Origin of the sequence: Streptomyces sp. Isolate_45, assembly GCF_024721315.2 — a bacterium.
Lineage (GTDB): Bacteria > Actinomycetota > Actinomycetes > Streptomycetales > Streptomycetaceae > Streptomyces.
This window is the reverse complement of record NZ_JANFAK020000021.1, coordinates 96-57,031: the sequence shown is the minus strand read 5'-3', so window position 1 is coordinate 57,031 and position 56,936 is coordinate 96. Positions and strand designations below refer to the sequence as shown.

The 56,936-nt window shown below is 70.0% G+C and carries 48 protein-coding genes and 1 pseudogene (1 of these 49 only partly in view); 28 read left to right on the top strand and 21 right to left on the bottom strand.

The window, feature by feature from the left end:
* Nucleotides 1-1,163 carry the final stretch of a DUF3883 domain-containing protein gene (locus tag NOD94_RS10025; protein ID WP_281205449.1) on the top strand. It extends 4,297 nt beyond the left edge of the window, so only the last 1,163 of its 5,460 coding nucleotides appear in the window; its start codon lies beyond the left edge, outside the window; its stop codon occupies nt 1,161-1,163.
* A gap of 108 nt (nt 1,164-1,271) precedes the next feature.
* On the opposite strand, the gene NOD94_RS10020 is transcribed toward NOD94_RS10025, so the two are convergent.
* Together NOD94_RS10020 and NOD94_RS10015 are read right to left on the bottom strand one after the other, a co-directional pair.
* A complete protein-coding gene (locus NOD94_RS10020; protein WP_281205448.1) occupies nt 1,272-1,520 on the bottom strand; it encodes a hypothetical protein in 249 nt (82 codons plus the stop codon).
* 560 nt (nt 1,521-2,080) lie between these two features.
* Entirely contained in the window at nt 2,081-2,767 is a 687-nt protein-coding gene (locus NOD94_RS10015; RefSeq protein ID WP_281205447.1) for a DUF5677 domain-containing protein, read from the bottom strand.
* 147 nt (nt 2,768-2,914) lie between these two features.
* Between NOD94_RS10015 and NOD94_RS10010 the strand changes: the two genes are divergently transcribed.
* Together NOD94_RS10010 and NOD94_RS10005 are read left to right on the top strand one after the other, a co-directional pair.
* Complete coding sequence (locus NOD94_RS10010) at nt 2,915-4,315, top strand: ATP-binding protein (protein WP_281205446.1); 1,401 nt, start codon at nt 2,915-2,917, stop codon at nt 4,313-4,315.
* Between the two features lie 778 nt (nt 4,316-5,093).
* Nucleotides 5,094-6,188, top strand: coding sequence for a hypothetical protein (locus NOD94_RS10005; protein ID WP_281205445.1), 1,095 nt, complete (start codon nt 5,094-5,096; stop codon nt 6,186-6,188).
* A 763-nt stretch (nt 6,189-6,951) separates the two neighbouring features.
* Here NOD94_RS10005 and NOD94_RS10000 read toward each other — a convergent pair.
* From NOD94_RS10000 to NOD94_RS09970, 7 genes and pseudogenes are all read right to left on the bottom strand, one after another.
* A pseudogene (locus tag NOD94_RS10000) lies at nt 6,952-7,107 on the bottom strand (pirin family protein); the annotation flags it as partial.
* Nucleotides 7,108-7,424: 317 nt separating this feature from the next.
* The gene (locus NOD94_RS09995) at nt 7,425-8,537 is read right to left on the bottom strand and encodes a type IV pilus twitching motility protein PilT (RefSeq protein ID WP_281205444.1); all 1,113 of its coding nucleotides are present in this window, start codon (nt 8,535-8,537) and stop codon (nt 7,425-7,427) included.
* Complete coding sequence (locus NOD94_RS09990) at nt 8,534-12,442, bottom strand: hypothetical protein (protein WP_281205443.1); 3,909 nt, start codon at nt 12,440-12,442, stop codon at nt 8,534-8,536. Before NOD94_RS09990 ends, NOD94_RS09995 begins: the two co-directional genes overlap by 4 nt.
* Complete coding sequence (locus NOD94_RS09985; RefSeq protein WP_281205442.1) at nt 12,439-12,963, bottom strand: type II secretion system protein; 525 nt, start codon at nt 12,961-12,963, stop codon at nt 12,439-12,441. The genes NOD94_RS09990 and NOD94_RS09985 overlap by 4 nt, the downstream gene beginning before the upstream one ends.
* Nucleotides 12,960-13,406 (bottom strand): type II secretion system protein, encoded by a 447-nt coding sequence (locus tag NOD94_RS09980; RefSeq protein WP_281205441.1) that lies wholly within the window; start codon nt 13,404-13,406, stop codon nt 12,960-12,962. The genes NOD94_RS09985 and NOD94_RS09980 overlap by 4 nt, the downstream gene beginning before the upstream one ends.
* Entirely contained in the window at nt 13,403-14,614 is a 1,212-nt protein-coding gene (locus NOD94_RS09975) for a type II secretion system F family protein (protein WP_281205440.1), read from the bottom strand. Before NOD94_RS09975 ends, NOD94_RS09980 begins: the two co-directional genes overlap by 4 nt.
* A gap of 76 nt (nt 14,615-14,690) precedes the next feature.
* On the bottom strand, nt 14,691-16,340 hold the full coding sequence (locus NOD94_RS09970; protein WP_281205439.1) for a GspE/PulE family protein: 1,650 nt from the start codon (nt 16,338-16,340) through the stop codon (nt 14,691-14,693).
* Nucleotides 16,341-16,810: 470 nt separating this feature from the next.
* On the opposite strand from NOD94_RS09970, the gene NOD94_RS09965 reads away from it, so the two are divergent.
* The 3 genes from NOD94_RS09965 to NOD94_RS09955 all read left to right on the top strand — a co-directional run bounded on the left by NOD94_RS09965 (nt 16,811) and on the right by NOD94_RS09955 (nt 18,836).
* Nucleotides 16,811-17,158 (top strand): prepilin-type N-terminal cleavage/methylation domain-containing protein, encoded by a 348-nt coding sequence (locus NOD94_RS09965; protein ID WP_281205438.1) that lies wholly within the window; start codon nt 16,811-16,813, stop codon nt 17,156-17,158.
* Nucleotides 17,159-17,303: 145 nt separating this feature from the next.
* On the top strand, nt 17,304-18,128 hold the full coding sequence (locus tag NOD94_RS09960; RefSeq protein WP_281205437.1) for an A24 family peptidase: 825 nt from the start codon (nt 17,304-17,306) through the stop codon (nt 18,126-18,128).
* Between the two features lie 150 nt (nt 18,129-18,278).
* Nucleotides 18,279-18,836 carry a PadR family transcriptional regulator gene (locus NOD94_RS09955; protein ID WP_281205436.1) on the top strand — a complete coding sequence of 186 codons (558 nt, stop codon included), beginning with the start codon at nt 18,279-18,281 and terminating at the stop codon, nt 18,834-18,836.
* A gap of 129 nt (nt 18,837-18,965) precedes the next feature.
* Here NOD94_RS09955 and NOD94_RS09950 read toward each other — a convergent pair whose 3' ends face one another.
* Nucleotides 18,966-20,885, bottom strand: coding sequence for an FG-GAP-like repeat-containing protein (locus tag NOD94_RS09950; RefSeq protein ID WP_281205435.1), 1,920 nt, complete (start codon nt 20,883-20,885; stop codon nt 18,966-18,968).
* Between the two features lie 320 nt (nt 20,886-21,205).
* On the bottom strand, nt 21,206-22,372 hold the full coding sequence (locus tag NOD94_RS09945; protein WP_281205433.1) for a hypothetical protein: 1,167 nt from the start codon (nt 22,370-22,372) through the stop codon (nt 21,206-21,208).
* Nucleotides 22,373-22,771: 399 nt separating this feature from the next.
* Between NOD94_RS09945 and NOD94_RS09940 the strand changes: the two genes are divergently transcribed.
* From NOD94_RS09940 to NOD94_RS09915, 6 genes are all read left to right on the top strand, one after another.
* A complete protein-coding gene (locus NOD94_RS09940) occupies nt 22,772-23,368 on the top strand; it encodes a hypothetical protein (RefSeq protein ID WP_281205432.1) in 597 nt (198 codons plus the stop codon).
* Nucleotides 23,369-23,436: 68 nt separating this feature from the next.
* Entirely contained in the window at nt 23,437-25,023 is a 1,587-nt protein-coding gene (locus NOD94_RS09935; RefSeq protein ID WP_281205431.1) for a prepilin-type N-terminal cleavage/methylation domain-containing protein, read from the top strand.
* A 4-nt stretch (nt 25,024-25,027) separates the two neighbouring features.
* The gene (locus tag NOD94_RS09930; protein WP_281205430.1) at nt 25,028-25,414 is read left to right on the top strand and encodes an excalibur calcium-binding domain-containing protein; all 387 of its coding nucleotides are present in this window, start codon (nt 25,028-25,030) and stop codon (nt 25,412-25,414) included.
* Between the two features lie 277 nt (nt 25,415-25,691).
* A complete protein-coding gene (locus NOD94_RS09925; RefSeq protein WP_281205429.1) occupies nt 25,692-26,366 on the top strand; it encodes a pyridoxal 5'-phosphate synthase in 675 nt (224 codons plus the stop codon).
* Between the two features lie 92 nt (nt 26,367-26,458).
* Complete coding sequence (locus tag NOD94_RS09920) at nt 26,459-27,235, top strand: class I SAM-dependent methyltransferase (RefSeq protein ID WP_281205428.1); 777 nt, start codon at nt 26,459-26,461, stop codon at nt 27,233-27,235.
* Between the two features lie 50 nt (nt 27,236-27,285).
* Nucleotides 27,286-27,990, top strand: coding sequence for a M24 family metallopeptidase (locus tag NOD94_RS09915; protein ID WP_281205427.1), 705 nt, complete (start codon nt 27,286-27,288; stop codon nt 27,988-27,990).
* A 64-nt stretch (nt 27,991-28,054) separates the two neighbouring features.
* Here the strand turns inward: NOD94_RS09915 and NOD94_RS09910 are convergent, their stop codons facing one another.
* From NOD94_RS09910 to NOD94_RS09900, 3 genes are all read right to left on the bottom strand, one after another.
* A complete protein-coding gene (locus NOD94_RS09910; RefSeq protein WP_281205426.1) occupies nt 28,055-28,411 on the bottom strand; it encodes a gamma-glutamylcyclotransferase family protein in 357 nt (118 codons plus the stop codon).
* Nucleotides 28,412-28,534: 123 nt separating this feature from the next.
* Complete coding sequence (locus NOD94_RS09905) at nt 28,535-29,734, bottom strand: molybdopterin molybdotransferase MoeA (RefSeq protein ID WP_281205425.1); 1,200 nt, start codon at nt 29,732-29,734, stop codon at nt 28,535-28,537.
* Between the two features lie 102 nt (nt 29,735-29,836).
* Nucleotides 29,837-30,409, bottom strand: coding sequence for a molybdopterin-dependent oxidoreductase (locus NOD94_RS09900; protein WP_281205424.1), 573 nt, complete (start codon nt 30,407-30,409; stop codon nt 29,837-29,839).
* 207 nt (nt 30,410-30,616) lie between these two features.
* Between NOD94_RS09900 and NOD94_RS09895 the strand changes: the two genes are divergently transcribed.
* The gene (locus NOD94_RS09895; RefSeq protein WP_281205422.1) at nt 30,617-31,855 is read left to right on the top strand and encodes an MFS transporter; all 1,239 of its coding nucleotides are present in this window, start codon (nt 30,617-30,619) and stop codon (nt 31,853-31,855) included.
* Between the two features lie 69 nt (nt 31,856-31,924).
* Here NOD94_RS09895 and NOD94_RS09890 read toward each other — a convergent pair whose 3' ends face one another.
* Nucleotides 31,925-32,341: a TOBE domain-containing protein gene (locus tag NOD94_RS09890; RefSeq protein WP_281205421.1), complete on the bottom strand. Its 417-nt coding sequence runs from the start codon at nt 32,339-32,341 to the stop codon at nt 31,925-31,927.
* A 283-nt stretch (nt 32,342-32,624) separates the two neighbouring features.
* On the opposite strand from NOD94_RS09890, the gene NOD94_RS09885 reads away from it, so the two are divergent.
* The 3 genes from NOD94_RS09885 to NOD94_RS09875 all read left to right on the top strand — a co-directional run bounded on the left by NOD94_RS09885 (nt 32,625) and on the right by NOD94_RS09875 (nt 35,700).
* Nucleotides 32,625-33,029, top strand: a complete 405-nt coding sequence (locus NOD94_RS09885; protein ID WP_281205420.1) for a helix-turn-helix transcriptional regulator — start codon at nt 32,625-32,627, stop codon at nt 33,027-33,029.
* An 84-nt stretch (nt 33,030-33,113) separates the two neighbouring features.
* A complete protein-coding gene (modA, locus tag NOD94_RS09880; protein ID WP_281205419.1) occupies nt 33,114-33,926 on the top strand; it encodes a molybdate ABC transporter substrate-binding protein in 813 nt (270 codons plus the stop codon).
* A 547-nt stretch (nt 33,927-34,473) separates the two neighbouring features.
* Nucleotides 34,474-35,700: a methyltransferase domain-containing protein gene (locus NOD94_RS09875; protein WP_281205418.1), complete on the top strand. Its 1,227-nt coding sequence runs from the start codon at nt 34,474-34,476 to the stop codon at nt 35,698-35,700.
* Nucleotides 35,701-35,792: 92 nt separating this feature from the next.
* Here NOD94_RS09875 and NOD94_RS09870 read toward each other — a convergent pair whose 3' ends face one another.
* A complete protein-coding gene (locus NOD94_RS09870; protein ID WP_281205417.1) occupies nt 35,793-36,695 on the bottom strand; it encodes an EamA family transporter in 903 nt (300 codons plus the stop codon).
* The gene (locus tag NOD94_RS09865; protein WP_281205416.1) at nt 36,692-37,465 is read right to left on the bottom strand and encodes a YqcI/YcgG family protein; all 774 of its coding nucleotides are present in this window, start codon (nt 37,463-37,465) and stop codon (nt 36,692-36,694) included. Before NOD94_RS09865 ends, NOD94_RS09870 begins: the two co-directional genes overlap by 4 nt.
* A 367-nt stretch (nt 37,466-37,832) precedes the next feature.
* Here NOD94_RS09865 and NOD94_RS09860 point away from each other — a divergent pair, with 367 nt between their 5' ends.
* The gene (locus NOD94_RS09860) at nt 37,833-38,465 is read left to right on the top strand and encodes a molybdopterin-dependent oxidoreductase (protein WP_281205415.1); all 633 of its coding nucleotides are present in this window, start codon (nt 37,833-37,835) and stop codon (nt 38,463-38,465) included.
* A complete protein-coding gene (locus NOD94_RS09855; RefSeq protein ID WP_281205414.1) occupies nt 38,452-39,705 on the top strand; it encodes a Dyp-type peroxidase in 1,254 nt (417 codons plus the stop codon). The genes NOD94_RS09860 and NOD94_RS09855 overlap by 14 nt, the downstream gene beginning before the upstream one ends.
* Nucleotides 39,706-39,790: 85 nt before the next feature.
* Here the strand turns inward: NOD94_RS09855 and NOD94_RS09850 are convergent, their stop codons facing one another.
* Nucleotides 39,791-40,315 carry a GNAT family protein gene (locus tag NOD94_RS09850; protein WP_281205413.1) on the bottom strand — a complete coding sequence of 175 codons (525 nt, stop codon included), beginning with the start codon at nt 40,313-40,315 and terminating at the stop codon, nt 39,791-39,793.
* 205 nt (nt 40,316-40,520) lie between these two features.
* Between NOD94_RS09850 and NOD94_RS09845 the strand changes: the two genes are divergently transcribed.
* Nucleotides 40,521-40,919, top strand: coding sequence for a TOBE domain-containing protein (locus NOD94_RS09845; protein ID WP_281205412.1), 399 nt, complete (start codon nt 40,521-40,523; stop codon nt 40,917-40,919).
* Nucleotides 40,920-40,961: 42 nt separating this feature from the next.
* Here NOD94_RS09845 and NOD94_RS09840 read toward each other — a convergent pair whose 3' ends face one another.
* Nucleotides 40,962-42,431, bottom strand: coding sequence for a helix-turn-helix domain-containing protein (locus NOD94_RS09840; RefSeq protein WP_281205411.1), 1,470 nt, complete (start codon nt 42,429-42,431; stop codon nt 40,962-40,964).
* 235 nt (nt 42,432-42,666) lie between these two features.
* On the opposite strand from NOD94_RS09840, the gene NOD94_RS09835 reads away from it, so the two are divergent.
* The 5 genes from NOD94_RS09835 to NOD94_RS09815 all read left to right on the top strand — a co-directional run bounded on the left by NOD94_RS09835 (nt 42,667) and on the right by NOD94_RS09815 (nt 51,172).
* A complete protein-coding gene (locus tag NOD94_RS09835; protein ID WP_281205410.1) occupies nt 42,667-43,494 on the top strand; it encodes an FAD binding domain-containing protein in 828 nt (275 codons plus the stop codon).
* A complete protein-coding gene (locus tag NOD94_RS09830) occupies nt 43,491-46,274 on the top strand; it encodes a molybdopterin-dependent oxidoreductase (RefSeq protein WP_281205409.1) in 2,784 nt (927 codons plus the stop codon). The genes NOD94_RS09835 and NOD94_RS09830 overlap by 4 nt, the downstream gene beginning before the upstream one ends.
* An 83-nt stretch (nt 46,275-46,357) precedes the next feature.
* Nucleotides 46,358-46,804: a molybdopterin-dependent oxidoreductase gene (locus NOD94_RS09825; RefSeq protein ID WP_281205408.1), complete on the top strand. Its 447-nt coding sequence runs from the start codon at nt 46,358-46,360 to the stop codon at nt 46,802-46,804.
* A 1,083-nt stretch (nt 46,805-47,887) separates the two neighbouring features.
* Entirely contained in the window at nt 47,888-49,261 is a 1,374-nt protein-coding gene (locus tag NOD94_RS09820; RefSeq protein ID WP_281205460.1) for an MFS transporter, read from the top strand.
* 27 nt (nt 49,262-49,288) lie between these two features.
* Complete coding sequence (locus NOD94_RS09815; protein ID WP_281205407.1) at nt 49,289-51,172, top strand: GAF domain-containing protein; 1,884 nt, start codon at nt 49,289-49,291, stop codon at nt 51,170-51,172.
* On the opposite strand, the gene NOD94_RS09810 is transcribed toward NOD94_RS09815, so the two are convergent.
* Entirely contained in the window at nt 51,116-51,652 is a 537-nt protein-coding gene (locus NOD94_RS09810; protein ID WP_281205406.1) for a DUF3592 domain-containing protein, read from the bottom strand. The two genes, NOD94_RS09815 and NOD94_RS09810, sit on opposite strands and share 57 nt — an antisense overlap.
* Nucleotides 51,653-51,879: 227 nt before the next feature.
* Here NOD94_RS09810 and NOD94_RS09805 point away from each other — a divergent pair, with 227 nt between their 5' ends.
* The 3 genes from NOD94_RS09805 to NOD94_RS09795 are packed head-to-tail and all read left to right on the top strand — an operon-like array spanning nt 51,880 to nt 54,745.
* Entirely contained in the window at nt 51,880-53,202 is a 1,323-nt protein-coding gene (locus NOD94_RS09805; protein WP_281205405.1) for an MFS transporter, read from the top strand.
* Nucleotides 53,199-53,351, top strand: coding sequence for a hypothetical protein (locus NOD94_RS09800; protein WP_281205404.1), 153 nt, complete (start codon nt 53,199-53,201; stop codon nt 53,349-53,351). Before NOD94_RS09805 ends, NOD94_RS09800 begins: the two co-directional genes overlap by 4 nt.
* Nucleotides 53,351-54,745, top strand: a complete 1,395-nt coding sequence (locus NOD94_RS09795; RefSeq protein WP_281205403.1) for a YcaO-like family protein — start codon at nt 53,351-53,353, stop codon at nt 54,743-54,745. Before NOD94_RS09800 ends, NOD94_RS09795 begins: the two co-directional genes overlap by 1 nt.
* 97 nt (nt 54,746-54,842) lie before the next feature.
* Here NOD94_RS09795 and NOD94_RS09790 read toward each other — a convergent pair whose 3' ends face one another.
* Nucleotides 54,843-56,135, bottom strand: coding sequence for an MFS transporter (locus NOD94_RS09790; RefSeq protein ID WP_281205402.1), 1,293 nt, complete (start codon nt 56,133-56,135; stop codon nt 54,843-54,845).
* Nucleotides 56,136-56,447: 312 nt separating this feature from the next.
* On the opposite strand from NOD94_RS09790, the gene NOD94_RS09785 reads away from it, so the two are divergent.
* A complete protein-coding gene (locus NOD94_RS09785) occupies nt 56,448-56,855 on the top strand; it encodes a hypothetical protein (protein WP_281205401.1) in 408 nt (135 codons plus the stop codon).
* Nucleotides 56,856-56,936: the final 81 nt, after the last annotated feature.

Below are 56,936 nucleotides of genomic sequence, written 5' to 3'. Positions count from 1 at the left end.
CGCGCCGTCCGATGCCCGACTGGCCCTCGGTCAGGGCCCTGGACTGGATCACCGCGCCGGAGGCCTGGGCGTACACCGTGGACACGGCCGACACGGAGAGCCTGGAGGCGCACGTGGAGGAGCAGCTGGCGCTGCGCCTGGGCCGCCCCGTGCCGGCGCCCCGGTCGGGCGAACGCCTGCCCGCCCGCGACCAGGTACGCGGCGCGAACCTCCGTACGATCACCGGCCTGGCCGCCGAACTCGCGGTCCTGGTCAGGGCGGCCGGACACCCGTTGCCCGCAGCCCTGACCGGAGCCGAGCCCGCCGAGGAGGTCACCGCGCGGCTGGAAGCCGCGGGCGCCCTGGACTTCCGACCCCTGTCACCCACCGACGTCGTCGGCTGGCTGGCGGCGCTCGGCCAGTGGCCCGACGGGATGGCGGCGGCGACGGATCCCGACGAGCACGGGCTGTCCGAGGCCGACCTGGACCGGGTGCGCAACGCGGCGGAACACGAGCGCCGCGAACGGGAGCGCCAACGGCGGTCGATCTCCGTCGGCGGCCGCGCCTTCGACGTGTACTCCGGCGACTTCACCGCCCTCACCCGCGAACTGGACCGGGTCTTGAAGAGCGGATCGGCGCCGGGCATCACCGCCGCCGGCCCGCTCCGCTTCACGGACCCCCGTCCTCGGACCGCGCGCACCGAGGCCACCGGTCGCACGCGCGGGTGGCGGTACGGGGGCAGCACGGACAGCGGGCTGACCACGGCCCAGCGGGAGGCCATCGGTTACGTGGGCGAGTGGTACGCGTACCAGTTCCTGTGCGCGCGCTACCCGGACCGCATGGACGAGACCGGCTGGGTATCGGGCAACCGTCGCAAAGCCTTCCCCGGCCCGTCCGGCGACGACGGCCTCGGCTTCGACTTCCGGGTCGGCTCCGGCAGCCGGCCCTACCTGTACGAGGTGAAGGCGACCGGGGGCGAAGGCGGCCGCTTCGAGCTGGGAGAGAGCGAGGTCCGCGCGGCCCGCCAACACGCAGGCAACGACCGCTGGCGCCTCCTGGTGGTCACCCACGTGCTCACCCCGCGCAAGGTGGCCATCCAGATGCTCCCCAACCCCTACGGAAAGCGCGGACGGGGCCGCTATCGCGAGGAGGGCGGGGCACTGCGCTTCTCTTACCTGCTGTGATCTTGACGTTTAACCCCGGCGCGAGATGGGTCGGGGCTAAACGTCAAGTCAGCTTGACTCTGTCAGGCGCCGGAGGGGCCCCGGCCGGCACCTGACCTTGTATCGGTGTCAGACCCTCTCGTGGAGGTGGACAACCTCCTCGTCAGGACTCCCAACCGGCGGCGTGGGATCCTTCGGCGCAACGCTCTCTGCGACCACCCTGCGCAGTCTCGTGATTTTGGGCCCCCAGAACTCCCGCGTGAGGCTGACGATTCGCTTCACTACCGGTGGCCCGATGACCGCTGCGCCGATGCCGAGCATTGTGGCTTGCACACCGTTCTCCGCGATCGCAGAGATGATGGTGCTGATGATCTGCACTGAGACTCCATGTCGATGAGCAGGCGCGTCGATGCCTGCTCCGAGATCAGGCAGCCAGCGCCCAGAAATGTGCTGGGGTATCGAGTTGGAGATCCAGCTGAGGCCCACGAGGGACCTTGGGAGCGGCCATCCGTAGGACCCCGCAGGGCGATGCCTCATGCGGCGTTGTGTGGTCGCCAAGTTCGTAGCCGCACCGGCCGAGAAGACCCTCCAGGTACCGCCGAGTCTGCTCACGGAGGCTCGCGACCACCCTGACAAAGTGGCGAAGGTCGTCATCCGACAGCTGCCCAATGAGGTGTGCGAGCCGACTGGGCCCGAAGGCTGGCGGCTTATCACCCTGGTGGAACGCACGAAGGAACTCACTCTGGGGCAACAGGGGGTCGACCGTCGGGGACGATGTTCCACTTCGTTTGAAAGCGGCCCCACTCGAAGCGTGGCTGACTCCGATCGTTCCACAGGTAGGGGGCTCGCCCGTGCCCGGGAGTCCTACCCGCCCCAACATGCAATGCTCTGGTCAACGAATGCCGTTGGCAGCTGGCGCGGCACACTGCTCGGCGCTCCTATCTGAGCGCAGGCAGGATCGGTGCCAGGTCAAGCTCCCTGGCGACGGCCCGCAGAAACTGCTTTCGCGGCTTGCCATTCACCATCTCGTCGAAGGCACGGCCGGCCCAGAGCACGCACATGGCTGCGGTCACCGCCACCGTGGAAGCAGACGTTCTCGGAGTGCTGCGAAGGCTGACCGGTTCAGTCGACACTTCGATGAAGGCGAATGCGCCAACTGTGCTGGGATGCGCATAGCCGCACAGGTACCTATAGACAGAGTAGAGCTCCCTCCTGGGGTCGATCTCGTCGCACTGCGCTTGGAACCTACGGAAGATCTCGCTCTCGTCGGTCTTACCGAAGGGCTGATTCTTGATCATGTCAATGAGATCCTGGGGTGGAGAGAATGCCTTCTCCAGGTCTACCGCTGAGGCCCGGTTCACCCTGTCGCCCTCGGCGAAGACCCCCAGTGCTCCGGCATCACCCTTCTGAGACAGCCAGTGGAGACTGATCATGGTTTCGAACATGGTGCGAAGCAAGATATGCGCCTCGTGGGCGTAGCCGGCATCGGCGAGTTGGAAGGCGGACGCGGCGAGGCGGTGTACTTCCGCGCACCACCCGTGTCCTATGAGCACGGGACGGTATCTCCGTTGCTTCGTCTCGATCGGTCCAGCTGCTTGGTAGTGGGTGATCATCTTCTCGGTCATCTCGCGGTACCGCTGCGGACAGACGCTGCTCACGTGCCGACCCCCTCCGGAGGAGGGCACCCTATCCGGCCGCATAGCCCCGATGGGATGGTCTTCCAGAACGAAAAGGGCCTGCACAAACAGGCCACGGTGCACTAGCGTCCAGCCATGTCGTTTCGTTCACGGCGCCTGGAGGCGCTTTTCGGCGGCCCGCTCAGTGAGTCGACCTACGAGCAGATCGCCAGCCTGGTCGGTGTGGAAGAAGCAGCTGAGGCCGAGGACCTCGACTACAAGCAACAACTTGCCGCTGCCGACCCCAAAGGCAAGGAAGAACTGGCCAAGGACGTATGCGCCTTCGCAAACCACATCGGTGGTGTCCTGGTCGTCGGCCTCGCGGAGGCTCGGGGAGTCCCCTCGAAGGCAATGGACATCGATCTCTCAGACGCCCACCTGCGCCACTTGGAGCAAGTCGTTGGGAGCAGCACGGCCCCCGCCGTTCGCTACGAGACCTATCAGCTCCACAATCCAGCGGACCATGGCCGCGGCTTCCTCATCATCGCAGTGCCGCGCAGCCCCCAAGGTCCTCATGCCGTCATCACGCCGCCGACGAAGCCGACCGAGAAGGCACTGCGCTACCCCCGCCGTTCCGGAAGTCGGACCAACTGGCTGACCGAGACCGACATCGCCACCGCCTACCACCAACGCTTCACCGCGTCCGCCAGCCGCGCCAGTCGGCTCCAAGACGTCGAGCGAGAGGGGCTCGCAGCGCTGCCGGCCAGCAACCAACCCCAACTCCTCGTCACAGTCACACCCGAGGTGCCCGGAGACATGACGATTACCCGGGAGACCTACAACCGCTACCAGCGGGACCTGATTGCGGCCTCCCCCTACCTCGGTGACGGCGACTCCTTCTTCTCTCGCGTTCTGGTCGGGTCACGCCGCCTGATCGCTACGAGCGGCCAGCCCGACGGTTACGGCTACCAGCACTGCGAACTGCACCGGGACGGCTCCGGCATATGGGCTTACGGCATCGGTGCCGGCGCCGCCACAGCCGACAACGAGGAGTTCCATTTCGCCAACCTCGACGCAGTCGTCTACGAACTGCTCTCAGCGCTGGCGTTCCTGGGAGCACACGCCCGAGATCGGTCCGGCGCCACCGGCACCACCCTGGTGAAGGCAGCACTCGTGGAAGCACCTCATACGCACCCCCACGGGCCGCCCCGACCCCAGCTCGCACCGCTACTGCCTTTTCGTATCGACCAAACGGACATCCATGGTTCGCGGCGCTCCCAGTTGAGCATCCGAATGTGCCCATACGCCGACGCTGAGGCCGTCGCCCTGGTGGACGATCTTGCCGACGCCGGTGTCCCACTCGTCCAGACCGCGGCCCACATCGCAAACGAACTCGTCCAGGCATTCGGCATCGTCGAGGCCGCACCCATCACGCACGACGGAAGCATCAACGCAGCTGCCTGGACGACGTACTACAAAGCCAGAATCGGATCTTGGGCCGAAGCACGCCAGATTCAATTCATCCCCCAGGATGGGGAAGCGTCTTCCCGCAGCTGAAAGGGTCCGAGCCGCGCGGTACACAACGGCTGCCCTGTCATCAGCCAGTCCGCCGGGTGAAGGCACGCGGTTCGAAGCCCATTGGCGGCAGACGGTGTCCACTGGGGGGCAGTCGGCCACCGTCACGGGGTGCCACGCCAAGGCCCTGCCGGTGCAGTCGGCGGTGCCCGCTGTCTGCCCAGCCCCCATGGCATCCGACGTCGGTCACGTCCCTCCACGCCCACCATCACCGCAGCCGGCTCCGACTGGGCAGCGGCCCTCGACGCCGAGCGCTACCTCTCCGCCCTGAGCGACAACAGCGCGGACGTCAACACATGCAGGTCAATACCTGACTGAGGCTGGCCCCCACCTCCGGGTGGGGGCCAGCGTTCAACGTTTCCACCGACGTCCAGGCCAGTCTCTTCCACGTGGCCTCCCACCACCCTGGACAGTAAAGCCGATGGCCAGTCGTGGGAGGCACCCAGCAGGACTGGACCTCGGCGCCGTCACTCGATCGGCGAAAGCTGCGCCGTGGCGCTCGGGCGTAGGACAGGCTGGTGCGGTACGCATTCGGCATCCGAGGCAGGAGCTCACGAGCGTGTCCGCGAGTGTTACAGCGCATGACCAGGTATCCCTTCCCACGGCACTCGACGTGCCATTGGGCCCTCTGGCGGGAATGGACGTACCGCTGTGGCGGACGGCGAGCGGCTCGGTGCTCCATCTGTCGGCAGAGTGCGGGGCGTTCCGCGTTCCTCCGCAGCGGGCTGCCGTCAGCCTGCGGGTGCCGGATCGTGGAAGCATGGCCGACGTTTCGGAGCCCGGGGGGTGCCGGCGTTGCCCCAACCCGTTCCCCGACTACTACACGCAGGCCCGTCGTCTGATCTCAGGCATGGAGGAACTGGCGACGCTGGCCGGCCGGCTCGATTCCGGGCATGACCTGGAGGCGTATTGCAACGTCCTCACTTTCGGGATGTTCGGACCGGGAGCGAGCAATGCGGGGGACATCCACCGCCTCCTTCGGAAGCCGCACTCGGCACTGGGGGCCGCTCGTGATCGGCTGGCGGAACGCCATGCCGACGCCTACCGCAGCGGGAAGGCCCAAGAAGAGCTGCTCCTGATCGGGACGGCCGCGCTCCTCGACTCCGACTTCCGACGCCGTCGGCCCGGGAAGTTCCGGCTCCCCTGGCAGGAGACCTGGGAAGAGATCTGCGAGAAAGCCCTGGACAAGCAGGACGGCAAGGACACCTTCTCGGGCACGGCACGCTACGGCTACCAGTCCGGCTTCGACCAGTGGTGCGAGAAGTGGCTCCATGCCCTGATGCGTCTCACTCCCGCCGAGCAGAACAACCACGCCTCTCCGGTAGCGGCACGATGGGCGCGTGCATACGACACCCTGGAACGGGCGATGAAGCGCGACCTGCAGGATGAACCGTGGGTGGTCAGGCTGGCCGATCAACTGCACCACGCGGGGCGCGGGCTGGTGACCGGCATCGCTGCTTCCATGGCCGAGCCGGTGGTCGTGGCCTACGACGGACGCGAGGTAATCGATCTTCCGTGGCCGGCCCAGTACCTCCTCTGGGCCCAATATCCAGGCGGTACCCGGCAGGCGGGCTCCAGCCGACACCGCCTGACGGCAGTCCCCCGGCTCTTCACCCTCCTCGACAGTCTCTCGCGCCGCTCCCTGCGAGTGATCGGCGACACCGAATGGCACGACTCGCCCGCCGTGTACCAAGAAGCCATCGACAACGTCCCCAAGGCCGCGTTCTCGCCCGACGCCCACTGCTGGTGGAACACCCAAGCAGCTGGGCGGCTCCCCCACCTCCTGTCCATGGCACGCGCAGGCGCCGCCTCCGCACAACAGCAGGCACAGCGCGCCCAGGCACCTTGGCGGTAGGGCGACCACAGCCTCGGGCCCAGCTGGCGAGTGCAAGACATGGATCACTCCCAGAAGTTCCCATCACGCCAGCTTCTCCGCCTGGGGAGCACCAGGACCAAGATCCGGACCAGTTCCGGACAATCCCTCGCCGTGGAGCTGCGCCAACTACCTCCCCCCTGGTCAGCGTGGGTGCATCTGCTGTACCACCAGCGGACGAAGAACCTGTTGACGACCCACTCGCCTGAAGGGCGTCCTGGCCCGTTCAACGAATAGGCGCGGCAGCCGGTGGGCCGAGCTGCGGTCAACGGCCACATCTGGAGCTCCCCAAACCGCGCCCGCGAGCACCCGCTGAACACGTCCCAAGGCATGGAGCCCTGCCGACGCGACCGCCGCGGCTCCAGCACGGCGTCTTGTTGACTGCCTACAACCTCGCAGGCCGACCTCCGCCGCGGGCCAGCTGCGGCCTTCGGGCCTGAAGGGAGGAGTCGAACCGGCCCTGTCCGGGGCAGCCGAACGGTTCTCGACCGGTACCTCTGCGTGAGGCACCTCTGCCACGAGGAGCCGTCCGACTCTCCCTCCCGGCATCTAACTACTCGTCAGTAGAGTCAGCAAAGTGTCAGCATTCGTTCGACTAGACCTGACCACACCCTGATCCACATGAGACTCGACGTCAAGATCAAAATGCCACTGCCGAGATCATGTCGACTCCCGCCGGGCCCTCAGAAGCGGAACGATGCGAGCGGCCACGTGCAGCCCGCACTCTGGATGACATTAGCGCTGTTCAGCGCGTTCTACCCCTGGGCTTCAAGCGAGTTGGAGGAAGTTCCGGGGCAGGAATCGGAGCGCCATCGTAGCCCTTGACCTCGCCGTAGCGGGTGCCGTTCGTCCAGTCTTCGCGGAAGCCTGCGATATCCTCTTGGGACCGTCCGATCCAGTTCTAGAACCATTGGATTGTTCGATATTTCCGCAGGTCAGAGCGTTACAGCTCCCTCAAAGTCAGCAAAAGTCAGCATCGGAGCGACCCAGTCACGGGCGCGATCAGGGGGATTCATTTCTCCCGGAACTGGATCGGAGCGGGGCTCCGCCACCTCGTCCCGCCTACATCGGCGACCTCCCCGTCCAGTACGGGCCAGCTGGCCGCGACTGGGACATCTCCGTCGACTCCACCATCGTGCGAGCACACCAGCACATGGCCGGCGCCCGCACCGATCCGCCGCCGGAACCCGCCTCAAAGGGGCCGAGCCACCTGCGCGGTCAGGTGCGGCCGGCCGGGGCGTAGGGCCGCTGGATGTCCTCCGGGTAGGCCGTGTGCAGCACGGCCTCCTCGTAGGTGATGGTGCCTGCCGCTACGAGGGCGTTGATGCTGGTTTCAAGGGTCTGCATGCCGTCGCGGTGGCCGGTCGCGATCATGTTGCGGAGCTGGCGGCTCTTGCCCTCGCGGATCAGGTTGCGGACCGCCGACGTGCCTACCAGTACCTCGAAGGCGGGCGCCCGACCCCCGCCGGTCTTGGGGATGAGCGTCTGGTTGAGGATGCCGACCAGGGTGTGCGCCAATTGGAGGCGGATCTGCGGCTGTTGCTGGGCCGGGAACACGTCGACGATGCGGTCCAGCGTCTGCGACGTGTCGTTGGTGTGCAGGGTGGCGAACACCAGGTGCCCGGTCTCGGCGATGGTCAGGGCCGCAGAGATGCTCTCCGGGTCGCGCATCTCGCCGAGGAGCAGGACGTCGGGATCCTCGCGCAGGGCCGCGCGCAGCGCGGCGGGGAACGAGTCGGTGTCGGTGCCGACCTCGCGCTGGTTGACCGCCGAGCGCTTGTGCTGGTGCAGGTACTCGATCGGGTCCTCGATGGTGAGGATGTGCACCGGCCGGTGCGTGTTGACGTGGTCGAGGAGCGCCGCCAGGCTCGTCGACTTCCCCGACCCGGTCGGCCCGGTGACCAGTACAAACCCGCGTGGCTTGTCCGCCCACCCGATGACGACCGGGGGGAGCCCGAGCTGCTCGGACGACGGCACGTTGAACGGGATGATCCGCAGCGCCAGCGCCGACGCGCCGCGCTGCACGAAGGCGTTGCCGCGCAACCTGGCCTGCTCCCCCCAGCTGAATGCGAAGTCGACCTGCTTCTCCTGGCGGAACCGTTCCGTGAGGTCCGTGCCCAGCACCCCGGTCACCAGACGGTCGACCTCCGGCTCGGTCAGTGCGGGCCCCTCGACCGGTCGCAGGGCGCCGTCGACACGGAGGAACGGCGCCGATCCGGTGGTGAGCAGCAGGTCGCTGCCGCCCCGCGCCCACAGGTCACCGAGCAGGTGGTCGATGATTGCGGAACTCGGCCCGGGCATGGTGGTCTCCAAGGTGGTGTGCTTACTCATGGCAGGACCGTCCACTGCTTGACGGTGCTGGTGTGGCCGTCGAAGGACACGGCGGCCCGGACGAGCGGGCCGGACAGCAGGTCGATCCGGGTGCCGCCGAGGTACTCGGTCGCGCCGCCGCTCCCGGCGGTGACGGTGTAGGTCACGGTCAGCCCGGCCAGCTGGGAGGCGTTGGTCAGGCCACACGGGGCCAGGTCGACCCGGTCGGCCACCGGGCCGTTCGAGCCGAGACGGACCGGCAGGTCGAGTGCGTTGTCGACGCCGGTGCAGGTGCTGCCGGGGAAGTCCACCGACAGCTTCAACGCCTTCGCGTCGCCGTCCTCGTGGTGGGTCACCTGCAGGACGACGTGGTCGAGCGGTCCGGTCGTGGCCGGTGCCGGCTGCGCGTAGCCGCCGAGCGTGAGGGATGCCTGGCCGCCGCCGGGGATGGTGGCGTCCGTGACGTCGACGGGCGCGCCGGGGGCCGGGGGCGTGAACCCGGCGATCGCAGTGACCGACGCCGGTTTCGCGCTCACGGCCGGATAGGTCGTGAACAGCACTGGCTCCGGTGGGATTCCGATCGCCGGGCGGAGGTATCCGGTGGCCGTGTTGATGCCGAGTTCGATGGTCCGGGCGATGATGCCGCGGGTGACGACCTGCGCGCTGACCTGGCTCATCGACAGGTCGACGGCGGCGGTTGGCGCGTAGACGGTGCCGTTGATCACCAGGCGGCTGTGACGGGTGGCTGTGTCGGCGTCGTCGGTCGACTTCAGCACCGCGCAGCGGTTGCCCTCGGTGAGGCAGCCGGACAGGGCTCTGATGGCCGGGGCTCGGAACACGATGTCGAGTTCGACGCCGTCGAGTTGGGCGGTGGCGTCCGTACTGCCCGTGCCCAGCCTCGCCTCGTAGTCGGCAGCAAGCTTGGCCAGCTGGTCGCCCTTCGTGATCCCGCAGGCGCCGAGGTCGACCAGGTCGACGCCGAGTGCCCTTTCGTGGGTGGTCAGGGCGTGGTTCGCGTCGCAGGCGGTACCGGTGCCGGAGACGGTCAGCGCGGTGGTGGGTGGCTTCGTGGGTGCGGGCGGTGCGGGCGGCGCGGGCGGCTCCGTCGGCACGGGCGGTGCCGGGGTGGTGTCGTCGGCCTGGTGCGATACGCGCAGCACGACCTTGTCGATCACTGTCCCCGCCGGCAGGGGCAGCATCGCGAATGCTCCGAGCTGGATCGACGCCGACGGGGTGGCGGCGGCGAGCGTCGCGGTCGAGGTGGTGGTGTCGATCGCTCGCGCGTGCGTCGGGTTGAGGAACGCCGCGGCGGTGGGCGTCGCGTTGCTGGTCGCCTTGGTGGGCCGTACCGAGAACGGGGATCGGTAGGCCAGTTCCAGGGTGACGCCGTCGAGCTGGGCGGTGGCGCTGGTGCTGCCGGCGCCGAGGGTGGCCGTGTAGGTCACGACCAGACCGGTCAGCTGGGCGGGGTCGGTCAGCCCGCAGGTGGCGACCAGGTCCAAGGTGTCGGTGGCCAGGGCGTCCTTGTGCGTGGCGAGCTTCTGCGGGGTGGTGCAGGAGCGGGGTATGCCGGGCCCGGTCAGAGTGACCGAAACCGTCGGCGGCGGCCCTCCGGTCGCCCCGGGGTCGTCGCGATGCGCTACGTGCAGCAGGGCTCCGTCCAGGAGCGAGCCGGGCGCCACCGCTGGGCTGTCGTAACCGCCGAGGGCGATGGTGGCGGTCGGCGTGGTGACAGGGTCGAGTGTGGCGCGGGCCGTGTCGGCGCCGTCGATCGCCTTGGCGTTGGCCGCGCGGCTGAACGTCGTCGACTCCGCGCTCGTCGCCGGCCGGGGCTGCGGCGGGTCGTAGACGATTTCGAGCCACATGCCATCCAGGGAATGGGCGCCAGTGGTGCCGCCCGTGTTCAGCCCGGCGGCGTAGGTCGCGGTCAGGCCGGACAGCTGTGCTGGGTCGGTGATGCCGCATGCCTTCAGGTCGACGCGGTCGTCGCCCAGGCCGGCCCGCGCGGTGAGCGGCAGGTTGGTACAACTGCCACCGCCGCCCGCGGGGGTGACGTTGATCCTGGGCGCCGCGGCGTCGCCGGTCTCCTGATGGGCCACCCGCAGCACGGCGGAGTGGATCGTCGACCCCGGCGGCAGGGGCGGCTGGCCGAACCCTGCCAGGGTGATCGACGCGGACGGGGCCGCCTTGGTCAGGTCGGCCTTGGCCACCAACGCTGTCGGCTGCTCGCCGATCTCCAGGGCGTTGTCGGGATCGGTGCCGGTAGCGGTGAACCCGATCGATGCGATCACGGCGGTCGGCTTGAACGTGGTCGGCGTGCGGTAGGCGACCTCCAGCCAGATGCCGTCCAGGCGTTCCGTGGCGGTGGTGCCGTCGGTGTCCAGGGTGGCGGCGTACGTCACTGTCAGGCCGGTGAGCCGAGCCGGGTCGGTGAGCCCACACGCACCCAGCAGGTCGATCGGGGGATCCACGGCGAGTGCCGTGTGCCGGGGCAGGTCGTCGGTGCGGCAGGTGTCTGCGCCCACAGCGGTGGTGACCTTCACCGCGCCGGGGGCGGTCAGGTCGCCCTCGTCCCCGTGGCTGATACGCAACTTCACGCTGGTGATGACCGAGCCGGGCGGCACCTGCGGGGTGAAGCCGGCGAACTGCATCGAGGCCGACCGACGATTCGTCGCGTCGAGGACGGTGTCGGCCGTGCAGCTCGTGGTGCCCGTCGGCTGGGGACACCCGGGCAGGGTCGGCCGTTCGCCACTGGTCAGGGCATGGCCCGGGTTGGCGAAGCCGGTGTTCGTGACCACCGCTGTCGGCTTCAGTGCGTGGGACGGCTTCGGCGACTGGACCCCGAACACCGCGACCTGCTGCGCGTCCGGGGTCACCGGGGCGCACAGTTCCGCGTGTCCACGGTTGACCTGGAATTGGCTGCCGCCGCCCATCATGACCTGGACGCCTTCAGGCCGCGTCTTGTCGCAACCGCCCGGGTTGGGGACGGTCGGGCGGGACGGGGCTCCGGGATCCCAGCCTGCCTGGGTGCCACCGACCACGCTGACCGTGGGGTCGTCGACTGTCCAGACGGCGGCGCCGCCGGTGAAGGTGAAGTCGAAGTAGTAGATCCCCGGCTGCAGCCACACGACGACGTTGGGGCAATCGCCACCGGTGAGGCGGGTGAGGGCGCGGGCGTCGTCGTAGTAGCCGGGCTGCAACCGCACCAGCCAGGAACCGGGGCCGGGGCACGCGGGCGCCGTCTGCCGGACCGGTACGGCCGTGGCGGGCGGGGTGTAGTCCGGGTCGGCGCCCACGACCGCGTCGGCGGGAGCCGACGGGGTGTCGTTGGCGCAGTCGTGCACGTACGGCGCCTGGGTCGGGGGCAGCTGGGGCTGTGACACGGCGCTGGAGCAGTCGCCGACGGCCGACACGTCGCCCGACACCACCATCGAGGCGCCTGCGCCGGTGGTGATGTTCGAGTGGGAGAACACGCTGCCCTGCACGCGCAGGCCGCGCGTGCTCACGTTGATGCCGTCCTTCTCCGCCCGGCCCAGGCTGCGCAGCGCGTCCTGCGGTTGGGTCGCGCGCGTGGCTGCAGGAGACGCCTTGAGGGGGTCGCAGTGGACGATCATCTGCCGGCCGTTGATCGGCGGGGCGGTGTAGTCGGCGCACGGGTTGCCCTGCGAGAAGTTCTTGATCGCGAGCTGCGTGGCACCATCCGCGCTGTAGTCCCGCTTGCCCTGGTCTGCGTACACCTTCGCGGCCTTCAGTCCCGCACCGGCGAAGGACAGGACCGACACGGCGACCAGGCTGAAGACGACGATGAAGGCCAGCGCGAGGATCAGTGTCGCGCCCTGTTCGTCGCCGCGCAGGCGGCGCGGACTCAGACGATGCGGACTCAGGCGCCGCGGGTTCAGTCGGCGGACATTCAGGCGGCCGTTCATGACGCGCTCGATCGTCGGACGGCGGTGAGGGCCGTCGGGGGCGCGGCGGGGTTGCTCTGCACGGTCAGCGTTACCTCCATGGGCGAGGTGCACGGGGTCTCGGCACCGCAGCTCAGAGTCACGGGATGGGTCGATGGGGTGTTGTCGAACCGGCCCAGCAAGGTGGTGACGACGGCTCCGTCGGTGCACTTCACCCGGTTGAGGGCGCCGGTCGGCTGGTCGTAGGTGTAGACGACGTCGGTGCCGGGCCGGCTCAGGTGGACGATCACGTCGTCAACGCCGCATGCGGGGTCGGTCGTGACCTTCTCTGCGCTGTGCACGTCGCCGTAGAAGTAGCGGTTGAGGGTGCCCGCCGCGCTGGTGGCGGCCACCCGCTTCTCGGTGCCCGCCATGAACCGCAGCCCGAGGATGATCGCCTGGGGCAGCAGGGCCCCGATGATGCCCAGGATGACGATCGTGACCAGCAGCTCCGTCAGGGTGAACCCCGACTCCGAGCTCCTGCTTGACTGTTGCTTCGTCATGACAGCATCGACTCCCGCTTGACCACCTCAAGGGTCACGTCCCTGACGGGGCGCGGGCCGGCCGAACGCACGGTGAGAGTCACCTTCTGCACTCCCGTATCGGCCGTCGGGCAGGCCTGGCCGAACGCACCCACCCCGTCCCAGTACTCGACCTCGACGGTCACGGTGTACCCAGCCGGCGGCGTCGAAGTCTCGTAGCCACTGGCGCAGGACACGTACGGATCGCTGACGACCCTCTCTGCGGCACTGCGGATGACGGAGTCGGCGCTGGTCAGCTTCTGCTGCGTGACCGAGCTGATGAGCGCGGTACCCATACCCCCGAGGATGGCCGCGAAGGCGACGCCCATGAGCACCACGGCAACGAGAACCTCGATCAGAGTCTCGCCCTCTTCGCCGCGGCGGCGCTGCGGGCCGCGTGCCGGGCGGCGTGCCGGGCCGGTCACTGGACGCTGACCTGGTTGAAGACGCCGTAGATCGCCGAGAGGAGAGCGACGGCGACGAACCCCACGACGACCCCGACCATGACCACCATGGCCGGCTCGAACAGGCTGGTCAGCCGCTTGAGTTTGTGCTGCAGTTCCTTCTCGTAGAAGTCGGACACGTTCTCGAGCTGGTCGTCGAGGGTTCCGGTCTCCTCCCCCACGCGCATCATCTGGGTGACCGCCCCGGGGAACAGCTTGGTGCGGGCGATCGGCCGGGACATGCCGCCGCCTTCGAGCATCTCCGTCCGGGCCGTCCCGATGGACCGTTCGTACACCCGGTTGTTGGCGCCCGAACTCGCCAGGCTGAGCGCCTCCGGAATGGGCACGCCGGCCTTGATCATCGAGGTCAGGATGCGGCAGAACCGTTCGATGACCATGTACCGGACCACGTCGCCGACCACAGGCATGGCCAGCAGGAAGCGGTCACGCAGTACCCGTCCGCGCTCGGTCCGCAAGCCGGCGATCAGTGCCGCGACGAGCACGACGAGCGCCCCGGCGATGACCGGATACCAGGCCGTGACGAAGTCGGTGAAGCCAAGCAAGATCCGGGTCGGCAGCGGCAGTTCCGCGTTGAAGGACTCGAAGAACACCTTGAAACGGGGCAGCACGAACAGGACCAGGACGAGGACGACGGCTAGGGCCAGCCCCATCACCAGGCCCGGATAGGTCAGGGCGGAGCGGATGCTGCGCCGGGCCTCGACGTCGCGCTCGATGTAGCGACCCAACTGGGCCATCACCACGTCGAGTTCACCGGTCGCCTCTGCCGAGCGGAGAACGGCGATGTAAAACGGTGGGAGCGCCTTCGCGTGGGTGGCCATCGCGCTGGCGAAGCTCTCGCCGAACCGCAGCGAGTCCATGACGTCGACGAGCACCGTGCCCAGCTTCTTGTCCTTGGTCTCGGCGCGGATGATCTCCAGGGCGTCCAGGATGGGCACTCCGGCCTTGATGAAGGCGGCCATCTGGCGGGAGAAGTTGCTCAGTTCGACCAGGTCGACCTTTGCCGCGGTGAGTTCGAGCTGCAGCAGGTTGCGGCCCTCGGCCTTGACGGACTGCACGTCGTAGCCCTGCCGGGTCAGGCTGTCGGTCACGCCGTCGATGCTGGAGCCCTTGAGTACACCGGTGGCCCGCTTCCCGTCCGGGCCGACCGCGACGTACTTGAAGGTGGCCATGCCGGTGTTCTCCTGGGTTCCAGTGTCAGAGGTTCGCGTTGTCAGTCTTTGGACGGGGCATCCAGCGGGCCGGGCACTAGACCACGTACACGCTGGACATGATCTCGGCGATGGTCGTGACCCCTTCCTCCACCAGACGGACGCCTCCGTCCAGGAGGCTGTCCATGTGCTCCTTGCGGGCGGTCCTGCGCAGGCTGTCGATCGACGCGTTCTCGACGAGCAGCCGCTTGACCGCGTCGCTCATCACGAGCAGTTCGAAGACGCCGATCCGGTCCTGATAGCCGGTCCGGGAGCAGAAGTTGCAGCCCCGGCCCTGCCAGAACTCGGCGTCGGTCGACCCGCCGGCCTTTGCGAAGAAGGCCAGTTCGTCCACGCCCGGCCGGTAGGGCTCGCGGCACTGGTCGCAGATCCGGCGCACCAGTCGCTGGCTGACCACCCCGGAGACCGTGGAGGTGATCAGGAACGGCTCGATGCCCATGTCGGCGAACCGGTGCAGCGCGGAGCAGGCGTCGCCGGCGTGGATGGACGACAGGACGAAGTGGCCGGTGAGAGCGGACTCGACCGCGATCCGCGCCGTCTCGGCGTCCCGGATCTCGCCGATCAGGATCACGTCGGGGTCCTGCCGGAGGATCGAGCGCAGCCCGGTCGCGAAGGAGATGCCCGCCTGGTCGTTGATCTGGATCTGGTTGACCGACGGGAACACGTACTCCACCGGGTCTTCGATGGTGGTGATGTTGCGCTCGCTCTGGTTCAGTTCGCCGAGCGTGGCGTACAGGGTGGTCGTCTTGCCGCTGCCGGTCGGTCCGGCGCAGGCGACCATGCCGTACGGGGAGCGCAGCAGGGAGGAGAACCGTTCGTAGGTCGCGTCGGGCATGCCGAGCTCGGCCAGCCGGAACAGTGTGCGGTTCCGGTCGAGCAGCCGCAGCACCGCCTTCTCGCCCCAGATGGTGGGGGTGGTCGCGACCCGGATGTCGACCGACTTGCCGTCGATCTCGGTGGCTATCTGCCCGTCTTGCGGGCGCCGCCGGTCGACGATGTTCATGTTGGCCATGATCTTGATCCGGCTGACCACGGAGGGGCCCATGTTCTCCGGCAGGCTCAGCACGTCGTGCAGCGCGCCGTCGATGCGGTACCGGACCCGGACCCGGTCGGCGTGCGGTTCGATGTGGATGTCCGAGGCCCGGTCGCGCAGGCCCTGGGTCAGCATGAGGTTGACCAGGTGCACGACCGGCGCGTCCTCGCTCACCACCCTGGCGCCGGAGTTGGCGTTTCGGCCGGTCTCGGTCGCCTCGAAGGCCTCGACCAGGCTGCCTGCGCCGGCCAGCGCCCGGTAGGCGCTGTCGATCGAGCGCCTGATGTCCGACGGAGCCGCGATCGCCAACTGCACCCGGTCCGGCGCGACGGCCCGGCCGACCTCGTCGAGCACGCGCGGGTCTCCGGGGTCGCCCGCCGCGATCAGCAGCGTGCCGTCGGAGCGCCGCACGGCGACGACGCCCAGCGAGCGGGCCAGCGCCTCCGGCACTCGGGCGGCCGCCTCGGGATCGGGTTCACTCTGGCGCAGGTCGGCGACCGGGACGTCGAGTTGAACCGACAGCGCCTCGATCAGTGACCGCTCGTCGACCATGCCGAGTTCGACCAGCAGGGCACCGAGCCGCTTGCCCGAGGCCGACTGCTGCAGGAGCGCCTCGTCCACCTGCGCCGGGGTGAGCAGCCCGCGCTGCTGCATCAGTTCCCCGATGCGCGGCCGATCCTGGCCTGCGGGCGAGGACTGCGCAGCGGCGGACGCCGCGTCCGGGGCGGGTTCGTCAGCCGGGGCCGGGGACGGCGCCGAGCCCTGCGCCCCATCGGGCAGGGTGTGTTCCTCGCCCGCGGGACTTGTCGTCGCCGCCCGGCGCCGGAGGAAACGGCCATTCGCCAAGGAACCCACCCCTTTCATGCATCCAGAACAGCGGCCGAGTCATCCGCGGCGAGCACATCGCATCAGTTGTCAGTCGCTGATTAGTCAGCGGCACACTACAGCACACCATCGCGTCACCTCGGAGCCCCCTCGGTGGGTTCTCCCCTTGTAAGTCCATCACCCGCTAAGTAGTCTACCGCTGATTAATCAAGCAGTTACTAACGCCCGGTTTTACCTGAACCGGTCGCCGTAGATGGAGAAAGATGTTCACAAACCTGCAAGGCACGTTGCGTCAGCGAATGCGTGCACGGAACGAGAGCCCGGAAGCCGGCTTCACGCTCGTCGAGCTTCTCGTGGTCATCGTGATCCTCGGCATCCTGTCCGCCATCGTCGTCTTCTCCGTCAGCGGCATCAACGACAAGGGCCAGGACGCGGCCTGCAAGACCGACAAGACCACGATCCAGACCGCGGAAGAGGCGTACTTCCTCAACAAGAACGTGTACGGCACCGTGGAGGAGCTCAAGACGGCTGGTCTCCTGTCCACCCTTTCCGAGTGGCACGAGGTCAAGAACCCCGGCGCCGCGTTCGTCGTGACGCCGAAGGACGCGCTCGCCAACGGCAAGCCGAACCCCTGCAAGACCCCCTGACGCAAGAGGATTCCTCACCTCCCGTCGCCACTCAGGGGCCGTCGGGCGGTCGAGTTGGCCAGGTGGCAGCGAAAGCGCCACCTGGCCACTCTCGTTCGACGGACGGGTGGTGACGGGCGGCATCCGATACGGCACCATTGCGCCCATGTCATCCATATTTGTCGTGATTATCGGCCTGTTGGGGCTCGCGGTCGGCTCGTTCCTCAACGTCGCCATCTCCCGGGTGCCGACGGGCCTCTCGGTCCTGCGGCCCCGCTCCGCCTGCCCGGGATGCGCCACGCCGATCGCGGCCCGGGACAACATCCCTGTCGTGTCCTGGCTCCTGCTGGGCCGACGCTGCCGCGCCTGCCGGGTGCCGATCCCCGCGCGCTACCCGCTCGTCGAAGCGCTCACCGGGCTCCTCTTCGCCGCCGAGGCACTGCGCTTCGGCTGGTCGGAGACGCTGCCGGCCGCCCTGGTATTCACCGCAGGACTACTGGCCCTGGCCGCCTGCGACGCCGAGCTGTTCCTGCTTCCCCTGCGGCTGGTCTACCCGACGCTCGGACTCACCGCCGCCTGCCTGCTCGCCGCCGCGGCTGCCACCGGCCAATGGCAGCGGCTCGGCGTGACCGCGGCATGCGGCGTGGGCGCCTTCGCCGTCTTCTTCGCCCTGCACTGGGTGCGGCCCGCCTGGCTCGGATTCGGCGACGTGCGCCTGGCCGGACTGCTCGGCACCGGGCTGGGCTGGCTCGGTCCGTCGCATCTCGTCTTCGCGGTGGTCGCCGGCAGCTTCGCCGGGTTGCTGCTGGGCATCGCGCTCATGGCGGCGGGGCGAATGACCCGCCACACCCGCCTCCCCTTCGGTGTGTTCCTCGCGGCCGGCGCCATCGCCGCCCTCCTCGTCGGCGCTCCTGTCGTCCGCTGGTACGAGAGCCTGAGTGACCCGTACGCGAACGCGATGGGTACGCCGGTCACCAAGGTCGGCCACTGACCGTAACCACCCGGCCGGACGTCAGCCATGGGCTACCGGCGGACCCGAGACGGCGCTACTGGGTGTACCTACAGCGACGCGAGCCGCATGGGCACCGGAACCTGGTTTATCGCACAACCGCCTGCCGGACCGGTTGGTAACCTGGTGACCATGGAGAAGCCCGACCGACCTGATCTGCCACTGGCCGAGTGGATTGTGCTCGCAATCGTGGCCGAACGACCGAGCCACGGCTTCGCCATCGCCGCCCTCACCTCGGAGGGCACGGAAATCGGTGAGTTCTGGCACATCTCGCGCCCCATGGTCTACCGGTCGATCACGCGGCTGGTCGAGCGCGGACTGATCACACCGGTCGGCACCGAGGAAAGCGATCGCGGACCGCAGCGCACGATCTACGCCGCCACCCGCTCGGCCAAGACGACCGTCAGCCGGTGGCTCGGCGAACCCGTGGGCCACCTGCGCGACATCCGCGCCGACCTCACGAGCAAGCTTCTGCTCCTCCGGCGTCGCGGCACCAGCCCGGCTCGCCTGGTCGAGCGTCAACGGATCGTCCTCGACGAGATCGAGGAGTCGCTGCGTGCCAAGGAGCACGCCGACGACCAGCTCACCAACGCGATCTACGCCTGGCGGCTGGACCTCGTCCACGCCGCCCGCCAGCTTCTCGACGCCGTCGACGTCGACTCGACACGGCCGGCCGTCAAGGCCGGCTGAGGTCACGCTCCTGGTCATCAGCGATGCGCTGGTGCCAGCAAAACGGGCCCGGTGATCGCATCATCGCAATCGCCGAGCCCGTGACTCACGTCAGAGTTTCATAGCCGGCCGCCGGAAGCGGCTCGTCGACTACGGCACCTCGACGACGGTCTCGCAGGAGCCGCCGGACGCGATCGAATCCGTGCCCGGGAGCGTCGACCCGCCGTTGGCGTCGCCGGCGCAGACGTCCGTGTCGCTACCGCCGGAGAGGGTGTCGCTGCCGGAGCCGCCGACGACGGTGTCGTCGCCGGAGCCACCGGAGAGCGCGTCGTCGCCGACGCCGCCCTTGACGGTGTCGTTGCCGCTGCCGCCGCTGACGGCGTCGTTGCCGTCACCGCCGTCGAGGTGGTCGTTGCCGCTGCCGCCGGACACGGCGTCGTTGCCACCGAACGTGCAGATCGTGTCGTTGCCGCCGTTCCCGGCGACGGCGTCGTTCCCGTTGCCGGTCACGATCACGTCGGAGCCGCTCGTACCGCTCACGATCCCGTTGCCGGTGATCGTGGCGGCGAGCCCGTTGCAGCCGGTCGAGACGTTGATCGTCACGGTCGCGATGTTCGAGTCGACCGTGCCGTCCGTCGCCTTGTACGTGAAGCTGTCGCTTCCGGTGTAGGCGCTGCCGGGCTGGTAGTTGAACGAGCCGTCCGCGTTGAGCGAGAGGGTGCCGTGCGCCGGCCCGGTCACAAGGGACGCCGTCAGCGTGTTGCCGTCGGGGTCCGTGTCGTTGCCGAGGACGCCGGGAGCGCCGACGACGAGCGGGGTGTCCGCCCCGACGTGGCCGTACGAGTCGTTGGCGGCCGTCGGCGTCCGGTTCGTCGCGTTGAGCAGCACCGACGCGTCCTTGACGAAGGTCGCCGAGCTGTTGCTGTTGGCCGTGACGACGTCGGGACGCCCGTCGCCGTCGAGGTCGGCCACCGCGGTGGCCTGCGGGTTGGTACCGCCGTTGAGCCCGAATGCAAGCGGGCTGCCGAAGGCACCCGTGCCGTCGCCCTCGAACACCCCGACCTCGTTCGAGCCGTAGCTGGAGACGACCAGGTCGACGTGGCCGTCGCCGTTCAGGTCGGACACCGAGGCGGAGGTGAGGTTCGATCCCGCCGACAGCAGGTTCGCGGTACCGAACCCGCCCGCGCCATCGCCCAGCAGGACGGCGACGCGCCCCGGCGTGCCGGGCGCCACGAGGACGGCGTCCTGCTTGCCGTCCTCGTTGACGTCGGCGAGCTTGAGCTTGGACGGCAGTGTCAGGCCGGCCGAGACGCTCGACGCGGTGCCGAAGCCCCCGTCTCCGTCACCCGACAGCACGGAGAGGGTGCCGGTCGATGCGTTCGACGTGACGAGATCCAGATGTCCGTCGCCGTTCAGATCGGCGGCCGCGACGCCTTGCGGGTTGGTGCCGCCGTTCAGTCCGAACCCCGTCGCAGCGCCGAACGTGCCGTCGCCGTTTCCGAGCACGACCGAGACGTTGTTCGTGTTCGCGTTGGAGGTCGCGAGGTCCGGCTTGCCGTCTTCGTCGAAGTCGCCCACAGCGACGCCGACCGGGAAGCGCGCGACACACGGGTTGTCGCCCGTGGTGTCGCACCCGGGCGTCGGGTTGAGTTCCACCGCCGCTCCGGCGCCAAGAGCGCCCGAGCCGTCGCCGAGCCAGACCAGAGCGACGTTGCCGCGCGCGTCCTGGCTGATGACGTCCTTGTGGCCGTCGCCGTTGACGTCGCGGATCTCTGCCGAGTTGAGGAAGCGGCTCGTCGAGGTCAGCGGCGCCGCGTACTTGGTCACACCACCGAAGCTGCCGCCGCCGGAACCGAGGAACACGCCGAGGCCCTCGGCGCGGATCGCCGTCACGAGGTCCGGCGTCCCGTCGTTGTCGAGATCGCCGATGGCGACGGCGGAGCTTCCGCGGCCGTTGTCGTCGAGGTTCGCGGCGGTCCCGAAGCCGGTCGTGTTGGTGCCCGTCGCCGAGGCCTGGGTGGCAACCATCATGACGGTCGCCACCGCGAAGACGAGCGCCGGGATTCGCATTCGCCGAGGGCGCGTGACCGCGAGCGAGTGGCCGTCCGGCGTGAGATGGCGGCGTGGTGATCTATGCATGGGTGAGGACCCTCCTAAGGGCCTGATGAATAGGAATGGGTGAGACGCTTCGGCATGACGGCCGCCGATCGGGGAAATGCCGTACCGGTCGCCATCGATCCGGCCGGAATCGACGGCGGGATGACGTCGGGCGATCTACTCCACTAGTCAGTGGCTGATAACTAGGGCGGCCTGCGATCGCTGAGCCAAGACCGCCGGCCGGGCGGAGTTCACGCCTGGCCGACGGTCCGTTGTCCGATGTTCCGGATCGCCTAGTAGCCGTAGGCGGCGAGGGCGCCCTGGATGGTGGCGTCGTAGTCCCAATCGTTGGCGAACAGGTCGCTCCAGATGGTCGCTGCGCCGGCGTGTCCACCGTTCAGGGCGACGCCGTACTGCGCGATGGGGCCGTAGCCGGAGTACGCGCTCGAGTTGACCTCGGTCCACGTGTTGGGGTCATTGCTCGTGGTGCCGCTCAGCGAACTGGACGACCAGCTCACGTTCATGACGTTCGACTTCGCGACGAGGCCCAGCTGGGTGTTCCCGCCGGCGTTCGCCGTCACCGCGCCACGCACCTGGCTGATCCCGGATTCCAAGCGGACCTTGCACGCCGTGCCCGCGGTGTCGCACGCGCTGCCCCGGAACACGTTCTGCCCCGCCCCGCTGTCAGTCCACGTGAACCCGGCCTGCACCAGCGCCTGCTTGGAGGCCGCACCGAACGGCGCGGAAGCCGGGTCGGCGACCGCGATCCGGTGCCCACTCGTCTGGAGCCAGGTCCACACGTCCGAGATCGTCGTGGGTGCGCCGCCGGAGATCGGCGAGGCGTCACAACGGGGCGACTGCGCCTTGCCGTTGCCGCTGCCGTTGGCGTCCGGACCGAACGCCAACGGCGGGCTTCCGGCGTTGGACGGGTCATCACCCTTGGTCGAACCCGCCCAGCTACCGCTGCAGCTGTAGATCGCCAGGCGCCCGATTGCCACTTGGTGCTTGCTGTCGATATCGCCGTTGCACTCGACGCCCCCGCCCGCCGTGCACGTCCCGCCATCCGCAGTCGGGATGACCGCGTCCACGTTGGTCGCGTCCGCTGACAGGAACGCGTCGATGTGCAGCGGCCCATTGACGCAGTTGTTCGAGGAGGCGGGATTACACGTGGTGTAAGGGCCGGCGCTCTTCAGCTGCTGACGCAGGCTTCCCGAGGTGATACCCCGCATGGTCGACGTATCGAGCACCGGCTTGTTCCAGAACCCACCGACCTGCGATGCGGGGTTCGCCGTGAACGCTGTGAACGACTTGAACGTCCCGATGTAACCCCTCAGGTCCTTCATGACGGGATACATGTTGTTCGCGACACCGACCTCCGAGTCCGTTGTCGCGGACGCCGCCGGTGCCGTGGCGGTGATCAACGCCGTCGCGAGGGCGCCCACCGCGAACGCGTTCCGCATCCGTCTCATCGCGGTGCGGACGGGCTTCGGACCGCTTCCGGCACGGCTGGAATCTATTTGCATTTGCTACTCCTCATTGACCTGGCTGGCGGCGGCTGCCGGAGGGGTACCCCGCTGGTGGGGTCAGGCAAATGCCGGAAACTCATGGGCATCTGCGAGGTTTCCGGCATGAAGGTGCCGCACGCGCCTAGATGGTGCTCACGCGGGGCCCCAGTAGTCAATCATTGACAACTCCACTTGCTCTGGATCTAATGCACCTATCCAGACTGCAACGGGCCTGGTGGGCGAGTGTCGTCGGGCCGCTGCAGGAAGCAGAGAAGAGACTGGCGGCACGATGGGCAGAGGCGTGGTATGGCAGTGTTGAGCAGACTGTCGGGCTCGCGCGCGATCAGGCGGGGTGTGCTGGTTCTCGCGGTGGTCGCAGTGGCGCTGGGGGTCACGGTGTTCGTGCGCGGTGGGTCGGATGCGGCTCCCCGGGCCCAGAAATCCAACCGCGAGTTGTGCACTCCGGGCACCCCGCGCACCGTGCTCTGTCCGGACAACAAGACGTTCGACGCAAAGGAATACGCCACTCACGGCGACGCCTTCGAGTGCATCAACTTCGCCAGTCAGGCGGACGCGCAGGCGGTGCTGCGGGCGAACCCCAGCGATCCGAACCACCTTGATGACGGAGGTGGCGTCGCGTGCCGGGGATTGCCGGAACCGCGCGATGCCGAACCGGTTCCCCAGATCGCACAGCAGTTCAAGTGCGGTCCTGGCGAAACCCGTAGCGGGCTCTGCCCGCAGCCGGATCGAGCCTTCGAGGCTCGCTACTTCCTGCGCTACGGCAACGACGCCTACGACTGCCCGGACTTCGCAAGCCAGGCGGACGCGCAGGCCGTCCTGCGCTTCGCGCCGACCGACCCGAATCACCTGGACGGCGAGCGGAAGGGCATCGCGTGCCCCGACCTGCCCGGACCCAAGGACGTCAAGCCCGTGCGGCGGGGAACTCCGTGACGTGGCAAGGGCTCGCGCGTGCGCTCGGGCTGGACGTGACCCATCGATTGAAGGAAACCCCGACTGTCATGAGACCGGACCATCGCCCGTTCCCCATGCGCGCCAGACGCCAGGACGGCTTCACACTCATCGAGTTGCTCGTGGTCATCGTGATCCTGGGCGTCCTCGCGGCCATCGTGGTGTTCTCCGTCAGGGGCCTCGGCGACAAGGGCCGCGGGAGCGCGGTCGCCGCGGACGCGGCCACCCTGCGGACAGCGGAAGAGTCCTTCTGTGCGAAGCACGGACACTATGGGACCGTCGATGATCTGAAGGCTGACGGGCTCCTGGCCGGTGAACCGTCCTACAACATGGTGGCGGTCGGCGAGGAGAACAAGTGCGGTCGGGGCGCGAAGTCGTCGTTCACGCTGTATGACACCTCACCGTCGGAGCGCACAGGTGACCCGATCCCGGCGGGCCAGCGTCCGACCGACCTCACGGTCGATGAGAAGGCCAACCGCGTGTACGTCGTGTCCGACTCCGACAACACCGTAACCGTGATCGACGGCAAGACCGACAAGGCGATCGGTGCACCGATCAACGTCTCCAGCGCTGTGTCGAGCCCGACCCGGATCGCGGTCAACTCCGCCACGGGGCAGGTCTATGTCGGAGGTGCGAACAGCGTTGCGGTCATCGACACGGCCAACGACAATCAATTGACCCGCGTCAGCTTCTCGGCGATCGTCAGCGGCCTGGCCGTCTCGCCCGACAACGGCGACGTCTACGTCAGCGGTGGTTCTGGAAAGAATTCGGCCCTCGCCTACATTGCGGCCGGCATCCCGTCAGCAACGGCGACGCCGATCCCTCTGCCGTCCGGCGCGGGACTCGCGAACGCAGCCGCCGGTATGGACTTTTCCTTTGATGCCGCACGTCACGCGGTGTACTTCACGAAGCAGGCAAACGGCGGCGGCGCGAGCCCCAACATCGGCCTCTTCGCCATCTCTACGCAGACCCATGAGGTGAGGGTTGTAGCGGAGTTCCCGACGGTGGTGGGCTGCCTCGGCAGCACCATCGGGTCCCTCACGACCAACTCCGCGAAAGGCATGATCGCCGTCGATCCGAACCGCAACCTCGTCTACCTCCTTGCCACTAGGTGCGCTCCGAGACCGGAGCTGCCCGGCGAGGCGATGCCAGTCGGGACGACGATCGTCATCGACCCCAGCACCGGTGAGTCAACGGCGATCGACGAACTGCCGGGAGCGAAGTTCGGTCCCTCTTACGCGGTCTACAGCACCTCGGCGGCGTCGGTCTACGTCTTCTCCACCAGCACCACAGCTGTACCGGGATGCGGCGGGTCCGGGGGCCGCATCAGCCGAGTCGAGGGGAAGGCGGTCACCCGGCAGGCGCTGACCTGCGGATACTCAGGCGCCGCCAGCGCGAACGTGGCGCACAAACTGACCCTGCTGAAGAACTTCAACAGGGTCTTCGTCGCACAAACCACTGCAAATCTCGCCCCGGGCGGCCTTGCTGTGACCGACGGCACCACCCTGCTGACGCAGGCCCCGCTCGGCAGCCCTCGCCAATTCGGCTCTCTGGCCGTGAACAACGCTACGGACAAGCTGTACGCGCTCGACCCGGACGGCAAAGCGGTCATGGTGTTCCGGACAGGACCGGCCTAGGACCATGACAGACCAGTCACGCACCATCCACAAGAGCCGGGATCACCGGCTGCGACCAGGGCGTCGTACCGCCGTCGCGGCGGTCGGTGTGATCGCGGCGCTCACGCTCACCGCGTGCGCCGGCAGTGACGCCCCGAAGCACACGTTCGACGTCGCTCCGTACCTGAACAAGGGGCACGTGGCCGACTGCGACGCGTTCAAGGCCCAGGCCGACGCGCAAGCGGTGCTACGAGCGGACGCACTCGACCCGAACGAACTCGACCGGGACGGCGACGGCATCGCATGCCCGAACCTCCCCAAACCGAAGGACAAGAAGCCGGTCCACCGCGACTACATGACCGACCTGGACGGCGCCCCGATCGCCGAGCCGGTCAAGCCGTCGACGACGTAGCAAACGGGTATCGGACCCCACCGCACGATGAATGGCGCAACGCCCCTCCCCACTCGTTTCCCGGGGAGGGGCCTTGTGCATGTCGTGGCGTCCGGTCGGCCGACAGGCAACCTCTGGCGCAGTGAATCCGAGGCAGGGCACACTTCACCCAAACCGCACCTAGGAGCCCACTAGTCGAATCAACAAGCATTTGCTAGTTGATTTACGAATCGACCCTTGCGGATGCAAGATATTGTCGTGAGGTTGCCGAGGTCCGAACGAGCTGGAGGAGCCGAGGATGACAACGGGCTCGGAGCAGGTGAACGGTGCGCGCCAGTGGCTGCGCGGCCTTGAGGTCTTCGCCAGACCTCTGCCGGAGTTCGATCCGGAGGAGGCGCCAGACGATCCGGTGCGGCTCTTCCTGTCCTGGCTGGTCGAGGCCGTGGCGGACGGTGTGCGCGATCCGCACGCGATGACGCTGTCCACGGTGGATTCCGCCGGCGACCCGGACGCACGCGTGCTGATCCTCAAGGGGGTGGGCCCGGAGGGATGGCAGTTCGCCGGGCACGCCTTCAGCCCCAAGGGCGGTCAGCTCGCCTGCCATCCGCGGGCGGCGCTGACCTTCTACTGGCCGGAGCACGGCCGCCAGGTCCGGATCCGCGGGCCGGTGACGCCCGGCTCAGGCGAGGTCAACGCCGCCGACTTCCTCGACCGCTCCCCCACCGCTCGGGCGGAATCCCTGCTGGGCCGCCAGAGCCAGTACCTGATGGACCCGGCCGAGCGTGACCATGCCCTGGAGAAGGCCCTGGCGATGATCGAACGCGAGCCTTCGCTGGTCGACTCGGCCTGGACCCTCTACACCCTGGCCCCCGCCGAGGTCGAGTTCTGGCAGGCCGCGAAGGACCGCGTCCACACCCGGCTGCGCTACGAACGCACCGCCGCCGGCTGGGAACGGCTGCGGCTCTGGTCGTAGCGGCACCGCACCCGCACCCGTGTGACGCCGGTACCTCCGGCGAACGGCGGGCGCATCCCCCTGTTCCTGCTCACAAGGCGAGGTAAGGACCCATGACCACACGGACCCACGACGGCAGCGCCGGCGATGTCGACTACGGCGCCATCGGCGCCGGATACACGTCCTACCGCCAACCCGACACACGGATAGCCCAGTTCATCGCCGAGGCCCTCGACGGTGCGCAGGCCGTGCTCAACGTCGGTGCCGGCGCCGGGTCCTACGAGAGCGCCGCCCGCACCGTGACCGCCGTCGAGCCCTCGGAGTCCATGCGCGCCCAGCGCCCGGCCCGCCTCGCCCGCGCCGTCGACGCCGTTGCAGAGAATCTGCCGTTCGGCGACGGGGAGTTCGACGCGGCGATGACGCTGTTCAGCGTGCACCAGTGGAGCGACGTCGCGGCCGGCCTGCGCGAGATGCGGCGCGTCACCCGAGGACCGGTCGTCGTCCTGACCTGCGACCCGAAGCTCGTACGCGACTTCTGGCTGTACGAGTACGCCCCCGAGGTCCTCGACACCGAAGCCCGCCGCTTCCCGCCCATCGAGGACATGGCCGCGGCCCTCGGCGGCACCGGCAGCATCCAGACGGTCCCGATTCCCCTGGACTGCACCGACGGCTTCAACGAGGCCTACTACGGGCGTCCGGACATGCTCCTCGACCCCGCCGTCCGCCAGGCCTGCTCGGCATGGAGCTTCATCGACGACGGCGTCCGCGAACGCTTCGACGAACGCCTCCGCCGCGATCTGGAGTCCGGCGCCTGGGACGAGCGCTTCGGCCACCTCCGCACGCAGCCCACGTACGAGGGCTCGCTCGTCATCGTGCGCGCGAACCCGTGACAACGAACAGCGACAGGAACAGGAACTGGAACGGGAGCGGGAACAGCACCATGGGAGCACCCGATCGCATGGACGAGCAGCTGCGCGCCCTGGGCCTCGTCGAGGCGCAGCACAAAGCCGAGCGCCTCTTCGCGGAGGTCGAGGCCCGCCGCCTGGTCACACCCGGAGCCGGCGAACGGGAGGTCAGTGACCGGATCCGGGACCTCGCGAACGAAATGTTCGGCACCACCAAGCACTGGCACAAGCGGATCGTCCGCTCCGGCCCGAACACCGTGTTCCCGTACAAGGAGAACCCGCCCGACCGGATCATCGGCGAGGACGACATCGCCTTCGCCGACTTCGGCCCGATCTTCGAGGAGTACGAGGCCGACTTCGGCCGCACCTTCGTCTTCGGAGACGACCCGGCCAAGCACCGCCTCCGCGACGACCTGGCCACGGTCTTCGCGGCCGGCCGGGAAACCTTCCGAGCGGATCCGCGCATCACCGGCCGGCAGCTCTACGCGGACGTGGAGCAGCACGCGGTCAAGGCGGGCTGGAGCCTCGGCGGTTGGCACGCGGGTCATCTGGTCGGGGAGTTCCCGCACGAGAGCATCGACGGCGCCAAGGCCGAGTCCTACATCACCCCGGACAATGACACCCCGCTCCGTCACACCGATCGCGCGGGCTGGCGATGCCACTGGATCCTGGAGATCCATCTCGTCGACGAGCAGCACGGATTCGGCGGGTTCTACGAGCAACTCCTGGACCTGGCGTGAGGCCGCGGTTCTCGTGCTGAGTGCGATGGGGGGCTCCACACCCGTAGGCGCGGAGCACGGAGATCTAGCCTGCCTGTGCCCCGAGGTAGGCCCACGCCTTCGTGCCGGAACGCAGGACGACTCGGGTCCTGGCGTAGTCGTCGACCTCGTAGTCGTCCGCCGAAGCAAGTTCGCCGTCGGTGATCGCGAAGACAGTGCCCTCGACCGCATCGCTCTGCTCCGAGGAGGCAACGAGCAAGGGATGCCGGTCGGTTCCACTGGCGGCGATCACCTCAGGGTCGGTGATCTCGATGTACGTGATCCGATATCCGGGCAGTGCGTCGGGCGTCCCCTCCAACAGCCTGCCGAACCGTGCGAGCTGCACCTCCCGGGACTGCAGCGTGCCGTAGGAGAACAACTGGTGATGGGCCGTGCCGGTCATGCGAAGAACCTCCTGAAGTGCCTGCCACCGACGTGATCATCCCAACCTATCCGGTACGGACCGACGTCGGAGACAACAGGGGCCTCTCGACAACTCGGCGCCCGAATATGGGTGTTGCACTGTTCACCCGGCCAGGAGGACGAGCGGTGCCCGATCGCCGTCCTTCCAGTCCTCAGTGATCACGGCGAGTGCGTCCCCCAGAGCCGCCCCGTGGAGGAACGCGGCGCGGTGCCCGCCGACGATCCGGGCGCCGGAACCCTCCCAGGCAACGGGCACGAGCCGTGTGAGGCCCGGAGCGGGTCGTACGTCCCCGCGCACCGGCACCTCCGGCAAGGCTGGAAGGCCGCGACCCGAGAGTCCGGCAATCAGCGGAGCGAGGAGGGTGTGGGCGGCGACGAGGGCGGCGTACGGGTTCCCCGGCAGCCCCACCACCCATCGTCCGGCATCGAGTCCGGCCAGCAGTTGCGGGTGCCCCGGCCGACAGGCGACGGTGTCGACGACCATCCGGGCGCCTGCCTCACGGAGCAGCCGACGGAGCTGATCGGTGGCCCCGACGGAAGTGGATCCGGTGACCACGATGACCTCGGCGTCCCGCGCCTCGCGCACCGCTCGTGCCAGCAGCCCGGCCGGCTTGTCGGGGACGTGCCGCACACCGGCCACCTCCCCGCCCAGCGCGGTGACCAGGGGCGGCAGCAACGGACCGAGAGCGTCCCGCACCCGACCTGGTCCGGGCGTCCCTACGAGGTCCAGCTCATCACCGGTGATCAGGACCCTGACCCGGGGGCGGGGCCGTACCAGCAGGGCGTCGTGGCCGCAGGATGCGGCGAGCCCGAGCAGCGCAGGGCCGACCCTGGTGCCGGCCGGGGCGAGGCACGTCCCCGCCGAGGCGTCCTCACCAGCGCGCCGGACGTGCTTCCCTGGCGCTGGCGTGGCTCCCGACACCCAGCCGGCGCCGCACGCCGCCAGCTCCAGCGGCAGCACGGCGCAGGCCCCGGCCGGGACCGGGGCACCCGTGGAGATCTCCACCCCTTCCCCCGGCGCGAGCAACCCGTCCCAGACGCCGCCCGCCCTGACCGCTCCGCGGATCCTCCACGGCCCTGGGCCCGCCACCGCATATCCGTCCATGGCGGCCGTGTCGAACGCCGGCAGGGGATGCTGGGCGCGCAGGTCTTCGGCCAGGGTCAGGCCGGCGGCCGCAGCCAGCGGCATCGTACGGGCGGCCAACGGCAAGGGTGCCCGGTGAGCCAGCCCTCTGGCCTGGCCCCAGGGCGTCTCCGGGGAGACTGCGGCGTGCACGGTGGGGGTGCCGGTCGTCAGAAGCATGGCACCAGCCTCGGGCCGCAGGTTTTCCGCCGCCCACGAGGCGGATTGCCGTCGTGCACCAGCTCGCTCACGCACCGAGCGGGATGCCTGTGAGGCCTACTCCTACTGGTAGGAGTGGCGTTGCCCGGTCCACGGGTCGCCGATGTTGTGGAATCCGCGTTCTTCCCAGAAACCGCGGCGATCCTGCGTCATGTACTCGATGGCACGGAGCCACTTGGGGCCCTTGTAGCCGTAGAGGTGCGGGACGACCAGGCGGAGGGGGAAGCCGTGTTCGACGGTGAGCGGCTCCCCGTTGTGGTGCGTGGCCAGGAGCGTCCGCTCGGAGGTGAAGTCGCCGAGGCGGAGGTTGGCGCTGTACCCGTACTCCGCCCAGGCCATCACATGCGTCACCTGCGGGGCCGGCGGCGCCAGCTCCAGCAGGCTGGAGGCCGGCACACCGAAGAACTCGTGGTCGGTGGAGGTCGGGCCCGAGGCACAGTGCATGTCCGTGACGATGGCGATGCCGGGGAGGGCCGCGACTTCCTCGAAGGTCCAGCTGTACTTCGCTCCGGTGGCGGTCGCGCCGAACACCTGCAGGTTCCACCTGTCGGGCCGGAACTTGGGGACAGGGCCGTAGTGCGAGACGGGCCAGCCCTTGGTCAGGCGCTGCCCTGGAGGGAGGTGCTCCGTTCCCACGATGTGGTCATCCTCTACGACTCGCCGACGCCACAACGGCAAGTGCGTCTCTCTCATCGCATTCTGCCAGCATCTGCTGCCCGGTCGCGGCCCGCCGCCATGCAGCCACGCAGCCCGCTCCGGTTAGACAGACCTCAGCACCAGCGGCCGCAGCGTCATGCGATCGTCCACTGGGAACCCGACTGCCAAGTGGGCAGACTGCCGACCATGAACCATGCGCCGCCGCCCTCCGACACCACCCTCGACCAGGAGAAATGGCTGACACCGGGCGTCAAGGGGATCGGCTCCGCCAGTTTCCTCGCCGATGTGGGGCACGAGATCCCCACCGCCCTGCTGCCTTCGCTGCTGACGTCCACCCTCGGCGCCCCGGCCGCCGCCCTCGGTGTGATCGAGGGAATCTCCGATGCCCTCGCGGGCGCCGCCCGCTTCGGCGGTGGCGTCCTGGCGGACGACCCCGCCAGGCGCCGGAAGGTCGCGGTCGGCGGCTACGCCACGACGGCCGTCCTGGGCGCCGCCACCGCCGGAGCGTCCGCGATCTGGCAGGTCGGCCTGCTCAGAGCCGCTGCCTGGACCGCCCGCGGACTCCGGGTGCCTGCCCGCAACGCCCTGCTGGCGGACATCGTCCCGCCGAAGGCATACGGGCGGGCGTACGGGTTCGAGAGGATGATGGACAACCTTGGGGCGATCTTCGGGCCCCTGCTGGCCCTCGGCTTGGTCGCCTGGCTCGGGGTCCAGTGGGCCATCGGCCTCTCGGTCATCCCCGGCCTGCTGGCCGCGGGCGCGATCGTCTACGCGATCCGCAAGACCCCCCGCCCGGCTGCCCGGGACAAGGTCCCCCTCAAGATCCGCATCAAGCCCGTCCTGGCGGGCGACCTCGGCCGGCTCATGGCAGCCGTTGCCGCGTTCGAGGTGGGCAACATCGCCGCGACCCTGCTGATCCTGCGGGCCTCCGACCTGCTGGCCCCCGAGCACGGCGCGAAGACGGCGACCACGATCGCGCTCGGCCTCTACACCGCTTACAACGTGGCCGCCACGGTCGCCTCCGTCCCCGCCGGACGGCTCTCCGACCGGCTCGGCCGCCGGGGCCCGATCCTCGTACTGGCCGCTGGAGTCGCCGCGTTCGCGGTTTCCTACGGCTTGTTCACCTTCGACGCGACCGCCATTGCCTTCCTCGCGATCCCTTTTCTCCTGGCCGGAGCCGGCATCGGCGCGGTGGAGACGGCCCAGCATTCGGCCGTCGCCGCCCTGGCCCCCAAGGACCTGCGCGGCTCCGCCTTCGGAATGCTCGCCACCGTTCAGTCCCTCGGCAACCTCGCCGCCAGCACCATCGCGGGCATCCTCTGGACCACCGTCTCCCCGACGGCGGCCTTCGCCTACCTCACCGCCTGGATGGTCATCGCTCTGGCCGGGCTGCTGATCGCGAGCCGCCGGGCCTCGCGCCCATAGGTCGGCCGCCGTACGCGTAGGGGCTCTGCACCAGTTGGTGCGGAGCCCCTACGCGTGAAGCGACAGCGATCAGACGGAGAGGGAGACCTCGGTCGACTTGATCAGCGCGACGACGGAGGAGCCGACGGCCAGGCCGAGGTCCTCGACGGCGTCCTTGGTGATCGCGGCGGTGAGGGCGCCGCCTTCCACGTCGACCTTGACCGAGGACATGGCGCCGCCCGAGGCGATGTCGGTGACGGTGCCCGCGATCTGGTTGCGGATGGACAGGCCTTCGACCGGGCCGGTGGCCAGGGCCACCTCAGTGGACTTGACGAGGGCCTTGACGGCGGAGCCCTCGGCAATGCCCAGGTCCTTGACGGCGTCCACGGTGATCGCGGCGGTGATGTCCTGGCCGCCCTGCAGGCGGACCTTGACGGTCGCCATGGCCTCGCCCGCGGTGACGGCGGTGACAGTTCCGGCGATCTGGTTGCGGATGCTCAGGCTCATGAAAGTAGCGCCTCACTTGAGTCGGTGGGGGAATTGCGGCCTTTGGGCCGCCACAACGATCACGCTAGCCCCTGGGGACTCCCCCAGCGCGGACCCCATCTCATACGCCAGGCGAAAGAACCCTTCGGGCTGGCATTTCAGCCCAAGTCGGATGTCACGGCAATCGAGGCCGTAGGACCCTCCCGGGTTGAGGCCTTTAGGTACCTCTCAGCGCATTTACTTCCGGTACCCAAAAGCAGGACAAGCTTGCAGTTGCTGTGTTTTTCTCTCTAATGTGGCGCACATGCAGCACTACACCGTGGGTCAGGCTGCCCACCTGCTCGGCGTGAGTACCGACACCGCTCGCCGCTGGGCCGACGCGGGCAAGATCCCCACCCATCGGGAAGGCCAAGGCACCTCGGGCCGCCGCCTCATCGACGGCCGCGACCTGGCGGCGTTCGCCGTCAATCTGGCGCAGCGAGCCCAGGACGATGACGACTCGGTCCGGAGCTCGGTTCGGAACTCCTTTCCCGGCATCATCACGGCCGTCAAACTCGGCGACGTTTCCGCCCAGGTGGAGATCCAGGCCGGCCCGCACCGTCTGGTGTCCCTGCTGACCCGGGAATCGGTCGAGGAGTTGGGGCTGGAGGTCGGTATGCGGGCGAGCGCCCGAGTGAAATCCACCAGCGTCCACATCGACATCAGCTGAGCTGCGTCCCCAACCACGCTTTCGCACCATCCGGCCCGCGTCGCTCGGGGGTCGGTTCCTCCAGCTCCAGGAGTACTGCCACCCATGCTCAGAACCTTCACCACGCGCCGTACCGCCGCAGGTCTGCTCGCCGGAGCCCTGCTGTTCCCCGCGCTCGCCGCCTGCTCCAGCAACGACACCAAGGACACCGGCAGCTCCGCCACTCCCAGCAGCTCCACCTCCGAGGTGCCGAAGGCCAACCTCACCGTCCTGGCCGCGGCCTCCCTCACCGACGTCTTCAAGACCGCCGGCGCCGCCTACGAGAAGGCCCACCCGGGCACCAAGGTCACCTTCTCCTTCGCCGGTTCGCAGGAGCTCGCCGCCCAGGTCAAGCAGGGCGCCCCGGCCGACGCACTGGTCACCGCCGACACCAAGACCATGACGGGCCTGCTGGCCCAGACCAACGACCCGGCGATCATCGCCAAGAACCGCCTGGTCATCGCCACCGGCAAGGGCAACCCGTTCAAGGTCGCCGGCCTCAAGGACCTCGCCGACACCAAGCTCAAGGTCGTACTGGCCGCGCCCGAGGTCCCGGTGGGCCGCTACAGCAAGCAGATCCTCGACGCCCAGAAGGTCGAGGTGAAGCCGGTCTCCCAGGAGCCCAACGTCCGCGCCGTCCTGAGCAAGGTCGAGCTGGGCGAGGCCGACGCCGGCCTCGTGTACAAGACCGACACCCTCAAGTCCGGTGACAAGGTCGTCGTCGTGGAGATCCCGGACGCCGAGAACGCCGTGGCCTCCTACCCGGCCGTCACCCTCAAGGCATCCAAGAACGCCGCCGCGGCGGACGCCTTCGTGAAGTGGCTGTCCACCCCCGAGGCCCAGAAGATCCTCCAGGACGCGGGCTTCCAGAAGCCGTAGTCCTCGCAACACCGCGGGGTGCCCCGACCAGCCGGTCCGGGCACCCGCGTGCCGTGTCCAGCTGTACCAGCGTCAGGAACGTGACGACCGCCAGCCGCGCCCGCCGACGCGCCACCCGCAACCGCCCTCCGGTCGCTCTGGTGCTGCCCGCGCTCCTCGCGCTCGCTTTCCTCCTCATCCCCCTGTCTTGGACGATTCACTGGGTCCAGACCGGCCAACCTGACCGGTTTCCGTGTCCGGGACCAGTCGCGCCACCCGGCCGACAGTTGGTTCACTGACTGCGGACACCCGCCCCTGCGGCTGCTTGCGGCTCCCGCTGTCACAGCGGGCGTGGTGAAGGAAGCCCCTGCGCGCCGATCGCGGTGTTCGGCGCGCAGGGGCTCCGTCATGCCGACCAGCGGTTCGGGCGCCGCACCTCGGCCGCCCGCCCCCATCACAGCAGCGCTCCGAACGTTCCGAATATCTGGCATATGCTGCGCTGTTCGCGGCATCCTTACCTATGTGCGGCTTAAAGTTGCCGCTCTAGCTCGCATGTAAGGAGTGGCCCATGGCAGTCGTCGTCCTACAGCACACACCAGGGGCAGACCCCCCGGTCATCGGCGCCGCTGTGGAAGCCGTTGGGCTGGACCTCCGCGCATACAGGGCATGGGCGGGCCACCTACCCGACGACCTCACCGGAGTCGACGGGCTGGTGGTAACGGGCGGTCCGAAGGCGATCTGCTCCGAAGACGACGCCACGCGCCACGCCGAGCTGGGGCTCTTGCGCGGCGCTCTGGCAGCGGAGGTGCCCGTACTCGGCATCCGCGAGGGCGCGCAACTCCTCGCTGAAGCGGCCGGCGGCGCCGCCCGCTCCGAGCCGGACGCCCAGTTCGACTGGGGGCCGCTGGAGCTCACCCCGGCAGCGGGATCCGATCCGCTGTTCGGCGGTACGCCCGCGCAGCCGCGGGTGCCACACCAGCACGGCGACTCCGTGGAACTGCCCAGGGAGGCCGTGGTCCTTGCCTCGGACGATCGCCACCCCGTGCAGGCGTTCCGCATCGGCGGCAGCGCCTGGGGGCTGCAGTTCCCCCTCGAAGCCGATGCCGCAGCCCTGAACGAGGAGGCGCGCTCCTCCCTCGCCGCGCTGGAGCCGTGGCGGGACCTTGTGCTGGGACGGTTCGCCGCGCTGGTGGCGGCTCGCGCAGAACACACGGCCACCCGCGCCTTCTTCACGCGGCGGGCCGGCGCGTGGGAGGACCGCTTCGCGTACCAGACCCCGGCCTACGCGGCTGCGGTCGCCCGCATGGAACTCGGCTGCGGCCAGACCGCGTTGGACCTGGGATGTGGCACCGGTCGGGCCATGCCCGCCCTGCGCGCACAGGTCGGCGACGAGGGAAAGGTCTTCGGGGTCGACGTCACCCACGCCATGCTCACCGCGGCCGCCCGCATCGGCCGCTCCGACTGCGGGCAGCTGCTCCTGGCGGACTGCACCCGACTCCCCTTCCCCTCGGCGTCGGTGCACGGCATCTTCGCGGCGGGCCTCCTCGACCACCTGCCCCACCCACGCACCGCCTTGCGCGAGTGGGCGCGGGTCAGCGCGGCCGACGGCACCCTCCTCCTCTTCCACCCCGCGGGCCGCGCCGAGCGGGCCGCCCGCCACGGGCGGCCCCTCAGCCCGGACGACCCGCTCGCCGAACCCAACCTGCGACCGGAGCTCGACGCCACCGGCTGGCACCTGACGGTCTACGACGATGCCGAACAGCACTTCCTGGCCCGCGCCACCCTGGCGCGGTGACCCTCTCTGCACCTTGCTACCCACGGCCCCCGGTCCGCGGATGCGGGCTCACCCTCACCGCGGACACCGTGCGCCGCCCAGGGGCATAGCCGTCAGACAGGCACCTGCCCGATCACCGGTGCGTCCTCGCGGGTGCCGTCGGGCGTCTCAGCAGGTTCCGATACCCACACCACGGCCGCGCCCGCCCCGGCCACGATGACGATCCCGACCACGGCCGCCCAGCCGATGTGTTCTCCGAGGATCAGCAACCCGGCCAAGGACCCCATGACGGGGTCGATGCTGAACAGGGTCCCGACCACCCGGGCATTGGAGACGCGTGCGGCGATGGTGTCGACGGCGTACGGAATGGCGACCCCGATCGCGGCGGCCATCGCCAGCACCAGCCACTGCTGCCCGCTCACCCGGCCGACCACTCCGATGCCGAACGGCGCGGAGACGGCGGCGGCGACAGCCACCGAAAGGGCGAGGCCGGAAAGCCCGCTGTCGTCCTTGCCGACCTTCTCGGCGAAGACCGTGTAGAGGGCGAAGAAGGCTGCCGCTCCGAGGCCGAAGGCGTAGCCGGCCGCACTGAAGTAGCCACCGGGTCCTGAGATCAGGAGGACGCCGGCGAAGGCCGCGAGCGCGCACAGCCCTTCCCGTATCCGCCGCGAGGCGAGGAACGCCACGGCGCACGGCCCCAGGAATTCAAGGGTGACGGCGACACCGAGCGGGATCCGGTCGATGGCCGAGTACAGGCAGAGGTTCATGGCTGCCATGGCCACGCCGTAGACGACGATGGACGTCCACTGGCTACGGGTCCTTCCGCGCAGGCGTGGCCTGAACAGTGCGCAGAGGATCAGCGCGGCGATCGCCATGCGCAGGGAGCTGACCGACAAGGGGCCCAGCGAGTCGAACAGCCCTGCCGCGAATGCGGAGGACACCTGGATCCCGGTCGACCCGATCAGGATGAGTCCGAGCGCCTGACGTGCTCCGCGACGGCTGGTGGATGTGGTCATGCCCGGCCTTGGGTGGTGTTGACGTGCGCGGTGACATCCTGCGCGGTGATGGCGGCGTACGGGCAGCCGTTGCTATCGCCGAGGAAGTACTGGGGAAGTTCCGGGGCGTCGCCGTGCGTGCCCAGATGGGGCGAGAGGCCGACCCCGTCGTACGTGGATATGCGCCGGCGTATCTGCCTGCGTGCGGCGGTCGCCGCGACCGGCAACCGGTCGAAGCTGGCGCGGGATTGGACGACGAGGGTGAACGCATGCCCCAGATTGCGGCTGCGCCGCAGGCGGTGGTGGCGCGTACTGACGTTGATGAAGAAGTCGATGCCCTTGTACCAGAAGTTCCATCGAGGGTCTGCGGGGTCGACCGGTGCCTCCGCGGGCCACTCTCCGCCGGCTTCCAGCAACGTGAGCAGGATCTGCCGGAACGCGGCATGGTCGTCGTCGAGGGTGGCCGACTCGATTCCGTCGAACCAGAGGACCACGACCTGGTCGGGGTCCTCCCATATGGCCTCGGCGGCCAGGTCCATGAGCATGACGGCAACACCCCAGCCGTCCTTCGTCACATCGCCCACCCCGAAGAGCAGCTCGTCCTTACGTAAGGCCATGGGCGCGAAAACACACGGGAAATCACTGGATCCCGCCGTGGCAGTGAACTCGGCCAAGTGCGACTCCAGCCCCTCCGGGTGGCTGCCGGGCCGAAAGAGACTGCTGTAGGTGGTGCTGCTGGACACCGCTTCTCCTAATCTGCGCCCACTGCAGGTGGGCCTGAGGATTTCCATGGCAAGGCGAGCGGATCAGGTGCGAGAACGGCCGCAAGGGGAGGAGCGCGATCACCTGCCCGGCGACGAACAACTACGAGTCAAACAGCGGAACTTCCGGCACCTCACTGGTGCACTCCACCAAATCGCGAAGCCTTGACCCACTCGTTCTGGAGGTCCGACCAAGGTCGCGGGAGACGCTGCACTCGCGGTTCGAGTCGACGCGTCGGCGTGGTCACAACCTGTCAGCCGAGCCCCACCACTGTCCAGCAACCCATGTCCATATCTGCTACCTGCCATGTATGTTTCACATGGCATTTGAGCTGACTCGACATTGTTAACCTCGCACCTGCGAGGCAGTCGCGCAGCAGTCAGGAGGGACACACCCATGCCTCAGCACATCAGCCTCCGCACACGGGCCTGGGGAGCTTCGCTCGCCGTCGGCGGACTGCTCCTGACAGGTTGCGGAGAGTCGGCCGACGCCAAGGCCCCGTCGGCCGCGACGGGTTCCGCTTCGCCGTCCGCTTCCGCTCTCCCCTCCACCACAGGGTCCCTGCCCCCGCTAAAGCCGGGCGAGGTACGCGTGGCGGGGCAGGTCGACAAGCCCTCCACCGTCACATTGGCCGAACTTCGCGCCTTGCCGCAGACCTCGGTCTCGGTCGAGTTCACCAGCGCCAAGGGCCCGCAGAAGCACACCTACCAGGGCGTCCTGCTCCACGAGGTGCTCAAGAACGCGCAGCCTCGCTTTGACGCGTCGAAGAAGAACGGCTCGCTGCGCGGCGTCGTCGCCGCAACGGGTGGCGGAGATTACCGTGCCGTGTTCGCCTGGGCAGAGCTCGACCCGAGCTTCGCCAAATCCCAGGTCCTGCTGGCCGTTTCCGAGGACGGAACCCCCTTCGAGGACGCGTCCGGACCGCGACTCGTCGTTCCACAGGACACCAAGGGTGGACGGTACGTCTCCGAGCTGAACCAGTTGTGGGTCGGCGTCATCGATCCGGTGGTCGACGGTGTCCAGCCCTGACACCGGTACGGGCAGCCGCCGCCCCCTGGGCCGGCGGCTGCTGCTCGGCGCGGGCGGACTCGGCGTCCTCGGCGCCGGGACCGCGGCGCTCGCCTCCCTGCGCTCGGACAAGGCCCCGCCTACCGGCGCGAAGGCCGTGCCCTTCCACGGACGGCACCAGGCCGGGATCCTTCACCCCCGCCAGGCCCATGTCCGCCTGGCCGCCTTCGACTTCGGGGCCCGGACCGACCGCGGCCGGGCCGCCGCCCTGCTGCTGCGGTGGAGCACCGCCGCCGAACGGCTCACCCGCGGCGATCCCGTCGGGGAGGAATTGTCCCCACCCGGCTCCCGCGCCGTCGACACCGGGGCGGCCCAAGGGGTCGGCCCCGCCGCGCTCGCCCTCACGTTCGGGCTCGGCGCGACCTTCTTCGACCGGGTCGGCATGGCCTCCGCGCGCCCCGAGGCCCTCGCTCCCCTGCCGGCCTTCCCGGACGACCAACTCGACCCTGCCCGCAGCGGCGGAGACCTGTTCGTACAGATCGGCACCGACGACCCGCTCGTCACCGTCCACGCCCTGCGCACGCTCCAGCGCCTGGCCCAGGGCGAAGCGAAGATCCGGTGGACGATGACCGGCTTCACCAGCGCACCCGAGGGCTCCTCGGCCGGCGGAGCCCACCGCAACCTGATGGGCCACCTCGACGGTACCGCCAACCCCGACCCGGCCGACCCCGCCCAGTTGGCTCGGATCGTCGTCTCAGACCCGGCGGCCCCCGCCTGGCTCGCCGGCGGCTCCTACCTCGTCGTACGGCGCATCCGCATGCTCCTCGACCACTGGGACACCCTCCCCGTCGGCCACCGCGACCAGGCCATCGGCCGCCGCTCCGCCGACGGAGCCCCGCTGAGCGGCGGAACGGAGCGCACCCCGGCCGACCTCACCGCCGCCCGGCCCGACGGCGTCCCCGTCATCGCCACCAACGCCCACATCCGCCTCGCCGCACCCGCCACCACGGGCGGCGCCACCATGCTCCGCCGCGGCTGGTCCTACCACGACGGCCTGCGTCCCGACGGGACCCCGGACGCCGGCATGCTCTTCCTCGCCTGGCAGTCCGACCCCCGCACCGGCTTCATCCCCGTCCAGCACCGCCTCGCCCGCGGCGATGCCCTCGCCCGGTACGTCGTCCACGAGGCGTCGTCCCTCTTCGCCGTGCCGGGCGGCGCCGCCCCGGGCACCTACATCGCGCAAGCCCTCCTCGAGGGCTGACCCGGTATCCCGCGCTGCCGGCGCCCTTCGGCTTCATCACAGGGGTCAAGGTTCGAACACCCACTAGATGATCGATTCCAAGCGGTCAGTGACCGTAGGTGGTCAGCTCATCGGCCAGCAGGTCCATCAGGAGCCCGTTGTGCCAGCTGCCGTCCGGTCCGCGTTCGTAGTTGCGCATGATGCCGACCGGGCGGAAGCCGACCTTGGTGTAGCAGCGGATGGCGGCGGCGTTGTCCGCCGCCGGATCGATCACCAGGCGGTGGAAGCGGTGATCGGTGATGAGGTGCCGGGCCAGGGTGCGGACGGCGTCGGTGCCCAGGCCCCGTCCGTGCATCGCCGGGTCCAGATAGAGGTCGATGTTCGCGTGCCGGTAGTCCGGATCGGTCTCCTCGCCCCACTGGATGCCACCGACCGTGCGGCCGTCCAGCTCGATGACCAGCAAGTTGACCCCGGGATCGCCGAGGTCGCCGGCGACCTCCGCGGCAAGGTCCGCGTCGCCGCGCCAGCGCGCGTACACCTCGGGCTTCGCCCGGATGGCGGCCAGCGCCGGAACGTCGGAGGGGACAGCAGGCCGGAGGGTCACCTCGGCGCCGTACAGAATCGACTCCATGGACGGGAGGCTAACTGATCGATTCCAAGGCATCGGCTGCACGCAGAGGACGAGGGCGTCAGTGTGTGAAGACAGAGTTGGACACCGCGAATCCTCGCGCTGACCGCCGCGATCTGGCACAACGACCACACCCGCCAGCCCATCCTGCGCTCACTGACCGCCTACGATCACTGACCCCTTGGAATCGATCATCTAGGCTTCGGGCGTGCCGTCGTATTCCATCGGGCAGGCCGCCACCCTGCTGCGCGTGAGCCCTGAGACAGTCCGCCGCTGGGTCGAGTCCGGCCGACTGTCCTCCGACCGCGCCCCGGACGGGTCCCGAGTCGTCGACGGTGCGGTCCTCGCCGTGCTGGCCAAGGAGCGCGCCGCCGGGCTGCACCCCCTGCCGTCCGGTGCCGCCGCCACTTCGGTACGGAACTCCTTCGCCGGGATCGTCACCGCTGTCCGGCTCGACGATGTCGCGGCGCAGGTGGAGATCCAGTCGGGCCCGCACCGCGTCGTCTCCGTAGTGACGCGCGAGTCGGTGGAGGAGCTCGGCATCGCGGTCGGGGTGACCGTGACGGCCCGGGTGAAGTCCACCGACGTTCACATCGACCTGGCTTAGCGGAACAGGGAGACGACGGGGGCATCGTGCCCCGGCGGCCGGTCAGCCGCAGTGCAGCGCCGCGTAAAGGTCGACCTTGTGGTCGAGGCGGGTGAGGTCCCGGCCCGTGAGGGCCTCCACCCGGTCGATCCGGTAGTGCACGGTGTTGACGTGCAGATGCAGGGCTTCCGCCGTGCGCGTCCAGGAGCAGTTGTTGGCCAGGAAGACCTCCAGGGTCTCCCGAAGCATCCCCTCCCCCAGGGCCCCCAGCGTCCGAGCGCCGAACACCGTCCGCACCTCGGGCGGGACGCCCGCCAGCAGTGCGGCGAGGGTGTCCAGCTGCTCGATCCCGCGGACCGGGATCTCCTCGTCGGCCGCCGTCAGGGCGAACCGGGCCTGGCTCAGCGACTCGCGCAGCCCCTCGGTCCCGACAGCCTGCGCGCCGACGCCCAGGCGCAGATCCGCCTCCGGGTCCCCGCAGGCCTGGAGCAGCGGCCACACCAAGCGGAGCCGGGCCGCCGCGTCCGTACCCGGAGCCTCCGCGTCCGGGCCCTCGTACAGCACCGCCGCCGTGCGGCCCACCGCGTGCGGGGCCCCGTCCAGATGCCCCAGGGCCTCGGCCAGGGCGTCGCCGGAGGTCGCGGCCAGCACCCGGTAGCGGCCGTCCGCGGGCAGGCCGGCCGCGCCAAGGGCCTCCTCCAGCACCCCGGGGTCGGCGGGAATCCCTTCCAGTAGCGCGATCAAGTCCTGCCCCGCCACGCGCGCACCGGCAACCCGGCGGCTCTGCCCGTCGCGGTACTGGGCGAGGATCTCGGCGATCTCGTGGAGCACGCGCGGCGGGGCCGCGTCCGGGTCGGGGAGGTGCAGGTGCCAGGCGTCGTACGGGGTGCTCTCGGCCTCGACGCGCAGCCAGACCCCGCCCCTCGCGGGCGCCGACGCCGCCTGCCGGGCCGACAGGGCAGGCGCGGACGGGGTGCGGGCCACCGTGCGGCCGCTGGCGGTGAGCAGATAGCAGGCCACCCGGCCGAGGTGCGCGCATGCCCGGTCCAGCAGTTCAGCCGGTCCGGCCCCGCCCTCGGCGAGCCGGCTCAGCTCGCCGCGCACGTTCTCTGGCAGGGCGAAGGCGCGGTTGCGGGTGGGGCGGCGGCTGAGATCGCCCCACTGGCGCAGGTACACCGCCTCGGTCACCGCCCGGAAGCTGGTGGTCGCGGGCACGGCCGCGATGGGCACCCGGTGGGCCCGGCAGGCGGCGACCAGCTCGTCGGGCACACCTCCGTGGGTCTCCTCACCGGCCAGCAGGGCCGTGGCCCCGGCGTCGGCGAGGGCGGCGACGAATCGGTCCGCCTTCGCCGGGTCGCCTTCCGCCCACCACACCAGGCCGCTGAGCACGAGCTCTCCGGGGCCCAGGAACCTGCCCGGGTCCTCCAGGTCGGTGGCGGTGACCCCGCTGATGTCCTGGCCGAGAAGGGCCTCCTCGCCCCAGAGCAGGGTGAGGCCGAGGTCGTCGGACTGGAGGAGGTCGAGGACGTGCATGGCAGGGACTCCTTGCGGTGGGCAGTAACCCACATTCGCTAGGTGAAGAGGCGGAAGTCCATCGTAAATGCAAGCACAAAGACCAGATGACCTCTTGGTTGATCATCCAGGAACGGTCACGGGGAGGCTGTGTGATTCCGTGGCCCGGACCAGTCGTTTCGGCCTCGCCTCGTTGCTTCACTGGCGGGAACCCCGCGGTTGTTCGCCGTCGGGCCGGAGAGGACAGTGGCTCAAATTGGATCTCAATACGGTGCTCGACGTACGCGATGCCCGCCGCCGCGAACCCTGGCGTCCGGGTGACGCCTGGCTCGGCGGCGGCACGTACCTCTTCTCCGAGCCCCAGCCCCACATCCGCCGTCTCGTCGACCTCTCCCGGATGGGCTGGCCGCCCCTGTCCCGGCAGCCCGACGGCTCCCTCGACATCGCCGCCACCTGCACCATCACCGAGCTGTCCCGCTTCGGCCGGACCCTGCCCGCCACGGCCGCGCCGCTCTTCGAACAGTGCTGCCGGGCCTTCCTCGCCAGCTTCAAGATCTGGAACATGGCGACCGTCGGCGGCAACCTCTGCAACGCCCTCCCCGCCGGACCGATGATCTCCCTCACCGCCGCCCTCGACGGCACCGTCCTCCTCCAGGGCCAGGACGGCGCCACCCGCCGCCTGCCCGTCACCGACTTCATCCGCGGAGCCGGCGTCAAGGACCTGCGCGACGGCGAACTGCTGCGCTCGGTGCGGCTGCCCGCCCGCGCCCTGGACTCCCGTACGGCCTTCCGCCAGGCCTCCCTCTACGGCCTCGGCCGCTCCGGCGCCCTCGTCATCGGCGCCCACGACCCCCAGGACGGCTCCCTCACGGTCACCGTCTCGGCCGCCACCACCCGGCCCTTCCGCTTCTGGTTCGCCCTGCCGCCCACGGCGGCCGAGCTGCGCCGGACGATCGACGACACCGTCCGGCCCGACGAGTGGTACGACGACATCCACGGACTGCCCGCCTGGCGGCGCCACATGGCGCTGCTCCTCGCCGAGGAGATCCGCCGCGAGCTCGACCCCGAGGAGGTTTCCCGATGAGCTACGAGATCGAGATCAACAAGCGGCGCTTCGAGGACGAGCCCCGCTCCGGCCAGTGCCTGCGCACCTACCTCCGCGAGCGCGGCTGGTTCGGCGTGAAGAAGGGCTGCGACCAGGGCGACTGCGGCGCCTGCACGGTCCACGTCGACGGGCAGCCCGTCCACAGCTGCCTCTACCCGGCCGTCCGCGCCGAGGGCCGCGCGGTCACCACCGTCGAGGGACTGTGCCCGCCCGGCGGCGAGCTCCATCCCGCCCAGCAGCAGTTCCTCGACGCCCAGGGCTTCCAGTGCGGCTTCTGCACCGCCGGATTCCTGATGACCACCTCCGCCCTCCAGGCCGAGCGGGGCACCGCCCACGACGACGGCAAGCTCGAGGACCTCCCCCGCGCCTTCAAGGGCAACATCTGCCGCTGTACGGGCTACCGCGCCATCGAGGACGCCGTACGCGGCGTGAAGCACGTCGAAACCCCGGAGGCGGGAAAGGCCGTCGGCAAGAGCCTCGGCGCCCCCGCCGGCCCCCAGGTCGTCACCGGCACCGCCCGCTACACCTTCGACATCGACGTCCCCGGCCTGCTCCACATGAAGCTGCTGCGCTCCCCGCACCCGCACGCCCGCATCGTCTCCATCGACACCACCGACGCCCTCCGAGTCCCGGGCGTCCACGCGGTCTTCACCCACCACGACGCCCCCGACCACCTGTACTCGAGCGCCCGCCACGAGCACCCCACCGAGGACCCGATGGACACCCGGGTCCTGGACGACGTGGTCCGCTTCGTCGGCCAGCGCGTGGCCGCCGTGGTCGCCGACTCCGAGCAGGCCGCCGAGGAGGGGTGCCGCCGCGTGGTGGTCACGTACGAGGAACTCCCGTACGTCATCGACCCGGAGGAGGCCATGCTCCCGGGCGCCCCCGTCCTCCACCCCAAGGGACCCGAGTCGGGCATCTTCCGCGCCGAGAACAACGTGTGCGGCGAGGTCCACAACACCCTCGGCGACATGGAGATGGGGTACGCGGAAGCGGACGTCGTCTACGAGGAGACCTTCCACACCCAGCGCGTGCAGCACGCCAGCCTCGAAACCCACGGCAGCGTCGCGTACTTCGAGCCCAAGGAGGACGGCTCCCCGGGCGAGCGCATCACCGTCCGCTCCTCCACCCAGGCGCCGTTCCTGACCCGGCGGGCGCTGTGCGCCCTCTACGACCTGAACGAGGACGAGGTCCGTGTCGTCGCGGGCCGCGTGGGCGGCGGGTTCGGCGGCAAGCAGGAGATGCTCACCGAGGACATCGTGGTCCTCGCCGCCCTGAAACTGCGGCGGCCCGTGAAACTCGAATTCACCCGCGCCGAGCAGTTCTACGGAGCCACCACCCGCCACCCCTTCAAGATCACCATCAAGATCGGCGCCAAGAAGGACGGCACCCTCACCGCGCTGCGCATCCGGGTCGTCTCCAACACCGGCGCCTACGGGAACCACGGCCCGGCGGTGATGTTCCACAGCGTCGGCGAGTCCTTCGCGGTCTACAAGGCCCCGAACAAGCAGGTCGAGGCCTACTCCGTCTACACCAACGGGGTGCCGGCCGGCGCCTTCCGCGGCTACGGCCTGGGCCAGGTCCTCTTCGCCCTCGAATCGGTGATGGACGAGCTCGCCGTCCGGCTCGGCATGGACCCGCTCGTCCTGCGCGAGAAGAACGTCATCGGCCCCGGCGACCACATGGTCACCCCGATCGGCCACGAAGAGGACCTCTTCATCGCCTCGTACGGGATGAAGCAGTGCATGGACGTCGTCCGCAAGGCCATCGCCGAGGACCGCAGCCACGAGGACGTTCCCGAGGGCTGGCTCACGGGTCAGGGCACGGCGGTCGCGATGATCGCGACCGGCCCGCCCGGCGGCCACTACGCCGACGCCCGGATCAGCCTGCTGCGCGACGGGACGTACGACATCGCGGTGGGCACGGCGGAGTTCGGCAACGGCACCACCACCGTCCACCAGCAGATCACCGCCGGAGCCCTGAACACCACGGTCGACCGGATCGCGGTCCGCCAGTCCGACACCGACGTGGTCCGGCACGACACCGGCGCCTTCGGGTCGGCCGGCACGGTGGTGGCGGGCAAGGCGGTCATGCTGGCCGCCGACTCCCTCGCCGAGCGCCTCACCACCTTCGCCGCCCGCCACACGGGCGTGGCCCGGCACCTGTGCAAGCTGTCCGCCGAAGCCTTCGACTGCGCGGGCCGCGTCGTCACCCTCAAGGAGCTGTACGAGGCCGCGTACGAGGCCGGCAAGCTCGACGAGCTCGCCGCCGACGGCCACTGGGGCGGCTCACCGCGCTCGGTAGCCTTCAACGCCCAGTGGTTCCGGATCGCCGTCGACCCGGAGACCGGCGAGATGAGGATCCTGCGCAGCGTCCACGCGGCGGACGCGGGCAAGGTCATGAACCCGATGCAGTGCCGCGGCCAGGTCGAGGGCGGCGTCGCCCAGGCCCTCGGCGCCACCCTCTTCGAGACCGTACGGGTCGACGAGCGCGGCGAGGTCACCACGGCCGCTTTCCGCCGCTACCGCCTCCCGCAATACGCCGATGTCCCGCGCACCGAGGTCCACTTCATGGAAACCTCCGACGCGATCGGCCCCCTCGGCGCCAAGTCCATGTCCGAGAGCCCCTTCAACCCGGTGGCCCCCGCCTTCACCAACGCGCTGCGCGACGCGACGGGAATCCGCTTCACAGAACTTCCGGTGACGCGCGACATCGTCTGGCAGAAGATCCATCAGAAGATGCAAGGTGGGATCGAATGATGACGCCATACTTGCAGCTTGAATCAGACGCCCAAACTTGCAGATGAGGTTCTGGAACGCGCAGTCCCGGGCATGACAAACGCATGGCCAAACTCATGCTGCACGGAGACCTCGACCACCCCGCGACCCTGAGCGTCGCCGACCTGCGCGCATGGCAACAACGCACGGCAGCGGTCACCTTCGACTGCGCGACCAACGGCCCGCAACACCACGCGTTCGAAGGACCGCTGCTGCGCGACGTAGTCGCGGACGCGGGTCCCGCGTTCGACGTCCGTCGCAGAAAGGACCGAAGTCGCTTCCTGCTCGCGATCAGCGGCGGGGACGGGCACCACACCGTCCTGTCCTGGGCCGAACTGGACGCCGACTTCGGTGACGCCCCCATCCTTCTCGCCACCCGACTCGACGGCGAGGACCTCGACGAGGCAGGAGCTCAGCTGGTGGTCCCCTCGGACCGGTGCGGGGCGCGCTACGTCAGCGCCGTCACCCACGTGTGGTTCGGCGCACTCTCACCACCGAGCCTCGGGCTTTGAGCAACTTGGGCGGTGTCGACGCCAGAGCTGGGAGCCGTGTTCGCACATCCGTCCTGGACCCAGTGCTGCTCCGCGGAAGTTCGCGGAGGGTGTTGATCAGATGGTCAATCCGCTGAGGTAGAGGCTGCGTGCCCAGCCATGAGGGCGCGGGCGAAGTCGGCGAGGGTGCGGGGGCGTGCCCGGTAAGCCTGCGCACGGAGTCGGCGGCGCCGGCACCACCCTCTCGGCGACCCACGGCGGCAGGCCCGCCCGAGCATGCCGGCCAGGGGCTGCCTCGTCGTGTACTGCGACATACTCCAGCGAGGGCTGTCGAGAGCCTGTGGGCGACCTCGGTGAAGGATTCCAGGCGGACCAAGATCCGGGCCAGCTGGCGAGCTGCCGGGGGCGTGCAAGACCCGGGACCACTCCCAAACCTTCCCCTCCCACGCCAGCTTCTCCGCCTCGGGACCACCAGGACCAAGATCCGGACCATTTCCGGACCAGGCCCCGCCAAGGAGCCGCACCAACTACCGTTTCCCCTGGTCAGCATGGGTTCCGCTGCTGTACCACCAGCAGACGAAGAATCTGCTGGTACTCAAAGGCCGACTCCAGCGGGAGTCCGGTCTTCGTTGTGCGCCCGCCAACTGCGACACGGCGGAGTGGGTCGTGCGCTCGAATTTGGGGATCGAGGCGCACCAACCAACGCCCAGCACGAAGGGTCACGAGAGGCGGAACTCAGCCTGATTCTCTGCACTGCCGCTTTGCCCCGCCTCGACCACAAACAAGGCTCGCTCAACGCAGCGTAACCAGCACCGAACCAGCACGGGACGGGTCGCGAGGGGTGCTGACGTGGGCTTTCAGGTCAGCACCAAACCAGCACGGGAGTCAGCACCGCCTACCCAAAAGAGCCCTAACTCTGCAATTCCGACAGGGCCTCACGGCCCCGTTCCGGAGGGGTTGCGGGGCGGTCGTTCAGGTCACGTGGTGCCGGGACACACCAGTCGTGGCCCGATTGTGATGGCAGGCCACATATGCGGGTGACCTGCGGACTTCTACGTTGTGGCCACACCCGACGTCCCCGCAGACACCCTGGAAGTGGTGCACATGGCCTCCACCGGTACCGACCCCAAGGCTCCATCCGGAATCCGGCGGATCGTTGCCGCCAGCCTGATCGGGACCACCATCGAGTGGTACGACTTCTTCCTCTACGGGTCCGCCGCCGCCCTCGTCTTCAACACCCTGTTCTTCCCCTCCAGTGACCCCCTGGTCGGGACCCTCCTCGCGTTCCTCACCTACGCCGTCGGCTTCGCCGCCCGCCCCCTGGGCGGGATCGTCTTCGGGCACTACGGCGACCGGATAGGCCGCAAGAGGCTGCTGGTGCTCAGTCTGCTGATGATGGGCGGCGCCACCTTCGCGATGGGGCTGCTGCCCACCCACGCGAGCATCGGGGTCGGCGCGCCGATCCTGCTCACCGTGCTGCGGCTGGTGCAGGGCTTCGCGCTGGGCGGCGAGTGGGGCGGGGCCGTCCTGCTCGTCGCCGAGCACGGCGACGACCGGAACCGGGGCTTCTGGGCGTCGTGGCCGCAGGCCGGCGCCCCGGGCGGCAACCTGCTCGCGACGGGCGTCCTCGCGTTCCTCGCGGCCGTGCAGTCCGACGAGGCGTTCCTGGCCTGGGGGTGGCGGGTGCCGTTCCTGCTGTCGGGGGTGCTGGTGGTCATCGGGCTGTGGATCCGGGTGTCGGTGTCCGAGTCGCCCGCCTTCCTGGAGGCCCGGGCCCGGGCCGAGGCAGAGGAGGCGGCGGGCGAGCGGCGCAGGCCGCCGGTCGTCGAGGTCCTGCGCACCGGCCGGCGGGGCATCCTCACGGCGATCGGCACCCGGCTCGGGGAGAACGTCTCGTACTACATCCTGACGGCCTTCCTCCTGGTGTACGTCACCGTCCACCTCCAACTGCCGAAGAGCGACGCGCTGAACGCCGTCCTGATCGGTTCGGCCGTGCACTTCGTGACGATCCCGATGTGGGGCGCCCTGTCGGACCGGATCGGCCGTCGGGCGGTCACGCTCGTCGGGTCGATCGGCATGGCGGGCTGGGCCTTCGCCTTCTTCGCCCTGCTGGACACCCGGTCGTTCCCGATGATCGCGGTCGCGGTGACGGCCGGGCTGCTGTTGCACGGGGCGATGTACGGCCCGCAGGCGGCCTTCATCTCGGAGCTGTTCGACACCCATGTCCGCTACTCCGGCGCCTCCATGGGCTCCCAGCTCGCCTCCATCCTCGGTGGCGCCCTGGCTCCGATCATCGCGGTCGAACTCCTGCGGGACCACGATTCGTCCCTGCCCGTCTCCCTGTACCTCTGCGCGGCGGCGCTGGTCACGACGGTGACGGTGCTGCTGGCCCGGGAAACGAAGGGTCGCAGCCTGACCGGGGCGAACAGCGCCCCCTCGGGGGCCGCCCGCCCGGAGTCCGCCCCCGTCGGCCGCTGATCGGCCGCCGCCCGTAAGCTCACCCCCGTGACGAACCCGGACAGCCCGCGGACACGGGCAGGCGTACGGGACCTGCTCGGGTTGCTGGCCCTCGGTGCTCCCGCCGAGGACCTCGCCCGGCCGGTGGCGGACGCACGCGCCGCCGGCGCTCCCGCCGGAGAGCTCGCCGACCTGGAGGAAGCCACGCGCGCGGCACTGGACGTCCACCGCACGCTGGCCCAGCACCGGACCCGTGAGGCCGAGTTGACGGCGCTGTTCGACACGGCGGGCGACCTCGCGGCGCTGCGCGACCTGGACGCGGTACTGCGGGCGATAACCCACCGGGCCAAACAGCTCCTGCACACGGACGTCACGTACCTCTCGCTGAACGACGAGGGCGCGGGCGACACCTTCATGCGGGTCACCGACGGTTCGGTGTCCGCAGCGTTCCAGCAGTTGCGGCTCGGCATGGGCGAGGGGTTGGGCGGGCTCGTGGCCCAGACCGCCCGCCCGTACGCCACCGGGGACTACCAGAGCGACCCGCGGTTCCGGCACACGGGTCCGATCGACCGGGCGGTCGGCGAGGAGGAACTGCACGCCATCCTGGGGGTGCCGTTGCGGCTCGGGCCGAAGGTGATCGGCGTCCTGTTCGCCGCCGACCGCAACCCGCGCGAGTTCTCCGCGCGGGAGGTGGCGCTGCTCTCCTCGCTCGCCGACCACGCGGCGATAGCCATCGACGGGGCCCGTCTCCTGGAGGAGACCCGCCGGGCGTTGTCCGAGCTGGGCGTCGCCTCCCGCACCATCCAGGAGAACAGCGACGCGCTGCGTCGAGCGGAGGAGGCCCACGACCGGCTCACGGGGCTCGTCCTGCGGGGCGGGGACATCGCGGAGGTGGCGGCGGCCATCGGAACGCTCCTCGACGGGGGCACCCTGGTGCACGACGCCGACGGGACGGAACTGGCCCGTTCCCGGACCGGTTCCCGGCCCGCGCCCGCCGAGGCCGTGGCGGCTTCCCGGGCCGGTGGCCGGGCCGTCCCCCTGGACGGGACCTGGGTGTGCGCGGTACTCGCCGGTCCGGAGATCCTGGGCAGCGTCACCCTGACCGGACGCCCCGGGCTCGACGCCGCGGGGCGCCGCCTGTTCGAACGGGCGGCCACGGTCGCGGCGTTGCTGCTGCTCCTGCGCCGTTCGGTCGCCGAGACCGAGGACCGGATCCGGGGCGAGCTCCTCGGTGACCTGCTCAGTCCCGCGGCGGATCCGGCGGGCCTGGCCGTCCGCGCCCGCCGGCTGGGCGTCGACCTGGCTCGGCCCCAGGCCCTCTTCGTGCTGCACAGCGACGCCGCGCCGCGGCCGCGACTGCTCGCGGCGGCCGCGCACCAAGCGCGTGCGCGGCGGGGGTTGGCGGGCGTCCACCACGACCACGCGGTGCTCATGGCCCCTTCGGAGGCGCCCGGGCCCGACGCCGTGGCCCTCGCCTCGGCCCTCGGGCGGGCGGTGGGAGGCCCGGTCACGGTCGGTGCGGCGGGCACGAACGGCGACTGCGCCACGCTGCCGGCGGCGCACGGGGAGGCCCTGCGTTGCCTGTCGGCGCTGCGGGCCCTGGGACGCGCCGGGGACGGCGGCACGCTGGCCGGTCTCGGTTTCCTGGGGGTACTTCTTGGTGAGGGACCCGACCTGACCTCTTACGTACGGACCACGCTCGGGCCCCTACTGGAGTACGACGAGCGGCGCGGCAGCGACCTCGTGCACACCTTGCGGACCTACTTCGCGGCGGGGATGAGCCAGTCCCGGGCGAAGGACCTCCTGCACGTCCACGTCAACACCGTCGTGCAGCGCCTGGACCGCATCGGCCGGCTGCTCGGCGCGGACTGGCAGTCACCCGACCGGGCCCTGGAACTCCAGCTCGCGCTCCGGTTGCACCAGGTGTCCTGACGGGTCGACCGACGGACCCGGGTCCGACAGTCCCCGAACGCGCTCGACGACCCGCGTCTCGTAATGGACGGCGAAGGCGATCGCCGCGGACCCCAGCAGCGCGCTGAGGACGAACACCAGCACCAGCGCGGTCACGGCCCTTCCCCGGCTCGGGGGCAGGGCGGTCGCCCGGTCCGGCCGACCCTCGGGATGCCGGATGGTGACCGCGGCTCCGGGGGCGGTGGTGGGTGGGCCGCCCGCCTCCTCGAAGCGGTGGATGCGGCCGTCCGGGGTGACGAACTCGTACACGTGGTGGTGCGTCCGGACGCGGCGGCCGTCCCGACGGCGCACGACGACCCGTCCGTCGACGCACCGACCGACCAACTCGGTGCCGCCGCTCCAGGCGGAGTTCAGCCGCCGGAGCCGGACGACGGCCCGGACGGACGCCGCAACGCAGAGGACGAGGATCAGGGCGGGCACGACCAGGGGCAGACGGCTCATCCTGTGACGGTAGTTCAAACGCACGCGGGACACACCGGTTGGCGATCGGGGTGCGGACACCGGGGAGACGGCACCGGAGCCCCGCCTCACCACACGTTGACATTCCCGCAATTCCCCTGACCCTAAAGGGCAATTACTTAACCCAGGGTCACTTGACCGCAATACTCCTGATCAATGAGTCTGATCATCGGTTCCGGTGAATCGGGTGAATCGACGGGGAGGGCGCGGTGAAATCGAAGATGTTCGCCCTGCCCGTCGGGGCGCGCGGGCTGCCGGCCACGTTCTGGTGGATCTGGGCGAGCATTCTGGTGAATTGGCTCGGCGCTTTCGCCGGGCCGATGTTGGCCATTTCCCTCACCGAGGGCCACGGCCATTCCCTTTCGTACGCCGGATTCGTCGTCTCGTTGCTCGGCGCCGGTGCCGTGGCCGGCTCCGCGGTCGGTGGTGTGCTCGCCGACCGGATCGGCCGTCGGGCCACCATGTTCGCGGGCCACTGCTTCACCGCAGCCGGCATGGTCGCGCTCGGCCTGTGCCAAGGCCGCTGGGCGCTCGCCGTGGCGGCGCTCGCGGCGGGGTTCGGTGCGGCCTCCGTACGCCCGGCCGCGCAGGCCGCGCTCGCCGACGTGGTCGCCGCACGGGACCGACAGCGCGCCTTCGGGTTGAACTACTGGGCCGTGAACACGGGTACGGCCGTGTCGGCAGCGCTGGCGGGCCTGCTCGTCGGGTACGGCTACACCCCGCTCTTCCTGGCCGACGCCGCGACCACCCTGGTCTGCGCCGTCGTGGTCCTCGTGAAGGTTCCCGAGACCCGGCCCGAACCGGCGCGGGGCGCTGCCGGGGCCCGGCACGGCGAGCCCGGATCCGCGCCGCCGTCCGCCGAGCCCGCGTCCCCGCCGTTCGCCCTGTTCGTGGTCTTCGTGCTCCTCGTGCTCGTCTTCGGGTCGGTGTACGAGCAGAAGGCCGCGGCCCTCCCCGTCGTGATGGTCCAGGACGGGCACGCGCCGGCCGTGTTCGGCCTGCTGATGTCGCTGAACGCGCTGCTCATCGTGTTCCTCCAACTCCCCCTCACCCGCCTGGTACAGGGCCGTTCCCGGGCGCTGGTGCTGCTGGCGGGCGGGGTGCTGGCCGGCGGCGGGTTCGGGCTCACCGCGGCGGCCGACAGCACGGCGGCCTTCGCCTTCACGGTCGTCGTCTGGACGTTCGGCGAGATGCTCTTCGCCCCGACGGTGGGCGCGGTGGCCGTGGAACTCGCCCCCGTCCACCGGCGCGGCCGCTACCTCGGCCTGTACGGAGCGGCCTGGTCGGGAGCCGCCTTCGTCGGCCCGGCGGGCGGCGGGCGGCTCCTCGACCACTGGGGGCCCGGCGCCCTGTGGCCGGTGTGCGCCCTCGCGGGGGCCGCCGCCGGCGCGGGCTGCGCGCTGATCGTCCGCCGGCACACCCACCTCCGTGCGGCAGCCGCCGTACGGGAGGGCGACGGTGGCTCCCCGCCGCCGACGCCCGCCCCTGCCGGATCCGGCAGGGGTACCGCACCCGAGAGGATCTCGAAATGAACCAGCAGTTCGTCGTCAACACCTGTGTCAGCGCGTACGTCGCCGAGGAGGCCGAGCAGTTCGTCGTGAACACCTGCGTCCACGCGTTCCTCGCCGAGGAGGCCGAGCAGTTGGTCGTGAACACCTGCGTCAGCGCGTACGTCGCCTGATGCAGGCACTGCCCGCCGCGCGGCCCGGCCCGGACGGCGACAGCCGCCCCGGGCCGGGCTCCGGCCCGTCCCCGTCCCCCGCCGGTGCTCCGTCCCCCGCCTTCATCGCCCGGACGCGGGTGTTCGCCGGGCCGGGCGGCCTTCCGTCCCGGCTGCACCTGGCCGTCACGGACGTGACGGGCGCCGCGGACGTCCCGCAGACGTTCGGCACCTCCTGGGACGGCCCCGAACGGGCCCGGCTCGGTTCCGAGGGCGAGGCCGTCGAGCGGTACTGCGGCGCGCGGCCCCCCGAGCCGTCGCGGATGCTGTACGCGAGCCACCGGGAGCTGCTCCGGCGCGGTGTGCCCGCGCTGGACCCGCGGGACCTGGTCCTCCACTCGCCCCGCCAGTACGCCCGCCCCGGGTTCCCCTTCCGGCCGTTCCTGCCGGACTCCCCCGCCCACTGGGTCGAGGGGCGGTCCGCGGCCGACGACCGGCCCGTCCACGTGCCCGCGTTCCTGGTGTACGCCGCCTGGCAGCGCATGCCGCACCTGGCTCCCGAGCCGTTGTACGCCTTCCCCGCCCTCGGTGGCATCGCCTCGGGTCCCAGCCCGGACTTCGCGCTGCTGTCCGGTCTGGAGGAGGTCGTCGAACGTGATGCCGCCGCCGTGTGGTGGGCCAACGCGCATCCCCTTCCCGCGCTGCCCCTCACCGACCGGCTGCGGCCGCTGACGCGGGGCGCCCCGCGCGGGTTCGAGGTCCGGCTGGTCCGCGTCGACAACGAGTTCGGCGTCCCCGTGGTGGCCGCGGGAGTGCGCAGCACCGACGAGGGATGGCTCACGTACGGCTCCGCGGCGAAGGCCGACCCGGCGGACGCCGCGGCGAAGGCGCTGGCCGAGGCGTACTCGCTGCAACTCACCTGCCGCTCGCTGGACGATCCGTCCGCCCGGCCCGCGACACCCGGCCGCAGGTCGCCGCTGAAGGCGTGGCGGCGGGACCGCCGCTACCTCGACGACTACCGGCCCGACGCGACGGATGTCGTCGAGCAACTGTGCCAGCAACAGCTGTTCCTGGACCGGCGGGCCGCCGACCGGGTCGCGCCCTGGGCCTGGGACCTGCCGGAGGGCCGCTGGGACGAACCGGCGGTCCCCGCCTACCGGGATGCGGGAGGGCTCGTGGAGCGGGTCCGTGCGACGGGTCGCGAGGTGCTGGTGGTCCCGCTGTCGACGCGAGCGGAAGCGGAAGCGGGCATGCACGTCGTACGGGTCGTCGTGCCCGGTACGGTCGGGGCGACGCCCGCCGCGTACCTGCCCCTGGGCGGAGATCGGCTGCGGGACGCGGCGGTACGGCTCGGCTGGCGTAGCACGCCCCTGGCCGAGGAGGAGCTCAACACCTTCCCGATGCCGCACTCCTAGACCGTGCCGGCGAAGTCCGTCCCGGGCCGGCGGGGTGCGGGGCTCGTCCACCGCCTCACCGTGGCGGATCCGCCGGCCCCCGCCGTCCCGCCGCGGGTCAGCGGTGGTCGGGGACCTCCGGGCGGTTCGCACGGATGTCCTCGTCCGGCGGCGCTCCGTCACCGGTCCCGCGCAACTGTACGAAGAGCACGGCGAGGGCGGCGGCCAGGGAGACGAGCCCTCCGACGTAGAGGCCCGAGCGGGCTCCCCAGTGTTCGGCGAGCCAACCCAGCAGGAGCGCCCCGACCGGGGTGGTGCCCTGCATGATCAGGGCGTAGAGGGCCATGACGCGGCCGCGGAACCGCGGGTCGCTGCCGAGTTGGATGCGGTGGTTCGTCGCCTGGGCGAAGGTCATCGACGCGAAGCCGGTGGCGGCCAGCAGGACCAGGGCGGTGGCGAAGGTGGGGGCCAGGCCGGTGAGGGTCTCCAGCAGGCCGAAGGCGATGGCGGACGCGACCACCAGCGTGGCGGTGGGCCGGCCCCGACGGGCGGTGGTGACGAAGGCCGCGAGGAGCGAGCCGGCGGCCAGTGCGCTGGCGAGCAGCCCGAACGCCCGCGGGTCGGCGTGGAACACGGTCTTCGCCAGGAGCGGCAGGGTGAGCTGGAAGTTGAAGCCGAACATGCCGACGACACCCACCAGCGCCATGGGCAGCAGCAGGTCCGGTCGGCCGCGGACGTACGCCAGTCCGTCCGCGACCCGGGTGGCGCCCCGTTGCGGGGCGCCACCGCGCTGGAGTTCGCCGGGCCTCATGGCCAGCAGGCTGAGTACGGTGGCCAGGTAGCTGACCGCGTTCAGCGCGATGACGGGGCCGGTGCCGAGGACGCTGATGAGCAGGCCGGCGAGGGCGGGTCCGACGACGCGTGCCGCGTTGAAGTAGGCGGCGCTCAGGGCGGAGGCGTTGGGCAGGAGTTCCGCGCCGACCATCTCGCTGATGAACGACAGCCGGGTCGGCACTTCGACGGCGTTGACCGTGCCGAGGCCCAGGGCGAAGAGGTAGACGTGCCACAGTTCGGCGCCCGGGAGGAGGACCGCGAGGGCGAACAGCAGGGAGAGGACTCCGGAGGCGGCGTTCGCGCAGATCAGGAGTACGCGCTTGTCGTACCGGTCGGCGAGCCGGCCGCCCATGAGGGTGAGCAGCAGGACCGGAGTGAACTGCAGGGCGGTGACCAGGCCCAGGGCCGTTCCCGAGTCCCCGGACAGGGACAGGACGAGCCAGTCCTGGGCGACGATCATCATCCAGGTGCAGGTGACGGACAGCAGCTGGCCGCCGGCGAAGAGCCGGAAGTTGCGTACGGACAGGGCCTCGAAGGTGCGCTTGAGTCGGTTCGCTTGCGCACCAGGGGCGGTCACGGCGGCTCCTCCTTCGATCCGGTCGGGTGCGTGCCGCGCCCGACCGGCAGGCGCCCACGTGCCCGGTCTCGGTCGAACCGTAGCCACAGGCGATCATCGACTGTCTTGAAATGTCTTTCCTTGACGTGGAATGCACTTTCTCCTGAATGAATTTAACGTTCATCGGCCGCGCCCATCGACGTACCGGTCACCACCGGCGCGGCGCGGAGCATTCGGAACGGCAATTGACGATCCTTCACCCTCACGAGGCCTGTTTTCCCATGTCCGAATCGAGATCCACCATCGGACGGAAGGTGGCGCTAGCATCGCGGCATGGTCACAGACCGCTCGCACGGCACCTCGCGGGCCCGCCGTCCGGCGGGCCTGCTTCGCCTGCTCGCTCTGACCATGCTGCTGATGAGCCTGTTCTGCGCGCACGGCACCGCCGCGCAGGACGGCGCCGTCCACCCGGGGCCCGGTGCGTCCGGCACGTCGGTGACGCATGCCGTCACCCACACGCTGCCGTCCGGCGCTCCCGGCGCGGACCTCGATCCCGTGCATCCGGCGCACGAGTGCGCGCCGCTGCCGCCGCACCAGGCGGCCGTGTCGGAGGCCTCGTCCACCGCCCCGCACACCGACCCCGGCTGCGTACCTGCCGGTCGCCCGGACCACCGCGCGGGAATCTCGCCGGTCGGAGCCGGCCCCGCGCGTCCCGTCACCTCGGCCGTCCTGCGGGTGTAGAGACCCCGCCCGGCCGCCCCGCCCGCACGGCCGTGCCTGCGCGTCCCGGCGATCCGCCGACCGCCCCGCACCGCCCCGCAC

Bases quoted from the DNA above. Each gene is read 5' to 3' on its own strand.
- NOD94_RS09990 (WP_281205443.1), bottom strand. From the start codon at position 12,442: ATGAACGGCCGCCTGAATGTCCGCCGACTGAACCCGCGGCGCCTGAGT.
- NOD94_RS09935 (WP_281205431.1), top strand. From the start codon at position 23,437: ATGAGACCGGACCATCGCCCGTTCCCCATGCGCGCCAGACGCCAGGAC.
- NOD94_RS09910 (WP_281205426.1), bottom strand. From the start codon at position 28,411: ATGACCGGCACGGCCCATCACCAGTTGTTCTCCTACGGCACGCTGCAG.
- NOD94_RS09870 (WP_281205417.1), bottom strand. From the start codon at position 36,695: ATGACCACATCCACCAGCCGTCGCGGAGCACGTCAGGCGCTCGGACTC.
- NOD94_RS09895 (WP_281205422.1), top strand. From the start codon at position 30,617: ATGAACCATGCGCCGCCGCCCTCCGACACCACCCTCGACCAGGAGAAA.
- NOD94_RS09965 (WP_281205438.1), top strand. From the start codon at position 16,811: ATGCGTGCACGGAACGAGAGCCCGGAAGCCGGCTTCACGCTCGTCGAG.
- modA (WP_281205419.1), top strand. From the start codon at position 33,114: ATGCTCAGAACCTTCACCACGCGCCGTACCGCCGCAGGTCTGCTCGCC.
- NOD94_RS09890 (WP_281205421.1), bottom strand. From the start codon at position 32,341: ATGAGCCTGAGCATCCGCAACCAGATCGCCGGAACTGTCACCGCCGTC.
- NOD94_RS09925 (WP_281205429.1), top strand. From the start codon at position 25,692: ATGACAACGGGCTCGGAGCAGGTGAACGGTGCGCGCCAGTGGCTGCGC.
- NOD94_RS09970 (WP_281205439.1), bottom strand. From the start codon at position 16,340: ATGCAGCAGCGCGGGCTGCTCACCCCGGCGCAGGTGGACGAGGCGCTC.
- NOD94_RS09960 (WP_281205437.1), top strand. From the start codon at position 17,304: ATGTCATCCATATTTGTCGTGATTATCGGCCTGTTGGGGCTCGCGGTC.
- NOD94_RS09865 (WP_281205416.1), bottom strand. From the start codon at position 37,465: ATGGAAATCCTCAGGCCCACCTGCAGTGGGCGCAGATTAGGAGAAGCG.
- NOD94_RS09810 (WP_281205406.1), bottom strand. From the start codon at position 51,652: ATGAGCCGTCTGCCCCTGGTCGTGCCCGCCCTGATCCTCGTCCTCTGC.
- NOD94_RS09785 (WP_281205401.1), top strand. From the start codon at position 56,448: ATGGTCACAGACCGCTCGCACGGCACCTCGCGGGCCCGCCGTCCGGCG.
- NOD94_RS09860 (WP_281205415.1), top strand. From the start codon at position 37,833: ATGCCTCAGCACATCAGCCTCCGCACACGGGCCTGGGGAGCTTCGCTC.
- NOD94_RS09930 (WP_281205430.1), top strand. From the start codon at position 25,028: ATGACAGACCAGTCACGCACCATCCACAAGAGCCGGGATCACCGGCTG.
- NOD94_RS09840 (WP_281205411.1), bottom strand. From the start codon at position 42,431: ATGCACGTCCTCGACCTCCTCCAGTCCGACGACCTCGGCCTCACCCTG.
- NOD94_RS09850 (WP_281205413.1), bottom strand. From the start codon at position 40,315: ATGGAGTCGATTCTGTACGGCGCCGAGGTGACCCTCCGGCCTGCTGTC.
- NOD94_RS09945 (WP_281205433.1), bottom strand. From the start codon at position 22,372: ATGCGGAACGCGTTCGCGGTGGGCGCCCTCGCGACGGCGTTGATCACC.
- NOD94_RS09920 (WP_281205428.1), top strand. From the start codon at position 26,459: ATGACCACACGGACCCACGACGGCAGCGCCGGCGATGTCGACTACGGC.
- NOD94_RS10010 (WP_281205446.1), top strand. From the start codon at position 2,915: ATGTCGTTTCGTTCACGGCGCCTGGAGGCGCTTTTCGGCGGCCCGCTC.
- NOD94_RS09820 (WP_281205460.1), top strand. From the start codon at position 47,888: ATGGCCTCCACCGGTACCGACCCCAAGGCTCCATCCGGAATCCGGCGG.
- NOD94_RS10005 (WP_281205445.1), top strand. From the start codon at position 5,094: ATGGCCGACGTTTCGGAGCCCGGGGGGTGCCGGCGTTGCCCCAACCCG.
- NOD94_RS10015 (WP_281205447.1), bottom strand. From the start codon at position 2,767: ATGACCGAGAAGATGATCACCCACTACCAAGCAGCTGGACCGATCGAG.
- NOD94_RS09830 (WP_281205409.1), top strand. From the start codon at position 43,491: ATGAGCTACGAGATCGAGATCAACAAGCGGCGCTTCGAGGACGAGCCC.
- NOD94_RS09975 (WP_281205440.1), bottom strand. From the start codon at position 14,614: ATGGCCACCTTCAAGTACGTCGCGGTCGGCCCGGACGGGAAGCGGGCC.
- NOD94_RS09875 (WP_281205418.1), top strand. From the start codon at position 34,474: ATGGCAGTCGTCGTCCTACAGCACACACCAGGGGCAGACCCCCCGGTC.
- NOD94_RS09915 (WP_281205427.1), top strand. From the start codon at position 27,286: ATGGGAGCACCCGATCGCATGGACGAGCAGCTGCGCGCCCTGGGCCTC.
- NOD94_RS09800 (WP_281205404.1), top strand. From the start codon at position 53,199: ATGAACCAGCAGTTCGTCGTCAACACCTGTGTCAGCGCGTACGTCGCC.
- NOD94_RS09795 (WP_281205403.1), top strand. From the start codon at position 53,351: ATGCAGGCACTGCCCGCCGCGCGGCCCGGCCCGGACGGCGACAGCCGC.
- NOD94_RS09905 (WP_281205425.1), bottom strand. From the start codon at position 29,734: ATGCTTCTGACGACCGGCACCCCCACCGTGCACGCCGCAGTCTCCCCG.
- NOD94_RS09985 (WP_281205442.1), bottom strand. From the start codon at position 12,963: ATGACGAAGCAACAGTCAAGCAGGAGCTCGGAGTCGGGGTTCACCCTG.
- NOD94_RS09825 (WP_281205408.1), top strand. From the start codon at position 46,358: ATGGCCAAACTCATGCTGCACGGAGACCTCGACCACCCCGCGACCCTG.
- NOD94_RS09995 (WP_281205444.1), bottom strand. From the start codon at position 8,537: ATGAGTAAGCACACCACCTTGGAGACCACCATGCCCGGGCCGAGTTCC.
- NOD94_RS09885 (WP_281205420.1), top strand. From the start codon at position 32,625: ATGCAGCACTACACCGTGGGTCAGGCTGCCCACCTGCTCGGCGTGAGT.
- NOD94_RS09955 (WP_281205436.1), top strand. From the start codon at position 18,279: ATGGAGAAGCCCGACCGACCTGATCTGCCACTGGCCGAGTGGATTGTG.
- NOD94_RS09950 (WP_281205435.1), bottom strand. From the start codon at position 20,885: ATGCGAATCCCGGCGCTCGTCTTCGCGGTGGCGACCGTCATGATGGTT.